The organism is Salinimicrobium xinjiangense DSM 19287 (assembly GCF_000423585.1).
GTDB classification, from domain to species: domain Bacteria; phylum Bacteroidota; class Bacteroidia; order Flavobacteriales; family Flavobacteriaceae; genus Salinimicrobium; species Salinimicrobium xinjiangense.
This window is the reverse complement of record NZ_AUIG01000025.1, coordinates 1-57,671: the sequence shown is the minus strand read 5'-3', so window position 1 is coordinate 57,671 and position 57,671 is coordinate 1. Positions and strand designations below refer to the sequence as shown.

At 42.0% G+C, this 57,671-nt stretch carries 51 protein-coding genes (1 of these 51 running past the window's edge); 38 read left to right on the top strand and 13 right to left on the bottom strand.

The window, feature by feature from the left end; genetic code table 11:
* From G564_RS0110575 to tsaB, 36 genes are all read left to right on the top strand, one after another.
* Positions 1 to 183, top strand: the 3' end of a protein-coding gene (locus G564_RS0110575; protein ID WP_029037646.1) for a TAT-variant-translocated molybdopterin oxidoreductase. Its footprint begins 2,898 nt before the window's first position; the window shows 183 of its 3,081 coding nt (coding positions 2,899-3,081); its start codon lies beyond the left edge, outside the window; its stop codon occupies positions 181 to 183.
* Positions 184 to 215: 32 nt separating this feature from the next.
* Positions 216 to 2,003: an NrfD/PsrC family molybdoenzyme membrane anchor subunit gene (nrfD, locus tag G564_RS19060; protein ID WP_084625621.1), complete on the top strand. Its 1,788-nt coding sequence runs from the start codon at positions 216 to 218 to the stop codon at positions 2,001 to 2,003.
* A gap of 2 nt (positions 2,004 to 2,005) precedes the next feature.
* Positions 2,006 to 2,533, top strand: coding sequence for a DUF3341 domain-containing protein (locus tag G564_RS0110565; RefSeq protein WP_029037645.1), 528 nt, complete (start codon positions 2,006 to 2,008; stop codon positions 2,531 to 2,533).
* 5 nt (positions 2,534 to 2,538) lie between these two features.
* Positions 2,539 to 3,213 carry a c-type cytochrome gene (locus G564_RS0110560; RefSeq protein WP_029037644.1) on the top strand — a complete coding sequence of 225 codons (675 nt, stop codon included), beginning with the start codon at positions 2,539 to 2,541 and terminating at the stop codon, positions 3,211 to 3,213.
* A gap of 23 nt (positions 3,214 to 3,236) precedes the next feature.
* Positions 3,237 to 4,631: a hypothetical protein gene (locus G564_RS0110555; RefSeq protein WP_029037643.1), complete on the top strand. Its 1,395-nt coding sequence runs from the start codon at positions 3,237 to 3,239 to the stop codon at positions 4,629 to 4,631.
* Positions 4,632 to 4,657: 26 nt separating this feature from the next.
* A complete protein-coding gene (locus G564_RS19055; protein WP_051205397.1) occupies positions 4,658 to 5,782 on the top strand; it encodes a cytochrome c oxidase subunit II in 1,125 nt (374 codons plus the stop codon).
* Positions 5,783 to 5,802: 20 nt separating this feature from the next.
* Positions 5,803 to 7,623, top strand: a complete 1,821-nt coding sequence (locus G564_RS0110545) for a cytochrome c oxidase subunit I (protein ID WP_029037642.1) — start codon at positions 5,803 to 5,805, stop codon at positions 7,621 to 7,623.
* An 83-nt stretch (positions 7,624 to 7,706) separates the two neighbouring features.
* On the top strand, positions 7,707 to 8,729 hold the full coding sequence (gene ruvB / locus G564_RS0110540) for a Holliday junction branch migration DNA helicase RuvB (protein ID WP_029037641.1): 1,023 nt from the start codon (positions 7,707 to 7,709) through the stop codon (positions 8,727 to 8,729).
* A 51-nt stretch (positions 8,730 to 8,780) separates the two neighbouring features.
* Positions 8,781 to 9,365 (top strand): transposase, encoded by a 585-nt coding sequence (locus tag G564_RS0110535; RefSeq protein ID WP_029037640.1) that lies wholly within the window; start codon positions 8,781 to 8,783, stop codon positions 9,363 to 9,365.
* 45 nt (positions 9,366 to 9,410) lie between these two features.
* Positions 9,411 to 10,739 carry a cytochrome P450 gene (locus G564_RS0110530; protein ID WP_029037639.1) on the top strand — a complete coding sequence of 443 codons (1,329 nt, stop codon included), beginning with the start codon at positions 9,411 to 9,413 and terminating at the stop codon, positions 10,737 to 10,739.
* 319 nt (positions 10,740 to 11,058) lie between these two features.
* Positions 11,059 to 12,432 carry an FAD-binding oxidoreductase gene (locus tag G564_RS0110525; protein ID WP_037373850.1) on the top strand — a complete coding sequence of 458 codons (1,374 nt, stop codon included), beginning with the start codon at positions 11,059 to 11,061 and terminating at the stop codon, positions 12,430 to 12,432.
* Positions 12,433 to 12,494: 62 nt separating this feature from the next.
* Positions 12,495 to 13,424: a tRNA epoxyqueuosine(34) reductase QueG gene (gene queG, locus G564_RS0110520; protein ID WP_029037637.1), complete on the top strand. Its 930-nt coding sequence runs from the start codon at positions 12,495 to 12,497 to the stop codon at positions 13,422 to 13,424.
* A gap of 44 nt (positions 13,425 to 13,468) precedes the next feature.
* Complete coding sequence (locus tag G564_RS0110515) at positions 13,469 to 15,409, top strand: trehalase family glycosidase (protein WP_084625620.1); 1,941 nt, start codon at positions 13,469 to 13,471, stop codon at positions 15,407 to 15,409.
* 165 nt (positions 15,410 to 15,574) lie between these two features.
* The gene (locus G564_RS0110510; protein ID WP_029037635.1) at positions 15,575 to 17,869 is read left to right on the top strand and encodes an NADP-dependent malic enzyme; all 2,295 of its coding nucleotides are present in this window, start codon (positions 15,575 to 15,577) and stop codon (positions 17,867 to 17,869) included.
* Positions 17,870 to 18,030: 161 nt separating this feature from the next.
* Positions 18,031 to 18,612 carry a Holliday junction branch migration protein RuvA gene (ruvA, locus tag G564_RS0110500; RefSeq protein ID WP_029037634.1) on the top strand — a complete coding sequence of 194 codons (582 nt, stop codon included), beginning with the start codon at positions 18,031 to 18,033 and terminating at the stop codon, positions 18,610 to 18,612.
* 6 nt (positions 18,613 to 18,618) lie between these two features.
* A complete protein-coding gene (sov, locus tag G564_RS0110495; RefSeq protein WP_051205396.1) occupies positions 18,619 to 25,767 on the top strand; it encodes a T9SS outer membrane translocon Sov/SprA in 7,149 nt (2,382 codons plus the stop codon).
* A gap of 59 nt (positions 25,768 to 25,826) precedes the next feature.
* The gene (gene gcvH, locus G564_RS0110490) at positions 25,827 to 26,207 is read left to right on the top strand and encodes a glycine cleavage system protein GcvH (RefSeq protein WP_029037632.1); all 381 of its coding nucleotides are present in this window, start codon (positions 25,827 to 25,829) and stop codon (positions 26,205 to 26,207) included.
* On the top strand, positions 26,197 to 26,610 hold the full coding sequence (locus tag G564_RS0110485; protein WP_051205395.1) for a VanZ family protein: 414 nt from the start codon (positions 26,197 to 26,199) through the stop codon (positions 26,608 to 26,610). The genes gcvH and G564_RS0110485 overlap by 11 nt, the downstream gene beginning before the upstream one ends.
* A 33-nt stretch (positions 26,611 to 26,643) precedes the next feature.
* Positions 26,644 to 27,369 carry an energy transducer TonB gene (locus tag G564_RS0110480; protein WP_029037630.1) on the top strand — a complete coding sequence of 242 codons (726 nt, stop codon included), beginning with the start codon at positions 26,644 to 26,646 and terminating at the stop codon, positions 27,367 to 27,369.
* 216 nt (positions 27,370 to 27,585) lie between these two features.
* Complete coding sequence (locus tag G564_RS0110475; RefSeq protein WP_029037629.1) at positions 27,586 to 28,302, top strand: energy transducer TonB; 717 nt, start codon at positions 27,586 to 27,588, stop codon at positions 28,300 to 28,302.
* A gap of 228 nt (positions 28,303 to 28,530) precedes the next feature.
* Complete coding sequence (locus G564_RS0110465; RefSeq protein WP_037373849.1) at positions 28,531 to 30,633, top strand: hypothetical protein; 2,103 nt, start codon at positions 28,531 to 28,533, stop codon at positions 30,631 to 30,633.
* Positions 30,634 to 30,747: 114 nt separating this feature from the next.
* Complete coding sequence (cyoE, locus tag G564_RS0110460; RefSeq protein WP_029037627.1) at positions 30,748 to 31,650, top strand: heme o synthase; 903 nt, start codon at positions 30,748 to 30,750, stop codon at positions 31,648 to 31,650.
* A complete protein-coding gene (locus G564_RS0110455) occupies positions 31,641 to 32,222 on the top strand; it encodes a cytochrome c oxidase subunit 3 (protein WP_029037626.1) in 582 nt (193 codons plus the stop codon). Before cyoE ends, G564_RS0110455 begins: the two co-directional genes overlap by 10 nt.
* Before the next feature lie 48 nt (positions 32,223 to 32,270).
* Positions 32,271 to 33,251, top strand: coding sequence for a cytochrome c oxidase subunit 3 (locus tag G564_RS0110450; protein ID WP_029037625.1), 981 nt, complete (start codon positions 32,271 to 32,273; stop codon positions 33,249 to 33,251).
* 18 nt (positions 33,252 to 33,269) lie between these two features.
* Positions 33,270 to 33,632, top strand: coding sequence for a cytochrome C oxidase subunit IV family protein (locus G564_RS0110445; RefSeq protein WP_029037624.1), 363 nt, complete (start codon positions 33,270 to 33,272; stop codon positions 33,630 to 33,632).
* A gap of 75 nt (positions 33,633 to 33,707) precedes the next feature.
* A complete protein-coding gene (locus G564_RS0110440) occupies positions 33,708 to 34,355 on the top strand; it encodes a membrane protein (protein WP_029037623.1) in 648 nt (215 codons plus the stop codon).
* Positions 34,356 to 34,360: 5 nt separating this feature from the next.
* Positions 34,361 to 35,098: an SCO family protein gene (locus tag G564_RS0110435; protein ID WP_029037622.1), complete on the top strand. Its 738-nt coding sequence runs from the start codon at positions 34,361 to 34,363 to the stop codon at positions 35,096 to 35,098.
* Entirely contained in the window at positions 35,088 to 35,621 is a 534-nt protein-coding gene (locus G564_RS0110430) for a DUF420 domain-containing protein (RefSeq protein WP_029037621.1), read from the top strand. The genes G564_RS0110435 and G564_RS0110430 overlap by 11 nt, the downstream gene beginning before the upstream one ends.
* Positions 35,622 to 35,626: 5 nt before the next feature.
* Complete coding sequence (locus G564_RS0110425; protein WP_029037620.1) at positions 35,627 to 35,857, top strand: hypothetical protein; 231 nt, start codon at positions 35,627 to 35,629, stop codon at positions 35,855 to 35,857.
* 106 nt (positions 35,858 to 35,963) lie between these two features.
* Positions 35,964 to 36,665, top strand: a complete 702-nt coding sequence (locus G564_RS0110420; RefSeq protein WP_029037619.1) for an ABC transporter ATP-binding protein — start codon at positions 35,964 to 35,966, stop codon at positions 36,663 to 36,665.
* Positions 36,658 to 37,902, top strand: a complete 1,245-nt coding sequence (locus G564_RS0110415; protein WP_029037618.1) for an ABC transporter permease — start codon at positions 36,658 to 36,660, stop codon at positions 37,900 to 37,902. The genes G564_RS0110420 and G564_RS0110415 overlap by 8 nt, the downstream gene beginning before the upstream one ends.
* A 2-nt stretch (positions 37,903 to 37,904) precedes the next feature.
* Positions 37,905 to 39,167 (top strand): ABC transporter permease, encoded by a 1,263-nt coding sequence (locus G564_RS0110410; protein WP_029037617.1) that lies wholly within the window; start codon positions 37,905 to 37,907, stop codon positions 39,165 to 39,167.
* Between the two features lie 24 nt (positions 39,168 to 39,191).
* The gene (locus tag G564_RS0110405) at positions 39,192 to 40,313 is read left to right on the top strand and encodes an efflux RND transporter periplasmic adaptor subunit (RefSeq protein ID WP_029037616.1); all 1,122 of its coding nucleotides are present in this window, start codon (positions 39,192 to 39,194) and stop codon (positions 40,311 to 40,313) included.
* Between the two features lie 62 nt (positions 40,314 to 40,375).
* Positions 40,376 to 41,812: a TolC family protein gene (locus G564_RS0110400; RefSeq protein WP_029037615.1), complete on the top strand. Its 1,437-nt coding sequence runs from the start codon at positions 40,376 to 40,378 to the stop codon at positions 41,810 to 41,812.
* Positions 41,813 to 41,815: 3 nt separating this feature from the next.
* Positions 41,816 to 43,078, top strand: a complete 1,263-nt coding sequence (locus G564_RS0110395) for an efflux RND transporter periplasmic adaptor subunit (RefSeq protein ID WP_029037614.1) — start codon at positions 41,816 to 41,818, stop codon at positions 43,076 to 43,078.
* Positions 43,079 to 43,095: 17 nt separating this feature from the next.
* Complete coding sequence (gene tsaB / locus G564_RS0110390; protein WP_245583683.1) at positions 43,096 to 43,752, top strand: tRNA (adenosine(37)-N6)-threonylcarbamoyltransferase complex dimerization subunit type 1 TsaB; 657 nt, start codon at positions 43,096 to 43,098, stop codon at positions 43,750 to 43,752.
* 239 nt (positions 43,753 to 43,991) lie between these two features.
* On the opposite strand, the gene G564_RS0110385 is transcribed toward tsaB, so the two are convergent.
* Together G564_RS0110385 and G564_RS0110380 are read right to left on the bottom strand one after the other, a co-directional pair.
* Complete coding sequence (locus G564_RS0110385; RefSeq protein WP_029037612.1) at positions 43,992 to 44,834, bottom strand: mechanosensitive ion channel family protein; 843 nt, start codon at positions 44,832 to 44,834, stop codon at positions 43,992 to 43,994.
* Between the two features lie 153 nt (positions 44,835 to 44,987).
* Complete coding sequence (locus G564_RS0110380) at positions 44,988 to 45,191, bottom strand: dodecin family protein (protein WP_029037611.1); 204 nt, start codon at positions 45,189 to 45,191, stop codon at positions 44,988 to 44,990.
* 175 nt (positions 45,192 to 45,366) lie between these two features.
* Here G564_RS0110380 and G564_RS0110375 point away from each other — a divergent pair, with 175 nt between their 5' ends.
* Complete coding sequence (locus G564_RS0110375) at positions 45,367 to 47,646, top strand: inorganic phosphate transporter (protein ID WP_029037610.1); 2,280 nt, start codon at positions 45,367 to 45,369, stop codon at positions 47,644 to 47,646.
* A gap of 86 nt (positions 47,647 to 47,732) precedes the next feature.
* Here the strand turns inward: G564_RS0110375 and G564_RS0110370 are convergent, their stop codons facing one another.
* The 4 genes from G564_RS0110370 to G564_RS0110355 form a co-directional block, all read right to left on the bottom strand.
* Positions 47,733 to 49,577, bottom strand: a complete 1,845-nt coding sequence (locus G564_RS0110370) for a PLP-dependent transferase (protein WP_029037609.1) — start codon at positions 49,575 to 49,577, stop codon at positions 47,733 to 47,735.
* 122 nt (positions 49,578 to 49,699) lie between these two features.
* Positions 49,700 to 50,068: a hypothetical protein gene (locus G564_RS0110365; RefSeq protein WP_029037608.1), complete on the bottom strand. Its 369-nt coding sequence runs from the start codon at positions 50,066 to 50,068 to the stop codon at positions 49,700 to 49,702.
* On the bottom strand, positions 50,043 to 50,738 hold the full coding sequence (locus tag G564_RS0110360) for an SDR family NAD(P)-dependent oxidoreductase (protein ID WP_029037607.1): 696 nt from the start codon (positions 50,736 to 50,738) through the stop codon (positions 50,043 to 50,045). Before G564_RS0110360 ends, G564_RS0110365 begins: the two co-directional genes overlap by 26 nt.
* Positions 50,739 to 50,862: 124 nt before the next feature.
* The gene (locus G564_RS0110355) at positions 50,863 to 52,014 is read right to left on the bottom strand and encodes a porin (protein WP_029037606.1); all 1,152 of its coding nucleotides are present in this window, start codon (positions 52,012 to 52,014) and stop codon (positions 50,863 to 50,865) included.
* Between the two features lie 574 nt (positions 52,015 to 52,588).
* Here G564_RS0110355 and G564_RS0110350 point away from each other — a divergent pair.
* Positions 52,589 to 53,467, top strand: a complete 879-nt coding sequence (locus tag G564_RS0110350) for a DMT family transporter (RefSeq protein WP_029037605.1) — start codon at positions 52,589 to 52,591, stop codon at positions 53,465 to 53,467.
* Between the two features lie 102 nt (positions 53,468 to 53,569).
* Here the strand turns inward: G564_RS0110350 and G564_RS0110345 are convergent, their stop codons facing one another.
* From G564_RS0110345 to G564_RS0110305, 7 genes are all read right to left on the bottom strand, one after another.
* Entirely contained in the window at positions 53,570 to 54,184 is a 615-nt protein-coding gene (locus G564_RS0110345; protein ID WP_029037604.1) for a class I SAM-dependent methyltransferase, read from the bottom strand.
* 272 nt (positions 54,185 to 54,456) lie between these two features.
* Positions 54,457 to 55,329: a class I SAM-dependent methyltransferase gene (locus G564_RS0110335; RefSeq protein WP_037373840.1), complete on the bottom strand. Its 873-nt coding sequence runs from the start codon at positions 55,327 to 55,329 to the stop codon at positions 54,457 to 54,459.
* Positions 55,330 to 55,495: 166 nt separating this feature from the next.
* Positions 55,496 to 55,828: a HepT-like ribonuclease domain-containing protein gene (locus G564_RS0110330; protein WP_029037602.1), complete on the bottom strand. Its 333-nt coding sequence runs from the start codon at positions 55,826 to 55,828 to the stop codon at positions 55,496 to 55,498.
* Positions 55,797 to 56,132, bottom strand: coding sequence for a nucleotidyltransferase family protein (locus G564_RS0110325; RefSeq protein ID WP_029037601.1), 336 nt, complete (start codon positions 56,130 to 56,132; stop codon positions 55,797 to 55,799). The genes G564_RS0110330 and G564_RS0110325 overlap by 32 nt, the downstream gene beginning before the upstream one ends.
* 199 nt (positions 56,133 to 56,331) lie before the next feature.
* Complete coding sequence (locus tag G564_RS0110320; RefSeq protein WP_029037600.1) at positions 56,332 to 56,745, bottom strand: type II toxin-antitoxin system VapC family toxin; 414 nt, start codon at positions 56,743 to 56,745, stop codon at positions 56,332 to 56,334.
* Complete coding sequence (locus G564_RS0110315) at positions 56,742 to 56,987, bottom strand: DUF6364 family protein (RefSeq protein ID WP_029037599.1); 246 nt, start codon at positions 56,985 to 56,987, stop codon at positions 56,742 to 56,744. The genes G564_RS0110320 and G564_RS0110315 overlap by 4 nt, the downstream gene beginning before the upstream one ends.
* Positions 56,988 to 57,361: 374 nt before the next feature.
* Positions 57,362 to 57,671 (bottom strand): integrase core domain-containing protein (locus G564_RS0110305; protein ID WP_029037598.1); only part of this gene is annotated, 310 nt, incomplete at its 5' end.

The window sequence follows — 57,671 nt, the reverse complement described above, 5'->3', positions numbered from 1 at the left end:
TTCCAGACTGCCTGTTCTTCGGCCTGTGACAAAGGTGCGATTATCTTTGGAGATGTGAATGATGAAACCAGCCAGATAGCTGCTTTAAGTGAGGATGACAGGATGTACCATGCTCTGGAGTATGTTGGTACCAAGCCAAATGTGATGTACCAGACTAAGGTCCGTAATACATCTGAAGCATAATAAATAAATTAAAGAATCAATTATAAAAGCATATGTCTCATTACGAAGCACCTATTCGAAAGCCTTTAGTACTTGGCGATAAGACTTATCATGATGTCACGAGAGATGTGGCTGCCCCTGTTGAAGGACGGGCCAATAAGTCATGGTGGATTGTTTTCTCTATTGCACTGGTAGCTTTCCTTTGGGGATTAGGTTGTATTATATATACCGTTTCTACGGGAATTGGTACATGGGGATTGAACAGGACCGTAGGTTGGGCCTGGGATATCACTAACTTTGTTTGGTGGGTAGGTATCGGCCACGCGGGAACACTTATCTCGGCAGTACTTCTTCTTTTCCGCCAAAAATGGAGAATGGCAATTAACCGGTCTGCAGAGGCTATGACCATTTTCTCGGTAGTTCAGGCAGGTTTGTTCCCAATTATTCACATGGGACGGCCATGGCTCGCTTACTGGGTATTACCTATTCCTAACCAGTTCGGTTCGCTTTGGGTGAACTTTAACTCCCCGCTGCTTTGGGACGTATTTGCTATCTCTACTTATCTTTCTGTTTCCCTAGTATTCTGGTGGACAGGGCTTCTTCCGGATTTTGCAATGATCAGGGACAGGGCCATAAAGCCATTCCAAAAACATATCTACGGAATCCTCAGTTTTGGCTGGAGTGGTCGTGCAAAAGACTGGCAGCGATTCGAAGAAGTTTCTTTGGTTTTGGCAGGTTTGGCAACTCCACTTGTACTTTCTGTACACACTATTGTATCCTTTGACTTTGCAACTTCGGTAATTCCCGGATGGCATACTACCATTTTCCCTCCCTACTTCGTTGCGGGAGCTATTTTCTCGGGGTTTGCAATGGTGAATACACTTCTCATTATCATGAGAAAGGTTTCCAATCTTGAAGATTATATCACTATACAGCACATCGAATTGATGAACATTGTAATTATGATCACAGGTTCCATCGTGGGTGTCGCATATATTACTGAATTATTTATGGCCTGGTATTCCGGAGTGGAGTACGAACAATATGCTTTCCTTAACCGTGCTACAGGACCTTATGCGTGGGCTTACTGGGCGATGATGACCTGTAACGTATTTTCACCGCAGTTCATGTGGTTCAAAAAATTACGTACCAGTATTATGTTCTCTTTCTTTATTTCTATTGTGGTAAACATAGGAATGTGGTTTGAACGTTTTGTGATCATTGTGACTTCACTTCACAGGGATTACCTTCCGTCTTCCTGGACTATGTTCTCGCCAACTTTTGTAGATATAGGGATCTTCATTGGAACGATAGGGTTCTTCTTTGTTCTGTTCCTGCTTTATGCCAGAACCTTCCCTGTAATTGCACAGGCAGAGGTGAAGACCATTCTTAAATCTTCGGGCGACCGTTATAAAAAATTACGTGAAGAGCATGGAGATCATGCAGATCACACAAATACTATCGTGAGAGAACCTGTTTCTAATGTAGAGGGAGGATGGATCAAAAGAGATGAATACGATCAGAAAAAGGAACATGAGCCTACAACTCACACAGAAGGTCTGACAGATTCCGAAGTTGATAAAGACAAAATTGATGAGATGTTGCACAGGATCGGAGTTTTTGATCCGGCAACTCAACATGCAGATGACCTTCAGAAATTAAACGGAGTAGGTCCTGTTATGGAACAAAAGCTTCACCAGGTTGGTATTTATACTTACTCACAGGTGAGCGGACTTACATTCGACGACTATACATTGCTTGACAGGGTTATTGACAATTTCCCAACAGCCGAAAACCGCGGTGACTGGAACCATCAGGCAAACCAACTTAAAAATAAATAATAATGGCATCTAAAGTTATACACGCCCTTTATACAGATGATGACTTGCTAATGCAGGCAGTAAGGCAGGTAAGGGAAGCCCGTTACAGAATTGGAGAGATCTATACTCCGTTTCCGGTACATGGTCTTGATAAAGCCATGGGACTTGCTCCAACCAGGCTGGCAATAACCTCTTTTATTTATGGGATCATTGGTCTTCTGGTATCCATTGCCATGATGAATTTTATAATGATAGAAGACTGGCCAATGGATATTGGTGGAAAACCAAGCTTTAGCTTTCTTCAGAATATGCCGGCCTTTGTTCCTATTATGTTCGAATTGACTGTATTCTTTGCGGCTCACTTAATGGTTTTTACCTTCTTTATGAGAAGTAAACTGTGGCCTTTTAAGAATGCTGAAAATCCGGACGTAAGAACTACAGACGATCATTTCCTTATGGAGGTAGTTTTAGGGAATCACGATGCAGAGGAGCTAACCGACTTTTTATTTAAGACTGGAGCTTCAGAAATTAAATTAATAGATAACAAATAAACCCGATGAAAAGTTTATTTAGAAAATCCATATTATTCATGCTTGGTCTTAGTGTTGTTTCCTGTATGGATAACTCTAAGCCCAATTACCAGTATATGCCTAATATGCACGAAACTGTGAGCTATGAACCATATGGAGCTTACGATGTCTTCGTCAATGAACAGTCGGCTAAACTTCCTGTGGAAGGTACTGTTTCGAGAGGCTGGAGACCATACGAGTACGAAAATGATCCTGAAGGTTTTGCTGCCGCCAAGGCAGAGCTTACCAATCCGCTGCCATATACCGAAAAGAACCTTGCCAGGGGAAAAGCTCTGTTTACTGTTTATTGTGCGGTATGTCACGGGGACAAAGGAGATGGACAGGGAATTTTGGTGCAAAGAGAGAAGATCCTGGGTATTCCCCGGTTTGATGATGCAGGAAGAGCGATTACTGAAGGTGGAGTTTATCATGTACAATATTACGGCCTTAACGCAATGGGATCCTACGCTTCACAGACTTCTATTGAGGAACGTTGGCTCATTACTCATTACGTAATGAATCTCAAGAATAATCTTGAGGGAGGCCCCGAAATGGAATTTGAAGCTGAAGAAGATCTCATTCCACCCGTAAATGCCGAAAAGACCATGGAGGTAAAGGAAGATGAGTCGGCAAATGAATCAATTGATGAAACTCAAGAATAACAGCACATTAGATATTATACAATATGTACACGCTATCCAGTAAATTAAAATTATTTTCTATCATTCTTATGGTGGTAGGTCTGTTGGGCTTGGTCTACGGATTTATTGCGGCGCCTGATTCCATAGAAGATGTAAAAGAAATAATAGCATCTCATGGGGGACATGGAGAGGAACATGTACCTATTACGGGGCAGGCAGAAGATCACCTGGAAGATGATGCAAAAGGCTTTGATTTTGTGCCTTCAGAACATGAAATAAATACAGAACGTACAGATGAGCATACCAGTATAAAAGCCGGTGATGACCATGAACAGGAACACCTGGAGCATGTTCTACATCAATTACAAAACAAACCATGGGCTGCCTTATATGTTGCTGCATTCTTTTTCTTTATGATCGCACTTGGAGTTCTTGCCTTCTACGCAGTACAATATGCCGCCCAGGCGGGATGGTCTCCTGTTCTTTTCAGAGTTATGGAGGGCATTACTGCTTACCTGCTCCCCGGTAGTATCATAGTATTTGTGATCCTGGCTCTGTCTGGATTACACCTCAACCACCTTTTTGTATGGATGGATCCCGAAGTAGTTGAACACGATGAGATCATACGTAACAAAAGCGGATATCTTAATGTTCCTTTCTTTCTTATAAGAGCTGCAATTTATATCGCCGGCTGGAACCTTTTCCGATATCTAATGAGAAGAAATTCCTTGAGACAGGATGACGCAACAGATAACAGATGGTTTAAGAAAAACTTCAAACTTGCTGCAGGATTCCTTGTGTTCTTTATAGTTACTGAATCGATGATGTCCTGGGACTGGATCATGAGTCTTGATCCGCACTGGTTTAGCACCTTGTTTGGATGGTATGTATTCTCCAGTATGTTTGTTTCGGGAATTACAGTAATTGCCCTGGTAACAATCTACCTTAAGTCACGGAATTACCTGCCTTTTGTAAACGACAGTCATATTCATGACCTGGCGAAATTTATGTTCGGGATAAGTATTTTCTGGACTTATCTTTGGTTCTCTCAGTTTATGTTGATCTGGTATTCCAACATTCCGGAGGAGGTTACCTACTTCGTTTCCAGAATAGAAGATTATGGACTGGTATTCTTTGGAATGGTAGCCTTAAATTTTATCTTTCCCCTTTTACTGTTAATGAATAGTGACTTCAAACGAGTGAACTGGTTTGTGGTAATGACCGGAATAATTATCCTTTTAGGCCACTATCTGGATGTGTATGTAATGGTAATGCCGGCAACCGTGGGTGAATCCTGGTTTATAGGTATTCCTGAGTTAAGTGGACTGGCATTTTTTGGAGGATTGTTTATTTTTGTAGTTTTCAATTCGCTTACAAAAGTCCCCTTATTGGCTAAGAGAAATCCTTTTATGAAGGAAAGTGAGCATTATCACTATTAAAAGATTGTTTAAAGAGAAAAAATAAAATGACAGTATTTTTAATAATTATAGTAGTAGCATTATTTGCGATAACGCTCTGGCAACTAAGCAGGATCTTTCAATTGTCAAGGAGTACTCAATCTCTTGATGATTCGCAAATAGCAAGTGATAAGGATAACAGAATGCAGGGGAACCTCATGCTGGCATTTGGAATCGCCTTTTACATCTTCATGCTATATAATTTCTGGGCCTTTGGAGACAGAGCTTTACCTGCCGCTTCTTCAGAACATGGAGTAGATTACGACAATCTTTTATTGCTAACTATGGCGGTAATTATGTTCGTACAGGTGATCACCCAGGGTCTTCTTCATTATTTTGCCTTTAAATACAAAGGGAAAAAAGGGAACAAAGCATTATTCTTTGCAGATAATGATAAGCTGGAATTCGTCTGGACAATCATTCCGGTAATCGTACTGGCCGGATTGATCATTTACGGACTCTTCACCTGGAGTGATATTATGGATATTAATGAGGAGGATGATCCAATTGTTATTGAACTTTATGCCAAGCAGTTTAGCTGGCAGGCGCGTTATGCGGGACAGGACAATGTTCTTGGTAAGGCTAACGTAAGATTTATAGAAGGAGCTAACACCATTGGAGTGGATGAAAGCGATCCTTATGCTATGGATGATGTAATTACGGCAGAGATACATTTACCTGTGAACAGGCCGGTAGTCTTCAAAATGAGATCTCAGGATGTGCTTCACTCAGCTTATTTCCCTCACTTTAGAGCACAAATGAATGTGGTTCCGGGAATGGTTACTCAGTTTGCCTTCACTCCTACTGTTACTACCGAAGAAATTAATGAGACGGAGTACATGAGAGATAAGGTGGCGAGGATCAATGATATTAGAAAAGAAAACAGTCAGGCACTGTTGGCCGCGGGGGAAGAACCGCTGGAAGAATATGAACAGTTCGAATATTACCTGTTATGTAACAAGATCTGTGGGGTTGCTCACTACAACATGCAAATGAAAGTTGTTGTTGAAACCGAAGCAGAATTTAATGAATGGATGGCGACTCAAAAGGAGTACAGCGAGACAATGCAGTCTGCGACAGCGTCAAGAAAGTCTGCTGTAAGTGGAGCAGAGGTAGCACAGGTAGAAAATTAATAAGTTAAGAATAAAGAAATATGTCAGCATTAGGACACGTACCAGTTAATGAACACGCTCATGATGATCACCACCATGATGAGGGTAATTTCTTTACAAAATATATATTCAGCATGGATCATAAGGTTATTGCCAAGCAATACCTTTTTACCGCGCTTTTCATGGGGATCATCGGGATTGGGATGTCTGTTCTCTTCCGTATGCAACTTGCATGGCCGGCTGAATCATTTAAAATATTTGAGCTTTTCCTTGGAAAATGGGCTCCGGGAGGAGTGATGAGCCAGGAGGTCTATCTGGCTCTTGTTACCATCCACGGTACAATCATGGTATTCTTTGTACTTACTCAGGGTTTGAGTGGTACCTTTAGTAACCTTCTTATTCCTCTTCAAATTGGAGCACGGGATATGGCTTCAGGTTTTATGAACATGCTGTCTTACTGGTTGTTCTTTATTTCCTGTGTGATCATGCTCGGGTCTCTTTTTGTTGAATCGGGACCGGCTTCTGCAGGTTGGACAATTTATCCGCCTCTTAGTGCACTGCCACAGGCTATAGGAGGATCTGGATTGGGAATGACACTGTGGTTGGTTTCTATGGCCATCTTTATCGCTTCCTCTCTTCTTGGATCACTTAACTACATTGTTACCGTGATCAACCTTAGAACAAAGGGAATGTCGATGACGCGTTTGCCATTGACGATCTGGGCACTTTTCGTTACAGCTATTATCGGGGTAGTTTCCTTTCCCGTTCTTTTATCGGCAGCTTTGATGCTTATCATGGACAGAAGCTTCGGAACATCTTTCTTCCTAAGTGATATTTTCATTGGAGGTGAAGTGTTACACTATCAGGGAGGTTCTCCTATTCTTTTTGAACACCTGTTCTGGTTCCTTGGACACCCCGAAGTTTATATTGTAATACTTCCTGCCATGGGTATCGCATCAGAGATCCTGGCGACGAACTCCAGAAAACCTATTTTTGGATACCGTGCGATGATCGCCTCTATTCTTGGTATTGCTTTTCTTTCAACCATTGTATGGGGTCACCACATGTTCGTATCGGGAATGAACCCGTTCCTTGGATCTGTGTTTACCTTTACAACCTTATTGATCGCGATTCCTTCGGCAGTTAAAGCCTTTAACTGGATCACGACCATCTGGAAAGGAAATCTTCAAATGAATCCTTCAATGCTGTTCTCTATTGGTTTTGTTTCTACCTTTATCACAGGAGGTTTGACAGGGATCGTGCTTGGAGATAGTACACTTGATATTAATGTTCACGATACTTATTTTGTTGTTGCTCACTTCCACCTCGTAATGGGTATTTCTGCCCTCTACGGAATGTTTGCAGGGATCTACCACTGGTTCCCTAAAATGTTCGGGCGTATGATGAACAAGAACATGGGATATGTCCACTTCTGGATCACCATCATTGGAGCCTACGGAGTGTTCTTCCCAATGCACTTTGTGGGTATGGCAGGACTTCCAAGAAGATACTATGACAACACTGCTTTCCCGTACTTTGATGACCTTTTGGAGATCAATGTGGTGATCACCGTGTTTGCCATTATCACTGCTCTGGTACAACTGGTGTTCCTTTACAACTTCATTCATTCCATATTTGCGGGCAAGAAAGCCACAGCAAACCCATGGAATTCCAACTCTCTTGAATGGACTACACCGGTGGAACCAATCCACGGAAACTGGCCGGGTGCTATTCCACATGTTTATCGTTGGCCATACGATTACAGTAAGACAAATGAAAACGGGGAATATGTCATTGCAGGACAGGATTTTGTACCACAAGACGTCCCACTTCAAAAAGACGAAGAAGAGCTTAATCATTAAGTTCTGATCAGCTTATATCTAAAAGCCTTTTCATCCCCATGAAAAGGCTTTTTCTTTTATCTTTGTTTCTTTAATCCTTCCATATGAATGAAAACCTTGATCCTACCGGCGAAAATTTCTCTTCGGAAGAACTGGACATCGAAAGAGCATTACGGCCTCTCGAATTTGATGATTTTGCAGGTCAGGATCAGGTTTTGGATAACCTGAAGGTTTTTGTCGAGGCTGCCAACCGTCGGGGAGAAGCCCTTGATCATACGCTGTTTCACGGGCCTCCCGGATTAGGAAAAACAACTTTGGCACATATCCTTGCCAATGAACTGGGAGTAGGTATTAAAGTAACTTCAGGTCCGGTACTGGATAAACCCGGAGATCTCGCAGGGCTGCTCACCAATCTTGATGAAAGGGATGTACTTTTCATAGACGAGATCCACCGGCTGAGTGCCGTGGTAGAAGAATATCTCTACTCGGCAATGGAAGATTATAAGATCGATATCATGATCGAAACAGGGCCCAATGCCCGTTCTGTGCAGATCAATCTAAATCCATTCACTCTCATAGGTGCCACCACCCGCAGCGGATTGTTAACCGCACCTATGCGTGCCCGCTTCGGAATTTCCAGCCGGTTAGAATATTACACCACTGAACTGCTTTCAGATATTGTTCAACGTAGTGCGCAGATCCTAAAGGTGCCAATTACAATGGAGGCGGCTATTGAGATCGCCGGTCGCAGCCGCGGAACACCTCGTATTGCAAATGCCCTTTTAAGAAGGGTGCGGGATTTCGCCCAGATCAAAGGGAATGGTAGTATAGACATCGAAATTGCAAAGTACAGCCTTAAAGCATTAAACGTAGATGCCCATGGCCTGGATGAGATGGACAACAAGATCCTCACCACCATCATCGACAAATTCAAAGGTGGTCCTGTGGGAATTACAACCCTTGCCACTGCAGTGAGTGAAAGTGCCGAAACTATCGAAGAGGTCTATGAACCATTTTTAATTCAGCAGGGTTTTATACAAAGGACTCCCCGCGGCCGCGAAGTTACCGAGGCTGCATACAAACACCTGGGAAGGGTGAGAGGCGGCATTCAGGGAGGGTTGTTTTAAGATTGCAAACCTACCAGGTCTCCAAGACCTGTTAGGTTTTGAACTAAAGCTATGAAGCAGGATGTTTTAGAACCGGGAGCAACCTACCATATTTTCAATCGGGGAAATAATAAGGAGGATATATTTAAAGAGGAGGAAAATTATTATTATTTTTTAAAATTAATCCGGACTCATTTATTGCCTGTTTGTGATATCTATGCTTACTGTTTATTAGGCAAACATTTTCACTTACTTCTAAAGATCAAAGAAAAAGAAGAACTTTCACCCACCCATCAGGATAAGACTCATCTTCCATTTTCTAATTTCTTTAATGCCTATACAAAAGGAATAAATAAAAAGTACAACAGAACCGGCAGCCTCTTTCAGGAACATTTCAAAAGAAAAAGGGTTGGTGATGAGAAGTATCTTATTCAATTAATTGCCTATATTCATTTAAATCCTGTACAACATGGCTTTGTTGAAGATCATAAAAATTATAAATTTTCTTCTTTTCAGGCGTATATCGGTGCCAAACCATCCAAAATAGAGACCAGTTATATATTTTCCCTTATTGACTCTGAAATTTTTGAGCATTGGCATGATGAAAGAAGATTAAACACTAAATATTTAAATGATTTCCTGCAGGACCAGACCTAACAGGTCACAAAGACCTGGTAGGTCTAAAAGAGGCGAAGAAAGATAATGAAAAACATCAAAGCCATACCCACAGTACCGGCCTGGGAATTTTACAAAAATTCCCTGCGTATCCTCGAGAATCCGCTGATCTTTCATAATAAGAAATTTCAAAAACTGGGCGATATTTTCCGATTAAAAATTGGTCCGGGTAGCTCGGTGATCTTTTCCCGGAATGCCGCTTTTGCCCAATATGCACTTCAGAAAAATCATAAAAACTTTTCCAAAACCACGATTCAGACAAGGGATATGGCGAAGTACCTTGGAAAAGGATTACTGACGTCTGAAGGGGAGCACTGGAGAAAGCAACGCAAGCTCATCCAGCCCGCCTTTCACAAAAAACAACTGCTTGTCTTATTGAATAGCATCAAAGCGGCTATAACAACAGAGCTAAATAAAATTGAAACCGGAAAGCCTGTTGATATTTTTCCGGTGTTTAATGATCTTGCATTTCAAACTGTTGTAAAATCTTTATTTAGCAGTGCGGTAGGGCAGAAGGAGATCAACCGGCTCCAATATATTACAGAAGCCGCGCAGAAAATGCTGGTCAGGGAACTGAGACAGCCATATCTTGGCTGGTGGTTCAGTTTATCGGGAAAAATCAAAGAACATACAGATCTTACAGATGAAGCCCGGGATATCCTGAGAAAACTCATAGAGGAAAGACGGACTTCCGGAGAAAGGCAGGATGACCTGCTCGATATGCTTCTGGATGCTAAATATGAGGATGGCAGCAGTATGGAAAATGAGCAGCTGATAGATGAAATTCTCATCCTTTTCACTGCAGGTCATGAAACCACCTCAAATGCCCTTACTTTCACTGCCCAGCTTCTTGCACAGCATCCGGGAGCACAGGAGAGGATTCTGGAGGAGGTGAAAAAGGCACAACAGGAAACAAACTCCCTGGCCGAATTCATTCAGGCCTGCCCTTATACTAAAATGGTCATTGAAGAGTCCATGAGGTTATATCCTCCGGTCTACTTTATCGACCGGCTGAATAATGAAGAGGATGTTTTTGACGGATTGGAAATTCCGAAAGGTTCTACTTTGCTTTTTTCCATGTTTGAGATCCACCGGCATAAAGATCTCTGGGAGGACCCGGAAAGATTTGATCCGGAAAGATTCACAGATCCCAGAAAATATTCTTCCTGTTATTATCCTTTTGGAGCCGGCCCCAGGATGTGCATCGGAAATAATTTTGCCATGTATGAGATGATACTGACTGTGGCAGAGCTTGTTTCCAGATTTGAGATCTCCTCCTGTAAAACTGAAATTGAATTTCAACCGCTCATTACCCTGAAGCCGAAAAATTCCATTCTGAAATTTATTTTAAGGTAGTTAAGCTTCGTTGTGATTTATTTATTACCTTTAAAACTTTGATTATCAATATGATAATCAGGTTGTTCAGAGATTCCCCTCGATTTTTTCAGACTGCATCATGGCCGATCTGAAATCATACCCCTGTAAATATTCCTCATTCATAACTTCCCGCTTCTGGGCAGGAAAACGAAGATTCCTTTTCTAAAGCTTATTCTCCAAACCTGCCTGGTCCTATTCTTCCCTTTCATTAAGAATAGACCTGCCTACAGCACAGGACCTGGTTATGCTATTCCCCGAAAAGCATTGAATTATAGTTGAATCATTAAAATAAAATATTATGGAAGCAAAAATTGAAGAGCTGAAAAGCCGTATTAAGGGCAGGATCATTCAACCACAGGACGGGGAGTATGATGAAGCCAGGAAGATCTACAACGGGATGATCGATAAACATCCCGGTATAATTTTGAAGTGCAGGGATAAAGAAGATGTCATACAGGCGGTGAACTTTGGCAGGGAAAATAACCTGGAGGCATCAATTCGCAGTGGAGGACATAGCGGCGCAGGCCTTGCGCTGTGTGAGGATGGGCTGGTAATTGATCTTTCTGAAATGAAGGAAATTCATGTAGATCCCGAAAACCGTACAGCTGTCATTGCCCCGGGTAACATGCTTAGGGAAATTGACAAGGCCACTCATGAACATGGACTGGCTTTACCAAGTGGGATTATTGGGACTACCGGAATTGGCGGAATCACCCTGGGAGGAGGAATAGGTTATTTAAGTCGCAAGGGTGGTTTAACTATTGATCACCTGCTCGAGGCCGAAGTTGTTCTGGCTTCAGGCGAACTGGTAAAAGCAAATAAAGATGAGAATCCAGATCTTTTCTGGGCGCTGCGTGGTGGCGGCGGAAACTTTGGGGTGGTAGTATCCTTTACATTCAGTCTCATTCCGGTGAAAAATGTATATGCAGGACCAATGTTCTGGCCTCTCGAAAAAGCCGGAGAGGCAATGAATTTTTATGATGACCTCATGCAGAATGCGTCCAACGACCTTTATGGTTTTTTTGCCTTTCTCATTGTGCCTCCCGGAGATCCGTTTCCCAAAGAGCTGCATATGAAAAACGTCTGCGGAGTGGTATGGAATTATACGGGACCTATGGAAAAGGCTGAAGAAGTTTTTAGACCTATAAGGGAATTTGGTCCGCCCATCCTGGATTTCGTTAGTGAAATTCCCATGCCGGCACTGAACACCATGTTTGATGATCTTTATCCCAGCGGATTACAGTGGTACTGGAAAGCCCATTTTATTAAGGAGTTGACTGATGAAAGCATCAGGGTAAATATAGAACACGGATCTAAGATCCCTACTTTTCATTCTACAACCCACCTTTATCCTGTTAATGGAGCCGTTCATGATGTAGCTTCTGAAGATACCGCCTGGGCAAACCGCGGGGCGAAATATTCCCAGGTCATTGTAGGCGTTTCACCTGAAGCCGATGATGCTGAAGAGATCACTGCGTGGGCAAAAGATTATTACCAGGATTTAATGCCATATGCAGCCGGGGGAGCTTACGTGAACTTCATGATGAATGAGGAAGACGGCAGAGTGGAGGATTCTTATGGTACAAACTTTAAACGTCTGGGTCAGATCAAGAAGAAATACGATCCACAGAATTTCTTTCATATCAACCAGAATATAGAACCCTGTGATTGAGTTATAATTTCCTGTTCTGGAATAACATTTGTACAATAAATGCAATAGTTTTGCAGGGTACAGTGAATACAAGATCAAAATATTCCAATCTTATCAAAACCGAAGCTAAACGCCTCGGTTTTTTGTCATGCGGTATCTCCAAAGCCGAATTTCTCGAGGAGGAAGCGCCACGCCTGGAAGAATACCTTCAAAAACAAAGACATGGAAAAATGTCATTTTTAGAGAACTATTTCGACAAGCGCCTGGATCCCACCAGGCTCGTGGAGGGTTCTAAAAGTGTAATTTCCCTGCTGCTCAACTATTACCCTGAAGAACAACAGCGGGAGGATTCCTATAAGATCAGTAAATACGCCTACGGTACAGATTATCACTTCGTGATCAAGGATAAGCTGAAAAGTTTACTGCAGTTCATACAGCAGGAAATTGGAGAGGTGGAAGGCAGAGCATTTGTGGATTCGGCGCCGGTTATGGACAAGGCCTGGGCTGCCAAAGCGGGTCTTGGCTGGGTTGGAAAACACACGCTGTTGCTGTCAAAGCAAAAAGGCTCTTTCTTCTTTGTAGCCGAGTTAATTATCGATCTCGAGCTGGAATACGACACGCCGGTGACAGATCATTGCGGCAGCTGTACTGCCTGTATTGATGCCTGCCCTACAGATGCCATAGTAGAACCTTATAAGGTGGACGGGAGTAAATGTATTTCCTATTTCACGATTGAGCTTAAAGAAGAGCTGCCACAGGAGATGAAAGGCAAGTTTGAAGATTGGGCTTTTGGCTGCGACATTTGCCAGGACGTATGTCCCTGGAACCGTTTTTCACAATCGCATAATGAGCCACTTTTCAATCCGCATCCCGAATTGCTGAGCATGAGCAAAAAAGACTGGGAAGAGATCACCGAAGATACTTTTAGAAAGGTGTTTAAGAAGTCGGCGGTCAAAAGAACCAAGTACAGCGGACTCACCCGCAACATAAAATTCCTCAAAAAAGATTCCTGATCTTCTTTTTGAGAATTTGTAACTTTCTGTTTCAAGCAAAAGTTATGGTCTCAAAAAAGCTATTTTCAGTCATTATTTATTTTTGTCTCCTTACAGGATTTTCTGTCACGGCACAGGAGCTTCAGCTAAAGACAGAACATACCATGCAGCGGCTTCTGCAGCAGGCCGATACAGATGGAGATAAAAAGATCACCATTGAAGATGAGCCAAAAAAGCCATTTTTGGCACCTCTTTCAGGAGGAGATTCCCTGGCGATCAGTGAGATCTATTATCTCTCTAATTTACTTCAGGAGCTGGCCATAGCCCGGTCCGAAGAAAGGGAGACCCTGAAAATTTCCGTCGAAAAAATTAAAGAAGCTCCCACCCAGCGCATTTCCCGGCGGATAAGAGAGCAGTTCTGGGATGATCTTACCCGCACTATTGACAGGGAAGGCATAGAAAGAATTCTTCAGGATTCAAAAGCCGAAGACAGTGTACAACGGCTTTATGTACCGGCGACAGATTCTGTAGGGATCAGGTACTACAAGGATCTTCAGAAGGAATTCGAAGGTTTTGAGGTGGTGGTACTTCCGAAGGAAATCAGTCCGCAATACGTAAAGTCCATCAATGACAAACCGGGTCTCCTGGCGCTGGAGCTCGAAAATGGGAAAGGAGTTCCTTTTGTGGTACCCGGCGGCAGGTTCAATGAAATGTATGGCTGGGACAGCTATTTTGAAGGAGTGGGGCTTTTACTTGATGACCGCCTGGACCTGGCAAAAGCCATGGTCGACAACTTTGTGTACCAGATCGATCACTACGGAAAGATCCTCAACGCCAACAGATCTTATTACCTCACCCGAACACAGCCACCCTTCATGTCTTCTTTCGTTCGGGAAGTCTATGAAGCCATGCCCGAAAAGAATGAAGCATGGCTTCGGAAATCTTTGGGGGCCGCTATAAAAGAATATGAACAGGTGTGGATGGTGGAAGGCGAGAGACTTACAGAGAACGGGCTTAACCGGTATTTTGCACAGGGAATAGGTATTCCGCCTGAAACTGAGGAAGGACATTTTGAGGAAGTGCTGAAGAAATTTGCCGCAAAACATAAGTTGAAGGTTTCAGAATTTGTTGAAAAATACCAGTCGGGAGAAATCGGGGACAGGGAGCTGGATGAATATTTCAGACATGACCGGAGCCTGCGGGAAAGCGGCCACGATACTTCCTGGAGGCTGGAAGATCGGGCAGCACACTTGAATACGGTGGACCTCAATTCCCTTTTGTATAAATACGAGAAAGATTTCGAATACCTGATAGACAAATACTTTGATGACAGGTTTACAACTTCCGAAGGGAAAACCTACACCGGGGACTATTGGGAGGATAAAGCTGAAGAGCGAAAAGAGTTGATGAATCAGTATCTGTGGAATGAGGAGAAAGGGAGTTTCTTTGATTACAACTTTAAAAAAGGGGAGCAAACCGGGTATATTTCGGCTACCAATTTTTATCCCTTGTGGAGCGGCATGGCTTCCGAAGAACAGGCGAAAATGATGCTTCCAAATCTTATTAAAGATCTAAAGGCGACAGGAGGAATTCTTTCTACCGCAAGATCTTCCGTAGAAGAAACTGCGACTAGTGAAGTGCAGCGGCAGTGGGATTATCCAAACGGCTGGGCACCGCATCAAATGCTGCTATGGCAGGGATTGATTGACTATGGCTTTGAAAAGGAGGCTCACGAACTTATTTATCGCTGGTTATATATGATCACCAGAAATGCTGTCGATTACAATGGGACCATTCCCGAAAAATATGATGTGGTGAATGCTACCCATAAAGTCTATGCAGAATATGGAAATGTAGGAACAGAATTCGATTATATCACCACCTCGGGATTTGGCTGGATGAATGCTTCATACCAATTGGGATTGGATCTTCTTCCGCAGGAATACAGGAAAAAACTGGATGATCTGGTGCCACCGGAGAGGTTGGATCTACTGAGGCGCGATTAATCACGCCTCCACTTGAGGTAAAGCTGCGATATATCGCAGTCCGACCTCTTATAGTAAAGCTGCGATTTATCGCAGCTCCGCAGTCAGCAGTAAAAACTTGATCTCTATCAGTAGCCATAAAACCGAAACTCTTTACCTTTGCCTGACCTGACCAAACAGGAAATTATGAAGAACGAACGCAAAAGACGTGAAGCTTTAGTATACCACGCAAAGCCCCATCCGGGGAAAATTCAGGTGGTGCCTACCAAAAAATATTCTACTCAGCGGGACCTTTCGCTCGCGTATTCTCCGGGAGTGGCCGAGCCCTGCCTGGAGATCCATAAAAATGTGGAGAATGTTTACAAGTATACTACCAAGGGTAACCTGGTGGCGGTGATCTCTAACGGGACGGCCGTTCTTGGTCTCGGGGACATAGGTCCCGAAGCTTCCAAACCTGTAATGGAAGGGAAAGGATTGCTTTTCAAGATCTTTGCCGATATCGATGTGTTTGACATTGAAGTGGATACTAAAGATGTTGATGCTTTTGTGGAGACAGTGAAAAATATTGCGCCTACTTTCGGCGGTATCAATCTGGAAGACATTGCAGCGCCCGAAGCTTTTGAGATCGAGCGAAGACTTAAAGAGGAACTGGACATTCCGGTGATGCACGATGATCAGCATGGTACTGCGATCATTTCGTCGGCCGCCTTGCTAAATGCTCTTGATCTGGCTAATAAAAAAATTGGAAAGGTCAAGGTGGTGATCTCGGGTGCAGGTTCTGCAGCGATCGCTTGTGCCAATCTCTACGTCTCTCTGGGTGTAAAAGTGGAAAACATCATTATGTTCGATGTTAAAGGAGCTTTGCATCAGGGCCGGGAGGATCTTTCCGAACTTCAGAAGCGGTTTGCGGGAAAGAAAAAATATGAAAATCTGTCGGCTGCAATGGATGGAGCCGATGTATTCCTGGGGCTTTCGGTGGGGAATATTGTCACTCCCGAAATGCTGAAGAAAATGGCCAAACGGCCTATTGTTTTTGCAATGGCCAATCCGGAGCCTGAAATTGATTACGACCTGGCTATTGCTACCAGAAAGGATATTATTATGGCAACCGGCCGTAGCGATCATCCCAACCAGGTCAATAACGTGCTGGGATTCCCATTTATTTTCAGGGGAGCTTTGGATGTGAGAGCAACCAAGATCAACGAAGAAATGAAGATGGCAGCGGTGAAAGCTCTTGCCAGGCTGGCCAAAGATCCGGTTCCCGAACAGGTGAATATCGCCTATGGAGAGACCAAACTCAACTTTGGTAAAGATTATATAATTCCCAAACCATTTGATCCACGTTTAATCACTCAGATTCCTCCTGCTGTGGCAAAAGCTGCCATGGAGACAGGAGTTGCCAAACACCCAATTCTTGATTGGGCCCGTTATGAAGATGAGCTGCTGGAGAGAATGGGTAATGACAATAAGATCACCCGCCTTCTTATGAACCGTGCAAAAATGGATCCTAAGAAGGTTATTTTTGCCGAGGCAGATCACCTTGATGTTTTAAAGGCTGCACAGATCGTGTATGACGAAGGAATAGCGAAACCTATTCTGATGGGAAGAAAGGATGTCATTGAGGAACTGATGCGGGAAATCGATTTTCATGCAGATGATGTCCCGATCATTGATTCAAAATCTGACGCTGAAAACGACCGTCGTAACCGCTATGCAGATGTGTACTGGCAAACCAGGAAACGAAAGGGTGTTACGCGTTATGATGCCCAGCTGCTCATGCGTCAGAGAAACTATTTCGCCGCCATGATGGTGAATGAGGGAGATGCAGATGCGCTGCTTTCAGGATATTCAAGGGCTTATCCTACAGTGCTGCGGCCTATGCTGGAGCTGATAGGAAAGGCTAAAGGAGTTTCTAAGGTTGCGGCCACAAACCTTATGAATACTTCACGTGGACCATTGTTTATTAGTGATACTTCGGTAAATATTGATCCTACTGCAAAGGAACTCGGAAAGATAGCCCAGATGACGGCGCGAACAGTAAGGCTTTTTGGAATGGAGCCGGTAATTGCCATGATCTCCTATGCAAACTTTGGTTCTTCCCAGAATGAAAAAGCTGCAAAAGTAAAAGAGGCAGTAGATTATCTTCATCGCTTCTATCCCGACCTTATAGTTGACGGTGAAATGCAAACAGATTTTGCCCTCAACAGCGAAATGCTGCAAAAGAAATTTCCGTTTTCAAAACTTGCCGGCCGTAAGGTTAATACATTAGTGTTTCCTAACCTGGATGCAGGAAACAGTAATTACAAGTTGCTTAAGGAGCTGAATAAATCTGAATCTGTAGGGCCAATCCTTATGGGAATGAACAAACCTGTACACGTTCTCCAGCTAGGTGCCAGTGTAGAGGAGATCGTTAATATGACCGCTGTTGCAGTGGTTGACGCACAGGAAAAGGAGCGGAAGGCCAAACGGGAGCAGCAGTAAATTTTAGAAAGAATGAAGTGGGAAAGGATGATTTTCTTTCCCACTTTGATTTTTCTAAAACACCTGAAGAATTGCCCTTTTCGGGAGGTAAGTAATGCTGTAATTCTTATTTTCCTATCCTGTTTATTTTCTTACATTTGGCCTAAGAATATCCTTATTTCATGATCTATAGCATAAAAGGCCGGCTGGTTGAAAAAAATCCTACCAATGTAGTGATCGATTGCAACGGAGTCGGATATTTCATTCACATTTCCCTGCATACCTATTCCCAGATTTCTTCGGAAGAATCTTTACAACTTTACACACATTTACAGGTAAAGGAAGATTCTCATACCCTTTATGGGTTTTGGGAAAAAAGCGAACGGGAGATCTTCAGGTTATTGATCTCTGTTTCCGGAGTGGGTGCAAGCACCGCCCGTAGTATGCTGTCTTCCCTGGAACCGCGGCAGATAATGGAGGCTATTGCCGCAGGAGACGTGGCAACGGTTCAGGGAATAAAGGGAATTGGAGCGAAAACCGCACAGCGGGTGATAATAGATCTTAAGGATAAAATTTTAAAAGTCTTTGGAATTGATGAAGTTTCTGCTCCAAAAAGCAATACAAACCGGGAAGAAGCGTTATCTGCTTTAGAGACTTTAGGCTACACCCGTAAGCAATCTGAAAAGGTGGTCGAGAGAATTGTGAAGGAAGAACCCGATGCTACGGTAGAGTCTCTTATAAAGCAGGCACTTAAAAAACTATAAATTCCATTGGGGCAGAACTACAACCATCGGTTTTGGCTTGCAAATACCATTGCACTCGTTTGTGTACTGGCATTCTCTTTGCCTGCCCTTGCTCAGGATACCATAGTTCAACAGGATACTACTAAAACAGGCTACTCCCTGGGAAAACTACGTCTGCCCGATCCCACCAGCATTGTCGCTTCCTATACCTATGATCCAATCCTGGACCGGTACATTTATACCCAGACCCTCGGGAATATTAATATTACTGCCCCGCTTATACTTACTCCCGAAGAATATCAGGAGCTGGTGATAAGGGAAGAAATGCAACGCTATTTTCAGGAAAAGTCCGATGCTCTTTCCGGCCGTAAGTTCGGGACCGAGGAGGACCAGCGGGACCTGTTACCCGGGTTTTATGTGAATTCCGATTTTTTTCAGAATATTTTTGGAGGGGGTGACATTGAATTGATCCCGCAGGGATCTGTTGCACTTGATCTTGGAGTGCTTTACTCAAAAAGAGACAATCCTGCCTTTTCTCCCCGAAACAGAAGTACCTTCACCTTCGATTTTGATCAGCGCATTCAGTTAAGCCTTCTGGGAAATATTGGCGAGCGGCTCAAAGTAACTGCCAATTACGACACCGAATCTACCTTTGATTTTCAAAACCAGTTAAAGCTTGAATATACTCCCACCGAAGATGACATCATCCAAAAGATCGAAGTGGGGAATATCAATATGCCGCTGAATTCTGCTTTAATACAGGGCGCACAAAGTCTTTTCGGGATAAAAACCCAGTTGCAGTTTGGTAAAACACGTATTACGGGAGTTTTTTCTGAACAGAAATCTGAACGCCGCACGGTAAATGTTGAAGGTGGGGCCACGGTCCAGGAATTTGACAGGTTTGCCATAGAGTACGATGAAAACAGGCACTTCTTTCTCGCGCATTACTTTCGGGACAACTATGACGAAGCTCTCGAAAATTATCCTTTTATAAATTCCAATATCCAGATCACCCGGGTACAGATCTGGGTGACTAACAGGACCAATAATGTCCAGAACCTTACCGATACCCGGAATATTGTTGCCATTCAGGATCTTGGGGAATCTCCGGTGCCGGGAAATATAGGACTGGATAATCCGCCGGCGGGATTTTTTAATCAACCGGCCGGTTCATTTGCAGATAACCGCAATAACGACCTTAATCCCTTTGGGATCAATGGACCACAGGAATCGGTGCTAACTCCTGCAATCAGGGATGTGGCGAGAGTGGAGTCAGGTTTTGGAGGCCTGCAGGTTTCTGAAGGCCGGGATTACGTTAAGCTGGAAAACGCCCGGCAGCTAAAACCTACTGAATACAGGTTGAATCCGCAATTAGGTTACATTTCCCTTAATCAGCGACTGGCAAGTGATGAAATTCTTGGAGTTGCTTTTCAGTACACCGTGGGAGGAGAGGTTTACCAGGTAGGAGAGTTTGCCAATGACGGGATTGAGGCTTCAGGAGGAACGGGAATTGAATCCACTGTTTCCCAGAACCTTGTGGTGAAGATGCTCAAAAGTTCAGTCACAAATGTGGACGAACCGGTTTGGGATCTTATGATGAAAAACATTTATAATCTTGGAGCCTTTAATCTCGAGAGGGATGACTTCAGGATGAATATTGTATATACAGATCCGCAGCCACTCAATTACATTACAGGAGCCGGGGGAGAGCCCCTTCCCGAGGATGTGGAGCAAACAACATTACTGCGGGTTTTTAACCTCGACAATCTTAACATCAATGGAGATCCAATCGCCAGTGGGGACGGATTCTTTGATTTTGTTCCGGGAATCACCATTAACCCCGAAACAGGAAATATCATCTTCACCTCTGTTGAGCCTTTTGGGGAATACCTGTTCAGGAAGCTTGATCCCAACCCGAATGCCGGACCCGAAGATTACCGGATCCCCGAAACCTGGAATGCCAATCAACAGAAATATGTTTTCAGGGCACTTTATAACACTACCAAGACCCAGGCAGAACAACAGCAGGCCGAAAAGAATAAATTTCAGCTGCGTGGAAGGTATAAATCTTCAAATGTTGAAGGTATTCCCATTGGCGCCTTTAATGTGCCCCAGGGTTCTGTAACCGTTACCGCGGGGGGCAGGGTGCTGCAGGAAGGAGTTGATTATGTTGTGAACTACCAGTTTGGGAGGGTGCAGATCCTGGATGAGGCCTTGCTGGCTTCCAATATTCCAATCCAGATATCAACCGAGAATAATGCCCTTTTTGGACAGCAAACAAAACGCTTTACCGGTTTACACGTGGAGCATATGTTCAACGAGAACTTTTTAGTAGGGGCCACTTATCTTAATCTGAATGAAAGGCCTCTTACCCAAAAATCCAATTACAGCTACGAACCTATAAACAATACCATTCTTGGTCTAAATCTGAATTATTCTACAGAATTGCCATTTTTGACCCGCTGGGTAAACAGGCTTCCCAACATAGATACAGATGTTGTTTCAAATCTGTCTCTTCGCGGGGAGGTGGCTTATCTATTACCAGGGGCCCCGAAAGGCAGCGAATTTGAAGGCAGGGCCACTACTTATGTAGATGATTTTGAGGCTGCACAAACCTCTATTGCCATAGATAATCCGCTGGGATGGGAACTGTCCAGTGTGCCTTTGGACTTTGGGGGAGAACTGGCTAATGGGGATCTTGCCACAGGATACAAAAGAGCTAAACTGGCCTGGTATAGCATTGATCCAATTTTCTACGGAAGCAGCAGACCTTCTGGCGTAACAGATTCCGATCTTTCCAGTTATGCTACCCGAAGGGTTTTTCTGGATGAGATCTTTCCTAATGTAGATGTTGTACAGGGGCAGTCACAGGTGCTGTATACATTGGACCTGGCATATTATCCAAATATTCGCGGACCTTACAATTATAGTCCTGCTGCTGCAGGAAGTAATAACCTGCCAAATCCTTCTCAAAATTTTGGGGGTATCTCCCGTGCATTGAACGCTACGAACTTCGAACAAAGTAACGTGGAGTACATTGAATTCTGGCTTATGGATCCTTTTATCTATCAGGAAAATGCCGGCAATGACGGAGGGAAACTGGTATTCAACCTTGGAAATATTTCAGAAGATGTCGTGAAGGATGGAAGGAAGCAATATGAAAATGGATTACCTGTAGACGGGGGAGCGCAAAACACAACTCCTACCGAATTTGGTAAGGTGCCTTCCAACCAGTCGCTTATTTACGCCTTTAATACAGAAGGACAGGAAAGACTGAACCAGGACATAGGTTATGACGGACTATCTGATGCAGAAGAGGCAGCCAGATTCCCCGGCTTCGCTAATCTTCCTGATCCTGCAGCAGACAATTATGAGTATTTTCTGAATGCTTCCGGCAGTATCCTTAACCGCTATTTCAATTATAACGGGCTCGAGGGGAATTCTCCGCCGGAGGTCACCAATACCAACCGTGGAAATACTACCCTGCCAACTGTTGAGGATTTAAACCGGGACAATACCATGAACACGGTGGATAGCTATTTCGAATATGAAGTGGAGCTATTCCCGAATATGAATATTGACAACAGCCGGTATGTGACCGATGTTAAATCTTTCTCCACTACTTTGCCTAACGGGCAGGAATTGCCGGTAAGATGGTTGCAGTTCAAAGTGCCGATCTATGAACCTACTGCAGCTAAAGGTGGAATAGGGGATTTTCGATCTATCAGGTTTATGAGAATGTATCTTACACAGTTTGAAGATCCCACTGTGTTACGTTTTGGAACCATGGATCTCGTAAGGGGAGACTACCGCCGGTATACACAATCACTTGATCCCGATAAATCTGATCCCGCAACAGAAAATACCACTTTTACAGTTGCTTCAGTAAGTATTGAAGATAATGAGAACCGCCAGCCTATTCCTTATGTACTTCCGCCGGGAGTAGAGCGGGAAGAGCTGCTTAATAATAATACCAGAATCCGCCAAAACGAGCAATCTCTTTCCCTTAATGTATGTGACCTTGAACCCCAGGATTCAAGAGGTGTTTACAAGAATTTTCAGGTGGATATGCGACAGTACAAGAACCTGGAAATGTTCATACATGCAGAAGCCCTTGTCAACAGGCCTGCATGGAGGGAAGGAGAACTGGTGGCATTTTTAAGAATAGGTACAGACTTCACAGATAATTTTTATCAGGTAGAGATCCCGCTCAAGCCTACGGAATTTGGAGCTGCAAGTGCTTCAGAAATATGGCCGGCAGAGAACAGGATGAATCTTTCTCTACAGCTGCTTCAGGAGGTGAAGGCAAAGGTTATTGGAGATCCTAATGTGGTGTCTACAGAACTTAATTTCTTCAGCGAAGAAGGAAACCCTGTAGCTGCAGATGATCCCTATGAGATTGGAAGAATGAGAATAGGGATTAAAGGAAATCCCAGTTTTGGAAATGTGCGTATGCTTATGTTGGGTGTCAAAAATGGTCTTCCCGATGCTGCTTCAAGAAACCTGTGTGGGGAAGTCTGGTTCAATGAACTCCGTCTCTCAGATTTGAACAATGAAGGAGGATGGGCAGCCATTGTCAACATGGACGCCAATGTTGCCGATTTCGCTAACCTTTCTGCTACCGGTCGGAAAAGTACCGTAGGTTTTGGAGCTCTGGGACAAGGTCCTAACCAGAGAAGCCGTGAAGACCTGCTGCAGTATGACGTAGTGAGTAATTTGAACATGGGGCAGCTGCTTCCACGAAACTGGGGTATAAGGATTCCGGTAAGCTATAGCTATGGGGAGGAGTTGATCACTCCAAAGTATGATCCCGAATATCTTGACCTGGAGCTGGAGACAGTGCTGGACAACGCTGCTACCCGGGAACGCCGGGATGACCTGCGGGAGAGAGCCGAGGATTATACAAGACGCCAGAGCATCAATGTTATTGGTTTGCGAAAAGAAAGAGTGGGAGAGTCAAAACCTATGCCTTATGATGTAGAGAATCTAACCCTTTCAGGAAGTTATAATCAGGTTGATCACAGGGATTTTGAAATTGAGGATGCCTTTGATCAAAATGTAAGGGTAGGAGCTACCTATGACTATAGCTTTGCACCGGTCAATATCGAGCCCCTCCGGAATGTCCAGGCCCTTGACAGCAGTGCATATTTTGCCCTTTTAAGAGATTTTAATTTTAATGTTTTTCCTTCTAATATTACTGCCAGCTCCACAATTTTCAGGCAGTATAATGAACAAACATTCAGGGAGATCAATTTGCCGCCGGGATTCATTAATGGTATTCCTACGCTTTACCAGAGAAACTTCCTTTTCGACTGGCAGTATACCATTAATTATAACTTCACAAAAAGTCTCCGGCTTAACTTTGATTCCTCGACCAACAGGATCGTAAGGAATTATCTTGATGATGAGAACAATCCCGATACTACCACCGGTGTTTGGGATGGTTTTTTTAATGTGGGAATTCCGAATCAACACTTCCAGTCCTTGCAGCTGAATTATGATCTGCCTTTTTCAAAGGTTCCGGCTCTGGAGTTCATAAAAGCGACCTACTCCTATACGGGAAATTTTCAGTGGGAGCGGGGCTCAGAGATTTATCAGACGCTTGAGAACGTGCCCGATCTTGGTAATAGTGTTCAAAACTCTAATTCTCACCAGGTGAATGCCAACCTTGAGATGCAAACCCTTTATAACTATGTGGGACTTAAGAAGCGTACAAGAGAGGGAGCAGGGGGAACGATAAGGGAGCGCAGCAGGGCAGTTCCCACTCTGGGGCAAAAGGAAGACCCGGCGCCGCAGGTTCCCGAAGAAACTGAAAGATTAAGTGCAGGGGACAGAACTTACAATACCTTTGTAGGCTTGCTTACTTCCATTAAGAGGCTTCAGCTAAATTACCAGGAGACAAACGGTATTTTCTTACCGGGATATACTAACGGTATTGGATTCATGGGCACCTGGGATCCTACTTTCGGGTTTACTCTTGGAAGCCAGGAAGAGATAAGATATATGGCTGCGCGTAAAGGCTGGCTCACCCTTTACCAGGATTTTAATCAGCGCTATACAGAAGTTGAGAATGAGCAGCTGGGGATCAATGCTGAGGTGATCCTCGTTCCTGATCTTACCATAGAGCTCACCGCTGCCAGAATGTATTCTGAAACATTTCAGGAAAACTACAGGGTGATAGGTGATCAATATCTGCCGCTCACACCTATGACCTTTGGGAATTTCAATATTTCCACGGTGCTCCTTAGAACAGCATTTAATCAGAGTACAGCCGAATCTTCTGCTAATTTCCGGGAGTTTAGAGAGAACAGGCTGGAAGTGGCCAGAAGGCTTGCACTAGCTAACGGTGTAGATCCAAATAATACCGATGCTTTTGGATATCCTGTAGGCTATGGAAGGAACAGTCAGGACGTATTGCTTCCGGCATTTCTTGCTGCCTACACGGGAGGAGATCCCGGGAATATCACCCTGAATGCCTTCAGGGATTTCCCGTTACCTAACTGGAATCTTAAATACACCGGATTTATGCGTATGCCGTGGTTCAGACAAAACTTTAGAAGATTTTCGGTCAATCATGGATACAAGGCAGGTTATACCATTAACCAGTTCCAGTCTAACCTGGATTATGATCCTGCTAATGAAAGAGCGGTTGACCAGGCCGGGAACTTTAAGAGCGAGCTGTTATACTCAAATGTCAACCTTACCGAACAATTCAGTCCGCTGATCCGTCTGGACATGGAAATGAATAACTCGGTAAAGATCCTTGCCGATATTCAAAAAGACCGCGCTCTTTCTCTTAGTTTTGATAATAACCTGTTGACCGAAATAAGTGGTAATCAATATACCCTCGGCCTGGGCTACAGAATTAAAGACCTCAAAATTGATACAAAGGTTGGAGGACGTCAAAGGATCCTGAGCAGCGATCTTAATTTCAAAGCAGATATTTCTTACCGGCACAATGAAACAGTAATAAGATACCTCGATATTGAGAACAGTCAGGTAACAGCCGGACAGGACATATGGGCAATTAATTTCACTGCAGATTATGCGTTGTCAAAAAATCTCACGGCGCTTGTTTACTATGATCACAGTTTCTCTGAATACGCTATTTCTACCGCTTATCCCCAAACGACAATCCGGTCTGGAATAACTTTGAGATATAACTTCGGAAATTAAAGATCGGGACTTGAAAAAAAGGATTAAAAAACTAACTTTGCTATACTAAATAACTAACCATGAAAATTCCAAAGGATTTAAAGTACACCAATGATCACGAATGGGTGAAAATTGAAGGGGATGTCGCTACAGTAGGTATAACAGATTTTGCCCAGGGTGAGCTTGGGGATATCGTTTATGTAGAGGTTGAAACAGTAGATGAAACCCTGGAGCGGGAAGAGGTTTTTGGAACTGTTGAAGCAGTAAAAACCGTATCTGATCTTTTTTCTCCTCTTTCAGGTGAGATCATTGAATTCAATGAGAGCCTTGAAGATGAACCCGAAAAAGTAAACTCCGATCCTTACGGTGAAGGTTGGATGGTAAAAATAAGATTTAGCGACGCTTCACAGGTCGATGATCTGCTAAGTGCCGAAGATTATTCAAAAATTATTGAAGGTTAAACTTCTACTTTTTACCATAGCGCTGGTTTATACCGGCTTAATTCTATATCTTTCTCTCATCAATCTGGCAGATACCCCTGTAAAAGATCTGGGGATGAGTGACAAGGTCATGCATGCCGGGGCTTACTTCGGTTTAGCACTGTTATGGATGCTCTTCGGGATCTTTTCTTTTGGAGAAAAGGGTATTATGTGGAGACTGGCTATTATTTCTGTAGCTTCAATAGTGTTTGGCATTTTTATTGAGGTTCTTCAGGATGTATTGACAAGTTACCGCGAGCTCGATCTTTACGACATCCTGGCGAATACTTTTGGTGTTATTATCGCCGGATTTGCAGTGCGGATTGTGAAGGATTATCTAATCAGGTTAAAAGCTAAGATTAATTTAGATTTAATGAAAAAATAATTATTTTAGCCAACCTATAATTAAAACGGAATTATGAAACCCAAAAAGAACCCAAAAGCTGATTTATCCAGGAGAAGTGTTCTGTTCTTCCAGATTGGAATGATCGTGATGCTTTTTATTACCTGGAGGGCGATTGAGTGGAAAACCTATGACAGGGATGATATAGATACCGGAATGGTAGATATGGATGCCTTTGAAGAGGAAGATGTGCCAATCACCGAATTGAATACCCCACCGCCACCGCCACCGCCACCACCGCCACCAGCTCCCGAGGTTATTGAGATCGTCGAAGATGAGGAAGAAGTGGAAGAGACTGTGATCGAATCTACTGAAACTAATCAGGACGAGATCGTGGAAGTTAAGGAGGTAGAGGTTGTTGAAGAAGAAGAAGAAATTGGGGATGTTCCGTTTGCCGTTATTGAAGATGTGCCTGTATTTCCGGGATGTGAAAATCAAAGAAACAACCAGGCCCGTAAGGACTGTATGAGTGAAAAGATCAATGAGTTTGTTAACCGTAGATTTAATACCGGACTTGGTAGTGATCTTGGGTTAAGCGGGATCAACAGGATCTACGTTCAGTTCAGGATTGAGAAAAACGGTACGGTAACTGTTCTTGGAGCACGTGCACCGCACCCTCGCCTACAGCAGGAAGCTGAGCGTGTTGTAAACATGTTACCTAAGATGCAGCCCGGAAAACAAAGGGGTCAGCCGGTTGGAGTACTTTACTCCCTGCCTATTACCTTTAGGGTTCAGGACTAAGATCCATATTGAAATTGTATATAACCCGCACCAACTGGTGCGGGTTTTTTTATGTCGTAAATCCAGGAAAATGATTGTGTAGGAAAAATATGTAAGAAAAAATGAGATCTGCTGCTGTTCGGTCCGGTTGTTGAAGACTGTGTAAGAAAATAACAAATCCTCTGTTGTTTTTATGCGTTTATTCTGTGGTGGCTATTAATCTTTAAATATATAATTATGGAAAGTAAGAAAAACAAACAGGCAGATCTATCCAGGAAAAGCATTTTATTTTTTCAAATTGGACTCATTCTTTCCCTTCTCCTGGTATGGCAGCTTATTGAATGGGGTGTTGAGGACAAGGAGAATTATCAGAATGATCTTGTCAGCATGGATGGCTTTGAAGAAGTCGATGTTCCCTTCACAGTGATAGAGGAGGTGAAACCGCCTGAGCCGCCACAGGTACTTACACGGGAAATTATCATTGAAGATGATCCCGATATTGAGGAAACCAAAGTAGCGTCTACCGAGGCCACAGATGAGCCCATTGCTGAGGTGAAGGACGTTAAAATCATTGAAGAAGAAGAAGAGATAAAAGATTATAATATACTCTCTGTAGAAGAAGTTCCAGTTTTTCCGGGTTGTGAAACAGTCAAAGGCAATGAGGCCCGCAGGCAATGCATGAGTGAAAAAGTAAATAAACTTGTTGGGCGCAGCTTTGATTCCAATCTTGGAGGAGAATTGGGTTTAAAGGGTGTGTACAGGATCTACGTGAGCTTTAAAATTCAGCCCGATGGTTCTGTGGCTGTGATAGGAGCCCGTGGACCTCATACAAAACTGGAAGAGGAAGCTATTCGGGTTGTAAATACCTTCCCCGACATGATCCCGGGGAAACAGGCCGGCGTACCAGTAGGGGTGATCTACTCTCTTTTAATTACCCTTAAAGTCCAAAATTAAAATACTGCTGAAGATAGAAGTGGCTGTCTAAAAAGTGTTTTTCGTCAGGCTGAATTTGTTTCAGCTTCTAATTGAATTGAATTTTCAACCGGTTGAGATTCTGAAAGAAAATCAGGATGAATTTATTGCATACTTTTATGACAGCCACTTTTTTGCTTGCAGGAAAATACGCCAGATAATCAAAAAAATGTATCTTTCCCCGGTAATCCATTCAGTGTACCGAAGGATATGATAAAATTGTACCCGCTCCTCATCCTGCTTTTTCCTATAATTTCCATTTCCCAGACCTTCCGGGGAGATCCCGAAAGATTTCCCAAATTTCCCGAGTGTGAAAATGTGGAGTTCAAAGGGGAAGAAGAATGCTTTAGCAGGACGCTGAAAAATAAGATCAGAGAGGAATTTCAGCTTCCATCAGTAGTTTCGGAAGCTAATTACAGCGGAGAGCTGGTCGTTTTGTTTGAGGTTAACCGGGAAGGGGAATTTCTCATTAATTACGTCGACGCTGCTTATCCTGAATTAAAGGAAGAGATAAATCGCATTTTTGAGACCCTACCTCAAATTGCTCCTGCAACTTACAACAGCAGGGCGATACATATGCAGTTTCGAATGCCTGTTCGAATTCCCATAGAAATGACAGAGCCTGCTGCAGAGAAGGAGTTGGAAGTGATCAATAAAACTCAGCCGTCACCTGTTGCCCGGGTGCCGGTCACAGAGGAATACGACCAAATAAAAACAAAGGAGTTTGAAAACCCAAGAGCTTCCAGTGACATAAATATTCCGCTATCCCATGAGCTGTATAGCAGATTTGAGGCTGAAGTAAACCGGGTGGGAACTAATTTTCATTCCGCTTCCAAACCTTTTCTTTATTCCGAAGTTCAGCCTTATTACGATTTTGAAGCTGAAATTCAGTCCTTGCAAAAACCGGCTGAAAGCTGGATTGGAAGAAAGATCTGGAACGAGCACCTGTTTAAGTTTCAGACTGAGGATTACTGGTTCACTGTTGATTTTGCTCTGGACCTGCAGGTGGGAAAAGACTTTGACAGCGATCTTGATGTAACCTATAACAATACCCGGGCAGCTATTTTCCAGGGAGGGCTGGGGAAAAATCTGAACTTCTACTCTGTAGTTTACGAAAGCCAGGGAAGGTTTGCAGATTATTTTAACCACTATGCAGAATCAATAAGACCCGGAAGCGAGGGGCGTGCCATTATACCCGGTCGTGGTATTGCCAAGGCCTTCATGGGACAGGCCTATGATTATCCTGTGGCAGAAGGATATCTTTCCTATAGTCCCGGTAAATACTTCAATTTACAGTTTGGTCATGGAAAAAATTTTATTGGGGACGGTTACCGTTCTCTTCTGCTGAGTGATGTTGCTGCTCCCTATCCTTTTTTTAAGCTGAATACCACTTTCTGGAAAGTAAAATATACTAATACCTGGATGTCACTTCGCGATGTAAGACCAGAGGTTACCGGGGAAGGTTCCTATCGTACAAAATTCATGGCGAACCATTACCTGAGCTATAATGTGACCAAAAAACTAAATATCGGCTTCTTTGAATCTGTGCTTTGGGAGAATGATAACGACCGGGGGTTCGATCTTAACTACCTGAACCCCGTGATTTTTTACAGGGCTATAGAATTCTCCACCGGTGCTCAGTCCGGAAATGCGATCATAGGTCTTACCGGGAAATACAAGTGGAATGATCATTTTATTACCTATGGCCAGTGGCTCATCGATGAATTTTCTTCGACTGATGTTTTTGATGGCGAGGGAAGCTGGAAAAATAAACACGGCTTTCAATTGGGAACAAAATATTTCAATGCATTCAATATAAACGATCTCTACCTCCAATTGGAATATAATCAGGTGAGGCCATATACCTATAGTCATAACACTATTACGCTTAATTACGGCCATACAAACCAGTCTATGGCTCATTTGTGGGGTGCCAACTTCCGTGAGTTAATTGGTATTGCGAGGTACAATACCGGCAGGTATTACGGGCATGTGAAAGCTATTTATGGCGAGAGGGGCTTTGATTATTTTGAAGACGGAGATTATTACGGCGGAAATATTTACAGAAGCGAAGAAGATCGTCCCCTGGAAACGGGAGTGAGAATAGGACAAGGCAATACTACTAATGTGTTTTATGCTGAAACTGAAGCAGGATATATCATTAATCCCGCGACCAATCTGAAATTCTTCGGAAGCTTTATCTACCGCCACTTTGATCCTGAAGTAAATACAAGTCATAATTTTGATACAGGCACCTATTGGTTCAATATAGGTTTGCGTACAGATATCTTTAACTGGTATTTCGATTTGTAGCAAGGTAAATCCCTGAAAATCAAACTTTATTTTTTGGGCGTCTTTAAAATTTAACGGGTGTAGATTCTTGTGAAAAAACAATTAAGAAGTATCTTTGCGCCAAAATTGCCCTTTTTGGAAAATACCCAGGTACATACTTCTTCAGTTTCACTAATAAGCGATCTTAAGGAGGTAACTAAAGTAAGACTGGCCATTAGTGTTGTCTTTTCTTCTGTTGCCGGTTACTTTTTAGGAGCTGAGTCTATTGATCTTCTCACAGTTATTATGCTATCCATTGGAGGTTACTGTCTTGTGGGGGCATCCAATGCCTATAACCAGATCCTTGAAAAAGATCTGGATCTTTTGATGAAGCGAACCCGTAACAGGCCGGTGCCCAGCGGAAGGATGACTGTGAATACAGCATTTTTTATTGCCAGCTCTTTAACGGTCACAGGATTGATCATACTTTATCTTATCAATCCTAAAACAGCAATGTTTGGAGCGATTAGTATATTTTTATATGTGAGTGTTTATACACCCTTAAAGACAAAAACCCCCTTATCTGTATTTGTTGGAGCCTTTCCCGGAGCTATTCCTTTTATGTTGGGATGGGTGGCGGCAACCGGAAATTTTGGTATTGAACCCGGGACGCTTTTTATGATCCAGTTCTTCTGGCAGTTTCCTCATTTCTGGGCTTTAGGCTGGTGGCTCTATGATGATTATGCTAAAGGAGGATTTTTTATGCTTCCCACGGGCAAAAGAGATAAAGGAACTGCAGTACAAATAGTGCTTTACACCGTATGGACTGTGATCGTGTCTCTTATTCCGGTAACCGGAATGACGGGTGCTCTTTATATTACCCCATTGTCGGCAGTACTGGTATTCATATTAGGGCTTGGAATGTTGTATTACGCGGTGCAGTTATATCGCAATCGTGATGAGAGATCTGCAAAGAAACTGATGTTTGCGAGCGTTTCTTACATTACTTTGCTTCAAATAATATATGTTTTAGATAAATTAATTCGAATATGGATTTAACACAGGGAACTAATCAGCATAAGCAGGAGCGAGCTAAGAAAATGATGCTTTGGTTCGGGATCATAAGTATGGCGATGATGTTTGCCGGTCTAACCAGCGCTTATGTGGTAAGTACTAACAGGCCAGACTGGCTCTCGGAGCTCCAGTTACCTTCAACTTTCATATGGAGTACTGTGGTCATTTTTATAAGTAGTGTAACGATCCATCTGGCCGAAAAAGCAGTAAAAAGAGGAGATCGCTCTATGGCTACTGCCGGTTTATGGGCAACTTTGATCCTGAGTTTTGTATTTATTGCTCTCCAAGTACTTAGTGCACAGGAGCTCCTGGCGACAGGATATTTCTTTACCGGAAGTACCAGTAGTGTTACCACTTCTTTCCTTTATTTAATAGTTGGATCACATTTGGTGCATTTAATTGGGGGGATTGTTGTACTTTTTGTAATAATTTATAATCATTTTAAACAGCGGTATTATCCGGGTCAAACTCTTGGCTTAGAACTTGGTGCCACCTATTGGCACTTCGTAGACGCCCTTTGGATATACCTGTTTTTCTTTTTATATTTCTTTAGATAAATAAAAAACCTATTTTTGCCCATACTTTAAAAAAAATCAATTCTTTCTATGGAAACTACTGTTATTAGAACAGGTACTGAAGGAAAAACCTGGGGCGGAGGGAATCAACCCCTGAAAGTAAGCTACGGAAAACTGATGATGTGGTTCTTCATCTTATCTGATGCTCTTACTTTCTCCGGCTTTCTTGCTTCTTACGGTTTTGCGAGATATAAATTTTCTGATAGTTGGCCTATCGCCGATGAGGTTTTCAATCACTTTCCGTTTCTGCATGGAGTAGATGCTCCTATGTATTATGTGGCTTTGATGACCTTTATTCTTATCTTTTCTTCGGTGACAATGGTTCTTGCAGTAGATGCAGGGCACCAGATGAAAAAAGGAAAAGTAACTTTTTACATGTTGCTTACCATCATTGGAGGTATTATTTTCCTTGGCTCACAAGCCTGGGAATGGAAGAATTTTATCCAGGGAACCTACGGTGCTATAGAAACCAGAGGAGGAAATATACTCCAGTTCGTAAATGATGACGGGGAACGGGTAGCTCTTGCCGATTTCGTGACGGCTGCTCCTGCCGAAAGAGTGCTGCACGAACGTACAAATGGATTATGGTTTGTTGATGAACCTACTCTTCCACGTTATACTATGGAGGATGTACTTGCAGGATTTGAGGCTAATCCAAATCTCCATGTAAGAACCCAGGAGCTGACAGAAACCGGAGAGAAAGTAATTCTCACACGGCAGGCTTCAATGGCAAAACTGCAGAATGAAGGGATTGGCATTATCGAAGGGGCCAACCTACAAAAGAATGAATATGGGCATCCGCTCTTTGGAGACTTCTTCTTCTTTATTACAGGTTTTCATGGATTCCACGTATTAACGGGAGTATTGATCAATATTATTATTTTCTTTAATGTCCTTATTGGAACCTATGAGAGAAGGGGACATTATGAAATGGTAGAAAAGGTTGGACTATACTGGCACTTTGTGGATCTTGTATGGGTATTTGTATTTACTTTCTTCTATTTGGTATAATCAGGAATACAGAATAAAATGGCACACGATACTACACACGCACACGAATCTAGTACAAAAAGGATCTGGACAGTATTCATCATACTTTCTGTGATCACCCTGGTTGAGGTAATCTTGGGAATTATCAAACCTGACTTTCTGGTACACACCTATTTCATCAGCCTTAAGTTGATCAACTGGATCTTTATTGTTCTTACGATCTGGAAGGCTTATTATATCACCTGGGCGTTCATGCACATGGAGGGTGAAACAAAAGGCTTAAGAAGGTCTGTAGTATGGACCGCAGGTTTTCTCATCGTCTACCTGATATTCATTTTGCTCACAGAAGGGGACTATGTTTATGAGGTCATGCAGAGGGAGCAAATAGCCTGGGATTTTTAAAAGTTAAAACACGATAGAAAGGCGGTTATAAAACCGCCTTTTTTTATTTTTGTGCCCAACTTCGGGAGAGGTAGTATGAAAAAATTCTTTGTCATTATTGTCCTTTTTGCACTTCCACTTGTTGCATATCTTTTTTTTGCTTCGGGAGTCAATAATTTTGCCCGTTTACCGGTGCTTACTCAGGAGATCTATCCATTAAAAACCATTGGTGAACCCGAAGGAGGGGAGGAGGCCACTTTTGAGGGAAAGATCACCATTCTTAATTTTCCCGGTGTAGACCCTCTCGGGTATCTGACCAATGCATATCACCTGGCCGAAAAGATCTACGATCCTTATGCAGAGTTCAATGATTTTCAGTTTGTATCTGTAGTTCCCGAAGGCAGCGAATCCCAGCTGGAGCTGCTAAAAGAAAAGATCTCCCAGGTCATTGATCTTAAAAAGTGGAAATTTGTCTTCGCTTCTCCTCAGGAGATTCAGAAATTATATGACAGCCTGGAAACAGATCTTGAACTTTCCAATGATCTTTCTACCCCTTATGTGTTTATTGTAGATAAAAACGGAAAGCTACGGGGCCGGGATGAAGATGATGATGGAAAACCACTATTTGGATATGATACTACTTCCCTGTATGTGCTTAACAATAAAATGAATGATGATGTCAAGGTGATCCTGGCAGAATACAGGCTGGAACTTAAGAAGTATAAAAAAGAAGGTATAGAATAGATCAAATGAAAAACTACTCTTACATAGGGATTTCCCTCGTGATATTGATCTTTGGGATCATCGTGGTCCCCGAGATAATTGATCGGGTACAGGATACCGAAGTTGTAACTTCAAATCGTTCTGATGGGCAGGCCGAACGTGCAGCTGCAGGTGAGGAGCTGGTTTATATCATGGTCAATGAGGAGCGAAAGAAAGTGCCCGATTTCGAATTTATTGATCAGCACGGGGAAACTGTTACCAATGAAGATTATGAGGGGAAGGTTTATATAGCCGAATTCTTTTTTTCTACCTGTCCTACTATCTGTCCTATTATGAAAGACAACCTGGTACAGGTGCAGGATATTTTTGCAGGTAATGAGGATTTTGGAATAGCATCCTTCAGCATTGACCCTACTCATGATACTCCCGAAGTACTTAACGAGTATGCAGAGGCTAAAAATATTACTCACTCTAACTGGCATTTGCTTACCGGTGAAAGGGATAAGATCTATGAATTGGCGAATTCAGGATTTAATATTTACGCGGGCGAAGATGAAAATGCTGCCGGTGGGTTTGCTCACTCGGGATATTTTGCGCTGGTTGACAGGGAAGGCTACATCAGGTCACGTAAGGATCGCTTTGGGAATCCCATAGTTTATTATCGTGGGTCTGTTCCCCGTAAAGCTATTGTGGAGCCGGGAGAAGAGGAGCCGCAAATTGATATTCTAATTGCAGATACAAAAAAGCTTATTAATGATAAGTAAAAAAGCAGATAGAGTAATGGTGCCGGCCATCCTGGTCGTGTCCATTGTAGTGCCGGTGCTGGTGCTAATTCTTATGTATTTGCCGGAGCGGTATGAGCTTTTAGGAACAGGTTTTAAAAATTTTCCACTTTTTCACGCAGTACTTAATTTTTTCACAGCCGTACTTTTAATTGGAGGATATGTGAGTATGAGAAAAAAGGAATTGTCGTGGCATCGTAACCTTATGATCTCTGCATTCTTTTTATCTACGGTTTTTCTTATTAGCTATGTAATATCAAAAATAAGTAATGAACCGGTTCCCTATGGGGGCGAGGGTATATTACGCTACCTGTATTTCTTTATCCTTATTACCCATATTTTATTGTCTGCCATTATTGTTCCGCTGGTATTGTTCACCATGTACAGAGGGTTGACAGGCGAGGTGGTTAAACACAGGAAGATCGCCCGCTATACTTTCCCTGTCTGGTTATATGTTGCCATTACAGGAGTTTTGGTTTACGTATTTATGGCGCCCTATTATTAAAAAAGATGAAGTATAAGATCTCCATATTTCTATTGTTGAGCCTTCTAATTTCTTTTGAAGCTTCTGCCCAATGTGCCATGTGTCGTGCGGTCCTGGAAACTGAAGAAGGGCAGGCTGCTGCAGAGGGTATTAACGACGGGATAGTGTACCTTATGGTCTTTCCTTATTTGCTAATGGCCGGCGTGGCTTACTTTATCTGGAAGTCCCGCAGAAAGAGCAGGACAGAGGAGCAGTAGTCATTCTTTCATATCATTTCTGAAACTTTCCGGGAATAATGTAACATTTCGACTTTTTAAAAGTCTAATGGATGGACACCATATGTGAAATGCAATAATTCCCGGAATGATCGAAATTAAAGACTTACATAAATCCTATAAGACGGGAAGCAATACCCTGCACGTTCTTAAAGGAATAAATTTTAATGTAGCCGAAGGAGAACTGGTGTCTATCATGGGGTCCTCCGGTTCAGGCAAATCCACCTTGCTCAATATTCTGGGGATGCTTGATGAAGCAGATCAGGGTTCCTATACTCTTGATGGTGTTCCTATAAAGAATCTTAATGAGAAAATAGCTGCCAGGTACCGCAACAGGTTCCTCGGTTTTGTCTTTCAGTCTTTTAATCTTATCAATTATAAAACTGCACTTGATAATGTAGCACTTCCGCTTTATTACCAGGGCATGAAACGTAAAGAGAGGCTGGAAAGAGCTATGGCTTACCTTGACAAAGTAGGGCTTACAGCCTGGGCACAACACCTGCCTAATGAACTCTCCGGCGGACAAAAGCAAAGGGTGGCAATAGCCAGGGCCCTGGCGAGTGATCCAAAAGTACTGCTGGCCGATGAACCTACGGGGGCACTGGATACAAAAACTTCTTACGAGGTAATGGACCTTATTCAAAAGATCAACGAAGAAGGTCGAACCATTCTTATAGTTACTCACGAGCATGATATAGCCGAAATGACCAAACGCATCGTTAATCTTAAGGATGGGGTGATCATAGACGACAGAAAGGTTGATCAGGTAAAGGCACTGCAGCATGTTTGATCTTGAACGTTGGGAGGAAATCTTTGAGACGATACGCAAGAATAAATTGCGGACGTTCCTTACCGGGCTTTCTGTGGCTTCCGGAATCTTTATCCTTGTCATCCTTCTTGGCATAGGTCAGGGCATGAGAAATGGAATTTCAGCCGAATTTGAGCAGGACGCGGCCAATATTCTTTATGTGTGGACGGGAAGAACCGCTGTGGAATATAAAGGTTTGAATCCGGGGCGGCAGATACAGTTGAAAAATGCAGACTTCCAGTCCACTGCTCAGAAATACATCGACGAACTGGAATATAAGTCGGCCGTTTACAGGATCTGGAATGGTGTTGTGGACTATAAAAAGGAAACAGGTTCCTATAGGGTTGAAGGTGTTTTACCCGATTATCAATTTCTGGAAAACACTCCTCTTATGCAGGGGCGATTTTTGAACTATCAGGATCACCAGAACTATGAAAAAGTAGCTGTTATTGGAAAGGTTGTAAAAAATGATCTTTTTAAGGAGGTAGATCCGGTTGGAAAATATGTGGAAATTTCAGGAATTAATTTTAAAGTAATTGGGGTCTTTAGCGATCCCGGCGGGGAACGCGAAGAGAACAGGGTTTATGTACCATTATCTACAGGACAAAGGGTTTTTAATGGGCAGAACAATATAAACAACATGGCCTTTACCCTTGGAAAAGAGGATAATTTTGAGTCGGCTTTGGCGGCTTCAAATAAATTTTCTGCAGAGTTACAGCAATTTCTTAAGGAACAGCATTCTGTAGCCCCCGAAGATACCCGGGCAATTAATATTAACAATTCCCTTGAGAATGCAAAGCGTTTTTACGACCTCATGGACATGATAAAGTTCTTCTTCTGGGGAGTGGGTATCTGCACCATCATCGCCGGTATTGTAGGCGTAAGTAATATCATGTTGATCATTGTGAAGGAGAGAACCAGGGAAATTGGAGTTAGAAAAGCCCTGGGAGCAGAGCCCTGGTCCATTGTAGGTATGGTGTTGCACGAATCTATATTCGTAACAGCCATTGCGGGTCTTGTAGGGCTTATAGGCAGTCTTGCTCTTCTTGAGCTTGTTGGACCAATGATTGAGACTAATTATATAGCAAATCCTTCGGTGGATTTTGGAGTAGCACTTACCACAGTGGTCATCCTTGTTGTTGCCGGGGCGTTGGCCGGGTTCTTCCCTGCTTACCGGGCAGCAAGGATCAAACCTATTGTAGCACTAAGAGATGAATAGGCATGTTTAGCAGAGACAACTGGGACGAAATACTCGAAGCACTAAGTGCCAACTGGTTTAGAACCGTGCTCACCGCCTTTGGTGTGTTGTGGGGGATCTTTATTCTTGTAATTCTCCTTGCAGCAGGAAAAGGCCTTGAAAACGGAGTAAAGCAGGGTTTTGGAGGCATGGCCACCAATTCCATGTTTATGTGGACCCAGGTGACCTCAAAACCTTATAAGGGTCTTCCAAAAGGCAGACGCTATAGCTTTAAGATTGATGATGTTGATGCCATAAAGAGAGAGGTACCCGATATGAGGTTCGTTTCTCCACGAAATCAATTGGGAGGCTTCGGTGGTGCAAACAATGTGGTAAGGGGACTCAATACAGGTGCTTTCAATGTGTATGGAGACTATCCGGAGATCATTCAGCAGGAACCTATGGATATTACTTCGGGCAGGTTTGTTAATTATTCAGATATCAACGAGAAAAGAAAAGTAGCGGTAATTGGCGAAGGGGTGCAAACAGTGCTTTATGACAAAGATGAGGAGGTACTGGGAAGTTACATTAAGGTGAATGGCGTCAATTTTATGGTCATTGGAACCTATAAGAAAAAGGGGAACAATGGTAATTCCGAAGAGAATCAGAAACAGATCTATGTGCCGTTCACAGCTTTTTCACAAGCCTTCAACAGGGGTAATAATGTGGGCTGGATGGCCATAACGGCCAAGGAAGGAGCTTCTATTACCGAGCTGAAAAGTGAGGTGATAGATGTGATCAAAACACGGCACTCCATTCACCCCGAAGATGACCGTGCAGTGGGGAATTTTGACCTTTATGAGGAGTATAACAAGATCAACGGCTTGTTTATAGCTCTTAAGGGAGTGGCGTATTTTGTGGGTATCCTGGTATTATTATCGGGAATAATCGGGATTAGCAATATCATGCTCATTGTGGTCAGGGAACGCACGAATGAAATAGGTGTCCGCAGGGCTTTGGGAGCAACTCCCTGGGCCATACGAGGGCAGATCCTTATGGAATCTATTTTTCTGACAATTATATCGGGAATGGCAGGTATCGTTCTTGCCACCGGAGTTATAGCGCTTGTCAATAAAGCCCTTAGCGGAATGGACACTTCAGAAATGATGTTTTTGAATCCTTCGGTTAACCTGGGGGTGGTGATGATCGCACTGGCTATACTTGTGATCTCGGGACTGCTGGCCGGACTGATTCCGGCGCAGAATGCTATTAAGATAAAACCCGTAGACGCTTTAAGAACAGAATAACAATCAATACAAATAAATAACAGAATGAAAAGAGTTGTAACGATCTTAATCCTGGTTGTAATCGCAGTAGCTTTTACCGGCGCACTGTACTACCTGTATGCAAAGAATCAGGAGGATCCAACAGTTTATGAGACCGAAGAGCCTACAGAGCAAACTATCGTAAAAAAGACAGTTGCGACGGGGAATATAGTGCCGAAGGAAGAAGTTTTGATCAAACCCAATATTTCAGGAATTATTGAAGAAATATATATCAAGGCGGGAGACCGTATCAAAGCCGGAGACCAGATAGCAAAGATAAGGGTGATCCCGAATGTTTCCTCTTTACAAAACGCCAAGGATGCGGTGCAGACTGCCAAAATAAATTTTGATAATGAGACCAAAAATTTTGAGCGTCAAAAATCACTTTTTGAGAAGGGAGTGATATCTGCCAATGAATTTGACAATGCGCAGGTAGCTTTTAAAAGAGCTGAGCAGAACTACAGGTCTGCACAACAGAATTATGAGATCGTGCGTACGGGAACTACCAGCGGCCTTGGTACAGCGGCCAATACTATGATCCGTTCTACCGTAGAAGGTATGGTGCTCGACGTGCCGGTAAAGGTGGGGAACCAGGTGATTGAAAGTAACAATTTCAATGATGGAACTACCATAGCCACACTGGCCGATGTTAATGAAATGATCTTCGAAGGAAAAGTAGATGAAAGTGAAGTAGGTAAGATCAGGGAAAACCTGCCGCTGGAAGTGACAGTGGGAGCTATTGAGAACAAGACATTTAATGCGGTACTCGATTACATTGCTCCAAAAGGAGTGGAAGAGAACGGAGCCATACAGTTCGATATCGAAGGAAGACTTGATAAAGCCGATACTACTTTTATACGGGCAGGATTGAGTGCCAATGCTTCTATAATTCTTGCCAGGGCAGAAAATGTACTTGCAGTGCGGGAGGCTTTGATCCAGTTCGATCCTAAGACGCAGCAGCCTTTTGTGGAAGTTGCTACGGGAGACCAGCAGTTTGAGCGCAGGGATGTAGAGCTGGGAGTGAGTGACGGCATTTTCGTAGAGGTCAAGAAAGGAATTAGCTCTAAGGATAAGATCAAGGTTTGGAATCAATTAAAACCTGCCGGCCCAATGGCACAGGCACGATAGATTTAATGCTCCTGCTGTAACAAAACCGCTTTCTACAAGACTTATATTTTACAACCACAATTATGAAAAGAATTTTATTAACTGCAGTTTTCCTTTCTTTTACTGTTTTACTAAACGCGCAAAAAAAAGAATGGACACTACAGGAGTGCATAGAGCGTGCACTGGATAAAAACATCAGCATCAAACAATCTGAACTTGATGTAGATCTTGCCGATATACAGATCTCTGATGCTTTCGGGAATTTTCTTCCGGGCGTGAATGCTTCTGCCTCCAATTCATGGAATACGGGACTTACTCAGAATGTCACAACGGGAATTCTTCAAACACAGACTACCCGTAACTTTTCTGCCGGGGTCACTGCAGGAATGACGCTTTTTGACGGGCTGCGCAACTTCAATCAATACCAGTATGCAAAAATGGCAAAACTGGCGAGTCAATATTCACTGGAACAGATGAAAGATGATGTCGCTCTTTTTGTTGCCAATGCTTACCTGCAGGTGCTGTTTAATAAGGAGAACCTGAAGGTGATCCAGGCGCAGAACCAGATCACCCTTGAGCAGCTCGAAAGAGCGGAAGCCTTAGTGGAAGCCGGTTCCTTACCAAGAGGAGACCTGCTCGAAATACGAGCTACTGCTGCCAATGAGGAGCAAAGAATGATAGTTGCACAAAACCAGATCGAGATCTCTCTTATCTCCCTTGCCCAGATGTTACTGATAAAGGATTATCAGAATTTTGATATCGTGGAGCGGGATTATGATGTCTTTGGAAGTGAGATCCTGGACGTGCCTGTTTCCGAAGTGATCGATATGGCCGAAGAAGAGCGATATGAAGTTAAAGTTGCCGAAATGAATCGGGACCTTTCCGAAAAGAGTCTTGAAATTTCCAAAGGTGCCTACTGGCCTACTTTGGGAGCTTTTTTCAACTATAATACCAGGGAATCCGGAGCGGGAAGATTTATTTCTGCAGGCCTTGATCCCGATGAGCCTTTTCGTGAGATTGGATTTGTTCAATCTACGCAGGAGGTTGTTGTAGCACCAAATATGGCTACAGAAATAGGAAATCCGCTTCCGTTCTTTGAGCAGCTTCAGCTCAATGACGGGATCTCTTATGGAATACAGCTTAACGTACCAATTTTCAATGGTTTTGCCACCCGTAACCAGGTTAAAAGGAATGAGGTTGGAGTGTTGCGCAGTGAATATCAATTAGAGCAAACAAGACTCGACCTGGAGGCCAATGTCTATCAGGCTTATACAGATGCCCGTGGAGCTTTAAAAGCTTATGAGGCAGCACTACTTGCCAGGGAAGCACAGGTGCAGGCTTACGATTATGCTACAGAAAGATATAATGTGGGGATGACCAACGCCTTTGACTTTAGTCAGGCGAAATTCAACCTGGAGAATGCCGAGATCGAGGTAGTGAGAGCAAAATACGACTACATCTTTAAGCTTAAAGTACTGGAACTGTATTTTGGGGTTCCAATTACCGATCTAAAATTTTAAAAAATGAGTAAAAAAACGATATATATAATAGCAGGAACTGCATTGGTGATCATCGTGCTTCTGGTGGTGGGAAAGAAAGCCGGATGGTTTGGAAAATCGGGAAATTATAAAGAGGTAGAAATTACAGAAGTTCAAAGACAGAATGTAATTGAGAAAGTTTCTGCCACCGGGAAGATACAGCCGGAGGTAGAGGTGAAATTATCTTCGGAAGTTTCCGGAGAGATCATTGAACTGCCGGTAGTGGAAGGACAACAGGTGCAAAAAGGTGATCTTTTGGTGCGGGTCAATCCGGAGATCTATCTTTCCAACCTGGAACGTTCCCGTGCCGGACTTCAGAATGTAAGATCTGGATTATCGCAGGCTGAAGCATCATTAAGAGAAGCCGAATCGAATTATGAACGTAACCGTACCTTATTTGAAAAGGGGATCATTTCCAAAGCCGAATGGGACAGGATCGTTTCTGCCTATGAAGTGGCAAAAGCGAACCGGCAGGCAGCATTTTACAATGTAAGAAGTGCCGAAGCCAGTGTGAACGAAGCAAGGGAAAGCCTTGGCAGAACAAATATCTATGCACCCATGAGCGGCACCATTTCATCTCTTGATGCAGAATTGGGAGAAAGGGTTGTGGGAACCCAGCAAATGGCCGGTACAGAGATCATGCGGGTGGCAGATCTTACCGATATGGAAGTAGAAGTAGATGTAAATGAAAATGACATAGTAAAAGTCTCTATTGGTGATTCTGCATTTGTTGAGGTAGATGCTTATCTAAAACAGGAATTCAAAGGCCTGGTAACAGCTATTTCAAATTCGGCCAATGCCACTGCCACTGCAGATCAAGTGACGAATTTCAAGGTGAAAGTAAGGATCCTCAAAGATTCTTATGAACATTTGGTCGAGGGACGCCCCGAAAATTATTCTCCCTTTAGACCTGGAATGACTGCCACGGTTGATATCATCACCAATAGAAAAGATCAGGTAATCGCAGTGCCAATAAGCGCGGTGGTGGTAAAAACAGATACAGCTTCCACACAGGGAGGAAGAGCCCCCGAAAAGCTGTCCTCAAATCAGCTTCTAGAAACCGTCTATGTTAAAGAAGGGGAGGAAGCAATACAACGGGTGGTAAAAACCGGAATACAGGATGACGCAAATATTGAGATCATAGAAGGGCTGGAAGTAGGGGAGACGGTGATCACCGGCCCTTACAATACAGTTACGAAACTTTTGAAGCCCGGCGATAAAGTGGAAGTGAAGGAGGAAAAAGAATAATTCCTTAACTTGCTGCCGTGATTTTATGCATCGAAACAGCTACAACGAATTGTTCGGTAGCTATAGGAAACAAAGGGAAACTGCTGGCTCTAAAAGAAGACTACAGCAATAATTATTCTCATGCCGAAAGGCTGCACCTGTTCATACAGGAGATCCTAAAGGAGAACGACCTTGAACCGAAGGACCTTTCTGCTATTGCGGTAAGTAAAGGCCCCGGTTCCTATACCGGCCTTCGTATCGGAGTTTCTGCGGCCAAGGGGCTTTGTTTCGCGCTAGACCTGCCTCTTATTTCTGTACCTACATTAAAAACGCTTGCTTTACAGGTAAAGCAGACAAAAGAAGGTTTTATCATCCCACTTCTGGACGCCCGGCGGATGGAAGTCTATACTGCCGGATTCAATTCCGAAAATCGAAGGGTCTTCGACACCAGGGCAGAGATCCTGACGCCCGACTCTTTTTCAGAATATCTCGAAAATGCTGCGGTAGCTTTTATTGGCAGCGGTGTGGAGAAATTCAGCCAGATCTGCGACCACCCGAATGCCACTTTTATACAAGGTAAATTACCTTCGGCAGCAGAAATGACCGGCCTGGCCGAGGAGAAATTCCAGAAGAAAAAATTTGAGGATGTAGCTTATTTTGAGCCCTACTATCTCAAAGATTTCGTGGCGGGATAAGGGGATTCAAAATTCAGGATTCAAGGTTCAAGATTCAGGATTACGGGAATCGGGAAACGTTAATTCGGGATTCGGGAAAAGAAAAGGTTTGGAAAAGTCAAATTTCAGGGATTATAATCCTTCGTAAATCTAACTTCGTAAATCTAACTTCGTACCTCTAACTTCGTACCTCTAACTTCGTACCTCTAACTTCGTAAATCTCCCTTCGTACCTCTAATTTCCTGACCACCGATCACTGATCACTGAACACTCTCTTTACTGTGATTGAAAAAATGTACGTCTCGTTGTGGGAATGGGATTGAAATTCCGGCGGCTTCAAGGCGTGTTTTTGCTTCTTCTATGGTGAACCAGTGACAGTCCCAGAAAAATTCATTTTTCGCCCAGAATCTTACGGAAAGGTTTACAGAACTATCTGCCAGTTCTGTAACCACCACTGCAGGTGCAGGATCTTCAAGTATGTTTTCCTGCTCCTTTAAAAGCTCCATAAGAGTGTCCTTTGCCAGTTTGATGTTACTTTCATAAGAGATCCCAATGGTTATGGCGTCCCTCCTTTTATCTTCGGCAGTGTAATTTATGATGTTTTCATTAGAGAGTTCTCCGTTTGGGATGATTGCCAGCTGATTTCCGAAAGTATTAAGTTTGGTGTAGAACATGGAAATGTCTTTGACACTCCCCGAAATTCCGTTAACCTCGATCCAGTCTCCCAGTTTAAAAGGTTTCAGCAGCAGGATAAGCACGCCGCCGGCAAAATTCGAAAGTGAACCCTGCAGGGCAAGACCAATGGCCAGACCTGCCGCTCCCAAAATGGCAATAAAGGAGGTAGTTTCAATTCCCAGCATGCCTACTACACTTATAAGTAGTAGCACCATCAGGATACCATTTACCAGATTGACCAGAAATTTGGTGAGTGCAGGATCATGTCCCCGGTTGGAAAAGAATTTCCTTATATAACCTATGATAAGTTTTATTAGCCACCATCCAATGACTAACCAAAGAATGGCTCCTAAAAGATCTGGCAAAAAACCTAAAAATTGTTCGAGATATTCTTCAGATATTTCTTTGAGATTGTATACTTCTTGCATTAACCAAAATTTGTGGCAAAGGTGAAAGTTTAAAATCTTATACAGGGGCAGGAAATCGTTAAAATATGTTAAAAACCTGGACCTGAGTATGTTTGCCCTAACGAAAAAAACCCTCCGAAGAGGGTTCTGTTAACTAATTAAACTGCGCCTTTATCAGGCATCTACTTCAAACGTTATTTTAACAATAACACGGTAGTCGGTTATGCGGTCACCTTCCACATTTGCGGTTTGGTCTTTAACATAAACAGACCTAATATTTTTTACAGATTTAGCTGCCGTTTTAACTGCATTCTTTACGGCATCTTCCCAGCTTTCAGAAGAGTTTGCCATAATTTCCAATACTTTCATTACTGCCATATCCTTTCCATTTTATTTATTAGTATTTTACTTAAGTGATTGATTATTAAAATACAAAATCTTCAAGGCCTTTGTTCCAAAGAATTGTTAAACATCTAATTTTAATATAAATATCACAGGAAAGGCATAATTCTTCAAATAATCCTTATTTTGGATTACCAAATCGTGGCTTTTAATGGAAGACATTTACATTGTAATGTTAGTTGCACTCTTTGCACTGGCGGTTACAGATCTGGTAGTAGGAGTTAGTAATGATGCCATCAACTTTCTTAGTTCGGCCATTGGCTCCCGTGCTTTTTCCATGCGCAACATTCTTATAGTTGCCAGTATAGGAGTAGGAGTCGGGGCTGTTTTTTCCAGCGGGATCATGGAAGTGGCACGAAAGGGGATCTTCCTCCCTGGGGAGTTCTATTTCGAAGAGATCATGATCATCTTCATGGCAGTAATGATCACAGATGTTCTCCTGCTCGACTTTTTTAATTCTTTGGGACTTCCTACCTCCACCACTGTTTCCATAGTATTTGAGCTTTTAGGGGCAGCAGTAAGTATGGCTGCGATCAAGATCTATAAGGACTCGGGTAATTTTGTAGATATTTTAAATTATATCAATACTTCCAAAGCCACAGAAATAATTATAGGAATACTTCTGGCAGTGGTAGTGGCTTTTATAATTGGAGCCGTGGTGCAGTATTTTTCGCGCCTTATTTTTTCCTTCCAGTTTGAGCAAAAGGTGAAGTATGCTGGTGCTGTTTTTGGCGGAGTTTCCCTTACTGCAATTCTATATTTTATACTGCTGAAGGGCTTAAGTTCTGTAACATTTATACCGGAAGCCTTTCTTAATTATATTGACGAGAATACCTTAGTTATTATTGGTGCCGGCCTCATACTTTTCACACTTTTCTCCCAGGCACTTATGAGTTTCTTCAAGGTAAATGTCTTAAAAATGGTGATTCTGGTCGGGACTTTTTCACTGGCCCTTGCTTTTGCAGGGAATGACCTCGTGAACTTTATTGGAGTACCTATTGCAGCCTGGCAATCTTTTGAATTGTGGCAATCGGCCTATACCTCTACGGGAGTTTTACCTTCAGAATTTCTAATGAGCGGACTCCAGGGAGAAGTTTCAACACCACCTTTCCTGCTGCTTGGAGCAGGAGCTGTCATGGTAATTACGTTATGGTTCTCAAGCAAAGCCAGAAATGTTGTGAAAACAGGAGTTAACCTTTCACGGCAGGGGGAAGTTTCAGAAAGATTTGATCCCAATTTTATTTCCCGCGGAATTGTAAGATATTCGGTAATATTGGGCAATGGCATTGGTGCTATTACTCCCGACGTAATTAGCAGAAAAATTGAAGAAAAGTTTCAGAACCAAAAGGCCTTTTCAAGAGATGATGATGAAACCCCTGCTTTTGATCTTGTTAGAGCTTCTGTGAACCTGGTTGTAGCCAGTATTCTTATCTCGATAGGTACCAGTCTCAAGCTTCCGCTTTCCACAACTTATGTGACATTTATGGTTGCCATGGGAACTTCCCTTTCAGACAGGGCCTGGGACCGGGAAAGTGCTGTCTATAGAGTTGCAGGAGTGGTTAATGTTATAGGGGGGTGGTTTGTTACTGCACTTGTAGCCTTCTCGGCCGCTGCTATCTTCGGCGCCATTATCTACTTCGGCGGGATTATCGCTATTACCGTACTTATAGGCCTTGCAATTTTCAGCATTGCACGCAGTTTTGTTCTCCACTCCCGTAAAGAAAAAGAAAAAGCCAAAACGAAACCCTTCCGAAGAAAGGATATTAGTACCATCAATGACATCGTGGTCGAGAGTTCCAAGAACATCTCCAGTATTGTTTGCGGTGTCAACCAGATGTTCTCCAAAACAGTTAAAAACCTCGGATATTACGATAAGGGCAAGTTGAAAAAGAATAAAAAGTCTATTAAAAAGCTGGAATCTGAAATCGATGAACTTAAACGGAATGTTTTTTACTTCATCAAAACCATTGAAGAAGGCTCCCTGGATTCCAATCGATTTTATATCCTTATTCTGGACTACCTGCAGGACATCGTACAATCTATTGGTTATATCACGAGGAACAGCTATAATCATGTAAATAATAACCACAAGAATCTCAAATTCAATCAGGTAAGGGATCTAAAAAGAGTAGATGATAAAATGCAGGCGCTGTTTGATGAGATCGAAGATATCTTTGCCCAACAGGATTTTGCGCGAATAGATGTGGTTTTGGCCGGGAAACAGGCATTGCTGAATGATGTGGGAGAGCTAATTGAAAAACAGATCAAGAGGATACGTACTACCGAGAGCAGCCCGAAAAATTCTGAACTTTACTTTGGACTTTTACTCGAAACCCGGGATCTTATCACCTCCACAATGAACCTGCTTGAGCTCTACAGGGAATTCAACTTTGCAGTAGAAACCACACGTTTTCCCGGCGTCCGGCCTTGAAAAGTATAATGTAGATGAATCTTCAAAAATGCCATTTTTGAAGGCTTACCCTAAGGTCGGGTGAATGAGGTTGTTCTCTCTCTGCGCTACATTTGCGCAACAAATTCAGAAAAGACTTTCTTATGACGCTCAAGATCTAGATCGGGAGATACAGATACTCTTGCTATATAATCCTTATCGTCTTCTTTCGTGGTTCCCTGGGTGGAGGTTGCAGGTATGGTCCAGTAACATCCTTTTAGTTGCCCATAGCTCACACAATACTTGCTTTCATTGGGAATTTGAGTTATCATCATATTGATCAGCTTTTGATTGAGAGCTCTTTTATAAGATTCCTTTTCTTCATCTGTATTTCCTTTAGTGGGAAGATCGAGGGAGAAAACAGATGGAGTAAACCCTTCCCGGGCTAATTCTTCTGAAACAAAGTTAATTTTCGCTTCCGGTAGCTTCTCCCTTATAAAATTCACAAACTCACGGGTGTTTTTATAAGCGTCTTCGATCCTTTGGTTCATTGAGGGTAATTGCTCTGCCAGTATTTCAACCTGAAGAGCTGTAGCCTCATTATCGCAAAGTACAAGATGCTGTTCTATTTTTTCAAGTAAGGCCTCAGCTTCCTTATTGGTCACACAATATCCGGCAGTACATTTTCCGCCACTTGGAAATTTCGAACCGCTCACATATGATATGGTTTTAATGTTTGACAGTATTCCATCTTCACTCACAAACTGTACATTTGGACAAAACGTTTGATCCAGGATAAAGACGGGATCAATAGCAACTCCCCCGGTCGCAGTTTTGCGTTCTTTCCCTAAAACCTCTTTTAGCTTCTTGAGATCGGGAACTTCTACCCTTGGATTGGTAGGGATCTCGGCGATGATGTAAGGAACCGCATCCTCCATTGAAATTTGATCCAGCACCGTATCTATACTTTGGACCATATCATTATCACCATCCACCGGCAGATCCACCACTTCCACATTTTCGATACAGGCAGCGACCCGTCTTGCCTGGTCATTTGTTCCGCCATAACAATTTGGAGGAACAATAAATCTGATGTCTTTTCCTTTATGTCGTTCAAGAGCCTCGTGAACCAGACCCATCATGATCGCGTACTGCATGGAGAGTCCCGAAGACGCAAGCAGGGCATTGGAAGTCGTGCCGGTGATATTCCTGATGGAATGGATCACGTTTGTTTTATTGGCTTCGGCATTCGTTTTACTTTCTTCGGAAGAAGATTTACCTGTTAACTGTTGCAGGGCGTAATAGGAATTGGCCGGTGTCATGGCTATAGTTTCTCTTCGCCGCACATGCTGAATTTCGGAAATATAAGCTTCATTCTTTTCACCATTTACCAGGAGAACACTTCCAAGCTGTGGGTGAGTATTGATGTAAAAGTCTACACCGGAATTAAGGTCGGCTTCATCCAAATTTTCTACTTCAGAAATAAAAATAGTACTCCCGTCAAAATCACTGATGCCTTCTAAATTCTCAACCTGATTTAACTCAAAATTGTACCCGTAGATCTGTCTTACTACTTCGGCGTCAAAGAATTCCGGTAAATTCTCAGAATACAGGATTCGGGTGTTCTTCTGTTCCAGTAAATTCTTTCTCAATACTGCCAGAACCGGGATCGTTCTGGATGAAAAACTGATGACATTCGCAGGTTGGAGATCATTTATTTCAGCAATTGCCCATTCCAGGATGGAAGATAAAGGATGACCTAGCCGGATATAGTCGAAAGCAGTGGGTAGCGCACTTAGCGCTGAGGTTTCAGTCTTAGTTTCTCTGTATAGGTGTTCAAACTGTTCCAAAAATTCTGTTTTGGCCAGTTCTTCGTTGTAGATATCGAGGCGATGGGTGGTTAATTTCAACCAGTCCGCCGGCATATTTTGCAATACATTTTTAATATAGGGGAGTACTTTATTGTCTTTCATAGCTTTTTTCCTGATAGGCCGGCAAGATAACCTGAATTAGATTTATTACAAAAAGACTAACAGGAGTTTTACATTCTGCCTAAGGCCGGCCATTAAGTAAATAGCATTTTCCGGCTTTTCTCTCAACTTCTCAATCTTGCCAGTTCGGCTTCGATAGAATTATTTAATATTCTGTTTTCAAGTATGAAATTTTCATAGAACTGGATCATTATTTTACTGTGTGCAATGCAATTTGCAAGTACCATTTTAAACTCCTCATCATTCTTTAGCCCTAATGTATCTGCCAAGATCAATTTGCTCAATTCAATTTCAGGATTGTAATAATCTGAATTATTATTTTGTATGCTTTCCTGTGATAATGTCTTCTCCTTATATTGGAAATATTTCAAAAAATAAGGTCGCTTTAGTAAGTAATTAGTTTTAGAAGGGTAATGTGTTCCTGGTTCATCTACTGTACTTTCCGGGCTATTTGATTGTTGAAAATCCTCCATCGACGTGTAAGATTTGACCTGTTATCCAGGAAGAATCAGGAGATAATAAGAATGCAGCAGCGGTGGCAATATCTGTTGCCTTTCCAACTCTCTGCAAAGGATTTAATTTTGACTGGGCAACAGTCTTTTCAGGGGTATTGAGCAGCTTTCCTGCCAATGGGGTATCTGTAAGGGAAGGAGCGATGGCATTCACTCTTATTTTTGGAGCAAATTCAGCAGCCAGTGACCTTGTAAGGCCTTCAATAGCACCTTTGGACATAGCCACCTGCGAATGAAAATTAAAGCCCTGTTTTACAGCCACTGTAGAAAATAGAACTATGGAGGCATCCTGGCTTTGTTTCAGTTTAGGCAGGAGGCTTTTTATGATCTTAGTTGCTCCCAGTACCTGAAGCTTGTAATCATTTATAAAATCCTCTTCTGTAAAACGATGAAAAGGTTTAAGATTAATACTTCCCGGACAATAGACCAGGCCATGAATTTCTTCTGGAAGTTCAGCCAAATCAAAAGTATCATTTAAAACATCGAAATCTTGATACTTTACATTTTCGGAATCTTCTTCAGCTTTATTATTGTTATAGGTAGCAAAAATATTATCTCCTTTCTTCCTTAGTAGATTAACAAGCTCCTTTCCGATTCCTGAAGACCCTCCTATAATTACATAATTTCTCATCTGTATAACTTGTTTGTAATGTCTCAAAACAAAAACACCGAACCTGTTAAAAGGTTTCTGTCCAGTTCCACCTCTGTTGACTTTCTCCAGACCCGGCGAAGTTTGCAGGAATCGCAGCTTGCTTTTACAATAATAGAAGTGGGGCAATTATGCCAACCCGTATTTCATTTTTTGTATAATCTGAAACACCCAGATTTTCTACGGCATAATTTGTATAATCATAATAGCGGCCAATGTAAGCCAGGAAAAAACGGATATCCATAGTTCTGAACGGATTGTAATAAAAAGTTGGGATCATTCCATAGCTCCTGCTAATATGCTCATTATCGGTCCTGAAGTCTGAATAGGCACTGCTGGTCATAAGAGTCAGTAATCCTGAAAATTTAGGGTTGAAGCTATATTCTGCTCTTAGCCAGTTCTCAACATAGAGCACATCTTCAGCCACACGATCCCCGAGAATAGCAGTCATAATTCCTTTTGTATCCACCTCCTCGTAACTGTAATGAAAATCATACATAAGGGTAAGATTCCGGTTTTGGTATTTATGACCTAAGGTAAAAAAGTATGTACCCCTGTTTTTTACCTCATTGGAGTAACTCATGCTGTAAATGGTTTGGAGTTTTTGGTCAAAAAAGCTTCCACGCCAGTTTCCAACAACTGCTACCGGCCAGTCCGGTTCCTGAATATTTTCAGCAACAATATCACCGTATAGATCTTCATAATGCATGGTTCGCGAGTTTAGGACCTGCAATCCAAATTGATGATCCTGCCAGGGTTGATAGGTAATCCCGGCTCCTGTAACAAATGCCAGTGCATTGTTGTAAATATCATTGTATTCCAAGACGTACAACGGGCTGAACTCATATTCATATCCGCCGTAAAACGGACTCATTTTTCCGAGGATCAAATTGAGGGAGGGATCCACCTGGATATCGATGTAAGCCAGTTCAATATTGCTGCCTAAATTGTCAAGAGTTTGCACATCGCCGCCTTTGTTAAATCGGTTTCTAAAACGAAAATTAACCTTTTCGTGCAGCTTTCCGGAAATTCCAAGGGCTGTAAAACCATTCTTAAATTGAACCCCGTTATAATAATTGTCGCCTCCCCTGAATTTATATGCCTGAAACTCCATGCGCATATCGAAGGTGAAATTAATATTCTTAAGAAGTTCGATCTTTTCAACGGGCACCAAAGGTTCCCCCAGACTGTCATTTAGCTGCGAAAACCCCTTAACAGAGGATATTAAAAGAATACTTACTACTAAAGACTTTATCATTAAAATAGAGGAATCAATGAACAAATATTAATGCAGGGTGAGAGCAAAAAAAACTGCAAATTAGATTAAAACCCCGGCGATGAGGTGGCTTTATAAAATTACTAAAAATTAAACAGAATAAACAGTTATGGAGCCTGTTAGGTGTTATTAATGAAATTTAACCTTGTGTTCCAGGTAATTCTATTTTTTGGGCACAGGAAATGAGCCTCAGGCACAGAATAAACTTTAATCCTGAGCTGTTGTTTTTTTAATACAGGTAACCGGAATATGAACTTCATGTCTACAGACCGAATATATTTCAAGCTCCTTTTTCCTCAAATCCTGGTGATCCAAAAACTCCTTTGTTTTAGTATCTTGTCTTGAACAGGAGCTTTAATTCAACTTTAACTGATTTTTTTAAAAACCCTGAAATAATTTTGTGAGGACGGTAACAATTAAGTCATCTCAGGTCTTTTATTTTAGTATTTTCTAGTGCTACTGATGCAGGCCTTTTTTTGAAATGAAAGAACTATTGGGAAGAAAATGTACAGGACATTAGATGCCGTATAGCTTTTTTCAACGCCTATCCACACTAATGAAAAGAGAGACCATTTTCTTGATTGCGGGCTTTGTAATCCTTTGGAATTCCGGTTTTATAGGAGCCGAGTACGGACTACCTCATACAGGTCCATATACTCTTATATTCTGGAGGTATCTCGCTGTAATCATTTTGCTGGCCTTGTACTTATTAGTCAGGAAACGCTTCAAATGGGTAGGTTGGAAGGTGGCATCGCTGAATATGCTGATAGGTTTTTTAGCACACGGGGTGTGGCTCACCTGCGTCCTCCTGGCGCTGGATAAAGATGTACCGGCGGGGATAGTGGCTCTAATCGTAGCTTTACAACCTATGGCAACCGGTGCTCTTTCCGGGTATGTGACCGGGGAAGAAACAGGTTTGTACCAATGGCTGGGTTTGGTGTTGGGATTTATCGGAGTGGTGCTAACGGTGGCTTTCCGGATAGACTTTAGCAGTTCAGGCTCAATATTTGGGTACCTCATTCCGTTGGGTTCTGTTACAGCGATCACTATCGCTACTTTGATCCAGCGAAAAATGGAAATTGGAAAGGGAGAAGCTAAACTACCCCTCGATCTGACTCTTTTTTATCAAGGCCTTGCAACTGCGCTTGCTTTAGCTTTACCAGCTATTTTTATAGAAGATCTGACTACTGAGTGGGTGCCGGAATTTATTTATGCCATGGTTTGGCTCATTCTGGCTGTTTCCCTGGGAGCCTACTATTTGATGTGGCGATTGATAGAGCGGCTGGATGCTACGAGGGTGGCCAGTCTGTTTTACCTGGGACCCCCGGTGACCATGTTCATGGCCTGGCTGGCATTCGGGGATCAGATAAAACTAATGGACGGAGTGGGAATGGCGGTGGTTGCTGTTGGAATACTATGCACCCAGAAAAAGTAATTATCGGGCAGTAGAATTATTATTTTTAGTTATTATTTTAAAGGAACTTAAAGAAGTGCTCTTTGGACTTATATGTCTTTATGAGGAACCTTTAATAGACAATTATTTCACACATACAACCATCCAATGTTTTTCAGTTGGATCTTCTTGAGGTTCGTTAATTTCTTTCGCCTCTATCATATTGTAAGGGCTAAACTCTCCTTTAATGGACGCTGCATCATAAAAGTAAAGGTTTAGTCCTTGTGGGGAATGGAAGGTGTTTTTTTCTATTTCTTCTCCCAAACCAAATCGCTTGTCGTTTATAGATAAAGCCACAAAAACCATTATTCCATTTTGCATTAATTGAGAATAACAGGCGTCAATTAATTTAATTCTTTGGGCCTTGTTCAATAGATGAATAAGTGAATAACAGTAGATTGACTGATATTGGATCTTATCAAATGGCATGGCAGTAACAGAACCGTGATGAATTATTACATTACTTCCAAAATATTTTCGGGCCCTTGCAATCGCTGTTTTAGATATTTCAATTCCGGTTACCTCAATCCCTTTATCGTAAAACACCTTTGCATTTCGTCCATATCCAAAGCCTGGAATTAATATGCTTATTATATTATTTTTCTGCATTAATTCAAGTACCGTGCGTGCGTTGTCAGCAGGCTGCTCTCCCCACATTATTTCATTACTTTTATAGACAGATTCCCAGAATTCATTCATAGATAGATTTTTTTCTGGTAACCAAGGTATTCAAAATTAAAATCTTAGGAGTATTTTCATAGGGGGGTACACCATCATTTGATATTGTCAAAGCTGAGATTACTTTTTTCAATAAAAGGGAATCACCTTCAATAGGCCACAACGGTCCCGGCTATGTATAGTTACGTACGTAGGAACATAACTTTGCAAATACCCACCAAACTGAAAATGCCACCGGCATTTTCAGAAGTAAGCAAGAAAAAGCAATTACTTATAGCCATTGTTGGCAGAAGTTATTTTTTTCTTATCCACAGATTCCCGCCAGTATTTTTATAAGTTAGTGGCATGTTTTTAAATGCATCTTTAAAGTGTCTATGAACATATTGCGAAAAAAGCAATATTTCAAATTCGCTATTATAACTTAAAAACGCTCTTAAAAGGTAATCCTCATTCCAATTTCGGCCTCTTAGAATCCATTCTTTTGGATATTCAAAAGGATAAAAAACATCATGAAAGTGAATTATTACACCTGATTTTAGGTTGGGTAAAATTTTAAATAGTTCAAAATTTACGTCACTACCTGCTTTTGATACATGACTGCTATCAATAAATAAAATGTCATTTTCTTCTAATTCACAAAACACTTCAATAGGTATTTTTTGAACCTTAGTATTAAAAACTTTACACGAATTTTCATCATAATCTTTTAAAAGGCTTAACAGTAATTTAGGGTAGGGTTCAATAAAAGTATAGCTTGTACCCATTTTAAAAATTTCTTTTGTATCAAGCATTAAGGCCGATGAGAATCCTGAACCAATTTCTATAACCTTTTTAGGATTAAAATGCCTAATAAATGAATAGAGCATAATACCATCAGTATATCCATAGGAATTATTATTGAAATAGTATCTTTTGTCAGAAGATGCTTCCTCTTCAAAGGGCATTTCATCATAATATTTCTCAAATTTATTTAATAGAGAAATTTGTTTTTCAGGATTCAAATTAACTCCAGATAATGTTTTACTCTCAGCTTCTTGCCATGTTTGATCTTCTAGTTCTAAAAAGTCATTTTTAGATATGATAGGAGAATAAAAATGCCCTAAAGGATAACGATTAAGCGGTTTATATTTTATACTCTTAATTAATAAATATATTTGTTTTATCATTTGATTATTTTATTTTTTAATTCAATTTTGACTAACGTCCCGAATAACGCAAGTGCGGAGTTGGGGAACGAAATTGATCTTTTAATTTCTATTTTTAAAGGTATTCAAAAATGCCATTTTGACGGGTCAGCCGCATTTGTGTTACCGTTGTTGGCAACTGGCCTTTTTACTCGGATAGATTCTGAATTTCCTTTTGTAATTCAGGTAAGTGTCTTTTAATTATTACCCAGACTATTGCATTGTCAATACTATCATAGGCGTGTATAAGTCTGTTTCTAAACCCAATAACTTGTCTATCATTCTGAATTAGTAAATCAGGCTCCAGTTGCTTGAGTTTGTTAAGTGCTTCACCTGTTATTGCAAGTTGTCTTTCTATTGCGCTTTGGGTTTTTAAGTCGTTTTGGTAAGAATCAAAATCGGGTGTATCAGCTACAAAATTTTGGATTAAATCAATAGCCATTATTATATCAGACAGATATTTCTTGCTTTTTTCCATCATATATTAGAACTTTTGTAGCGTCTATATTTTTTCTCAATATTGGGTTCTTCACAGAAGTTTGAGTAAGTAGATCCACTTTTCTCTGAAAAAATTCTTCCAATTTGTCCCAAACGGCTAATAATTTTTCTCCTCGTTCTAAAGGATCATTTTCATCGATTTCAATCAGTAAATCAATATCACTTGTATTTTCGTCAAACTGATCTGTAGTAGCTGATCCAAAGGCATACAGATTTTTCACATTGTATAACCTACACAATGTGGTAAATTCTAATAATTTGGCTCGAACGCTATCCTTTATTTTCATAAGACTAATATAATCAATTTAATATTGAGAAGAACAGATTCAATAGGAGTGGTTATCGGCTTGTTGCCAACGTCCCGAATAACGCCAGTTGCGGCTTGGAGACTTGAATTTGTCAGTTAATGACAGTTTTATAATGGTACTCAAAAATGCCATTTTTGAGAGGTATTCCGCATGTGTTAACCGTTGTTAGCCACTGGCATTATTTCCGAGCTAAGAATTCTTTCGCGGTTAAAACAGGAATTTTTGAGTTCTTAAAGTCTTTTTTGTTTCGTGTTATGATTATATCTATTTGATTTTCGATCGCAGAATAGTACTGAAGTCCGTCCTCAAAATCTGGAAAATTGTCATCACTTAATGCTAATTCCATTATTTTATCATCTAAACTCAATAATTCAACAAGCACTTTAAATTTTCTCAAGATTTCTCTCGCTTCTTTTGAAGATTTAAGTTTTGTAAGAATATAATTTGTGTTGGCAAATGTCAAAGAGGAAATTGTAAGTTCCAGTTCCTTTTTGTCCGCACGAGAAAATAGTTCGGCAGCCTCATCATAGAACTCATCTCTCTTTGCAAGTAAATCTATGACGATATTTGTGTCAATTAGTAACCTGCTCATTTGTATTTCTCTATCAAATAGTCAGCATACGCATCTTTGACATCAAAATCCTTATCAAGTGATATCACTCCGCTCAAACTTTCAACAAGCGGTGTTATTTCTGCTGAATTACTTTTTCTTTTGGTAAGTGTCGTCAGATATGATTCGATGAGTTTAGATAAACTAATATTATTTGATTTAGCATAATTTTTAGCATTATCGATAATCGTTTTATCGAGACTTAATGTGAGTTTTTTATCCATAACAATTTTATTTTACGTACAAAATTATAAAATTATTACGTAATCCAATTTGGTTTTGGTTTTTTTGCTTGTGGCTAACGTCCCGTATAAAAACTGTGCGGGCTGGCGAGCGTGATTGTCCGCAGGACAATCCTCTGAGCTAGCGAGCACGGGGTTTCGATTCAAGATGGTCTTAAGCATTGTTTTTATACGTTGTTAGCACACGTCTTTATTCCAGTTTCTTGTAATGATAATGTGTGTCGAAAAAATCATCCTTTTCTTTGTAAATCAGTCCCTCTTTCTCCAGCTTAATAATTAAATAAATTCGATTTCCCAAAGTTAGAGTTGAATCTTTAAGACGGTAAGTCGCTTTATATTCATTTTGTAAGCTTCCCCTAATTAGAACTGCTTGATGATATAAAATTATTGTTTTTGGTTTTATCTGTAGTCGCTAATAGAGAATTATATTCTGCATATTCTATTGGAGCCATTTTTCCTAATGCATCGTGAGGTCTTTGATTATTGTAATCATCGATCCATACCTGTGTTTGTTCTCGTACCTGATCCAGATCTTCAAAAATGTATTTATTTAAAACTCCTCTTCTATAACTTCCATTGAATCGTTCAATGAAAGCATTCTGTGTAGGTTTTCCTGGCTGGATATATTGGAAGTCGATTCCATGCATCTGACTCCATTCTGAAGCT

Excerpts from the sequence above, each read along its gene's own strand:
- G564_RS0110385 (WP_029037612.1), bottom strand. The coding sequence starts at position 44,834 with ATGCAAGAAGTATACAATCTCAAAGAAATATCTGAAGAATATCTCGAA.
- G564_RS0110450 (WP_029037625.1), top strand. The coding sequence starts at position 32,271 with ATGGAAACTACTGTTATTAGAACAGGTACTGAAGGAAAAACCTGGGGC.
- G564_RS0110335 (WP_037373840.1), bottom strand. The coding sequence starts at position 55,329 with ATGATAAAACAAATATATTTATTAATTAAGAGTATAAAATATAAACCG.
- G564_RS0110465 (WP_037373849.1), top strand. The coding sequence starts at position 28,531 with ATGATAAAATTGTACCCGCTCCTCATCCTGCTTTTTCCTATAATTTCC.
- G564_RS0110425 (WP_029037620.1), top strand. The coding sequence starts at position 35,627 with ATGAAGTATAAGATCTCCATATTTCTATTGTTGAGCCTTCTAATTTCT.
- G564_RS0110525 (WP_037373850.1), top strand. The coding sequence starts at position 11,059 with ATGGAAGCAAAAATTGAAGAGCTGAAAAGCCGTATTAAGGGCAGGATC.
- G564_RS0110410 (WP_029037617.1), top strand. The coding sequence starts at position 37,905 with ATGTTTAGCAGAGACAACTGGGACGAAATACTCGAAGCACTAAGTGCC.
- G564_RS0110480 (WP_029037630.1), top strand. The coding sequence starts at position 26,644 with ATGAAACCCAAAAAGAACCCAAAAGCTGATTTATCCAGGAGAAGTGTT.
- G564_RS0110545 (WP_029037642.1), top strand. The coding sequence starts at position 5,803 with ATGTCAGCATTAGGACACGTACCAGTTAATGAACACGCTCATGATGAT.
- G564_RS0110405 (WP_029037616.1), top strand. The coding sequence starts at position 39,192 with ATGAAAAGAGTTGTAACGATCTTAATCCTGGTTGTAATCGCAGTAGCT.
- G564_RS0110415 (WP_029037618.1), top strand. The coding sequence starts at position 36,658 with ATGTTTGATCTTGAACGTTGGGAGGAAATCTTTGAGACGATACGCAAG.
- G564_RS0110380 (WP_029037611.1), bottom strand. The coding sequence starts at position 45,191 with ATGGCAGTAATGAAAGTATTGGAAATTATGGCAAACTCTTCTGAAAGC.
- ruvB (WP_029037641.1), top strand. The coding sequence starts at position 7,707 with ATGAATGAAAACCTTGATCCTACCGGCGAAAATTTCTCTTCGGAAGAA.
- G564_RS0110370 (WP_029037609.1), bottom strand. The coding sequence starts at position 49,577 with ATGAAAGACAATAAAGTACTCCCCTATATTAAAAATGTATTGCAAAAT.
- G564_RS0110320 (WP_029037600.1), bottom strand. The coding sequence starts at position 56,745 with ATGAGCAGGTTACTAATTGACACAAATATCGTCATAGATTTACTTGCA.
- ruvA (WP_029037634.1), top strand. The coding sequence starts at position 18,031 with ATGATCTATAGCATAAAAGGCCGGCTGGTTGAAAAAAATCCTACCAAT.
- G564_RS0110375 (WP_029037610.1), top strand. The coding sequence starts at position 45,367 with ATGGAAGACATTTACATTGTAATGTTAGTTGCACTCTTTGCACTGGCG.
- G564_RS0110435 (WP_029037622.1), top strand. The coding sequence starts at position 34,361 with ATGAAAAACTACTCTTACATAGGGATTTCCCTCGTGATATTGATCTTT.
- G564_RS0110355 (WP_029037606.1), bottom strand. The coding sequence starts at position 52,014 with ATGATAAAGTCTTTAGTAGTAAGTATTCTTTTAATATCCTCTGTTAAG.
- G564_RS0110515 (WP_084625620.1), top strand. The coding sequence starts at position 13,469 with ATGGTCTCAAAAAAGCTATTTTCAGTCATTATTTATTTTTGTCTCCTT.
- G564_RS0110325 (WP_029037601.1), bottom strand. The coding sequence starts at position 56,132 with ATGAAAATAAAGGATAGCGTTCGAGCCAAATTATTAGAATTTACCACA.
- gcvH (WP_029037632.1), top strand. The coding sequence starts at position 25,827 with ATGAAAATTCCAAAGGATTTAAAGTACACCAATGATCACGAATGGGTG.
- G564_RS0110510 (WP_029037635.1), top strand. The coding sequence starts at position 15,575 with ATGAAGAACGAACGCAAAAGACGTGAAGCTTTAGTATACCACGCAAAG.
- G564_RS0110555 (WP_029037643.1), top strand. The coding sequence starts at position 3,237 with ATGTACACGCTATCCAGTAAATTAAAATTATTTTCTATCATTCTTATG.
- G564_RS0110330 (WP_029037602.1), bottom strand. The coding sequence starts at position 55,828 with ATGATGGAAAAAAGCAAGAAATATCTGTCTGATATAATAATGGCTATT.
- G564_RS0110395 (WP_029037614.1), top strand. The coding sequence starts at position 41,816 with ATGAGTAAAAAAACGATATATATAATAGCAGGAACTGCATTGGTGATC.
- G564_RS0110430 (WP_029037621.1), top strand. The coding sequence starts at position 35,088 with ATGATAAGTAAAAAAGCAGATAGAGTAATGGTGCCGGCCATCCTGGTC.
- G564_RS0110445 (WP_029037624.1), top strand. The coding sequence starts at position 33,270 with ATGGCACACGATACTACACACGCACACGAATCTAGTACAAAAAGGATC.
- G564_RS0110535 (WP_029037640.1), top strand. The coding sequence starts at position 8,781 with ATGAAGCAGGATGTTTTAGAACCGGGAGCAACCTACCATATTTTCAAT.
- G564_RS0110560 (WP_029037644.1), top strand. The coding sequence starts at position 2,539 with ATGAAAAGTTTATTTAGAAAATCCATATTATTCATGCTTGGTCTTAGT.
- G564_RS0110400 (WP_029037615.1), top strand. The coding sequence starts at position 40,376 with ATGAAAAGAATTTTATTAACTGCAGTTTTCCTTTCTTTTACTGTTTTA.
- G564_RS0110440 (WP_029037623.1), top strand. The coding sequence starts at position 33,708 with ATGAAAAAATTCTTTGTCATTATTGTCCTTTTTGCACTTCCACTTGTT.
- G564_RS0110455 (WP_029037626.1), top strand. The coding sequence starts at position 31,641 with ATGGATTTAACACAGGGAACTAATCAGCATAAGCAGGAGCGAGCTAAG.
- G564_RS0110530 (WP_029037639.1), top strand. The coding sequence starts at position 9,411 with ATGAAAAACATCAAAGCCATACCCACAGTACCGGCCTGGGAATTTTAC.
- G564_RS0110565 (WP_029037645.1), top strand. The coding sequence starts at position 2,006 with ATGGCATCTAAAGTTATACACGCCCTTTATACAGATGATGACTTGCTA.
- G564_RS0110350 (WP_029037605.1), top strand. The coding sequence starts at position 52,589 with ATGAAAAGAGAGACCATTTTCTTGATTGCGGGCTTTGTAATCCTTTGG.
- nrfD (WP_084625621.1), top strand. The coding sequence starts at position 216 with ATGTCTCATTACGAAGCACCTATTCGAAAGCCTTTAGTACTTGGCGAT.
- G564_RS0110420 (WP_029037619.1), top strand. The coding sequence starts at position 35,964 with ATGATCGAAATTAAAGACTTACATAAATCCTATAAGACGGGAAGCAAT.
- G564_RS0110475 (WP_029037629.1), top strand. The coding sequence starts at position 27,586 with ATGGAAAGTAAGAAAAACAAACAGGCAGATCTATCCAGGAAAAGCATT.
- G564_RS19055 (WP_051205397.1), top strand. The coding sequence starts at position 4,658 with ATGACAGTATTTTTAATAATTATAGTAGTAGCATTATTTGCGATAACG.
- G564_RS0110315 (WP_029037599.1), bottom strand. The coding sequence starts at position 56,987 with ATGGATAAAAAACTCACATTAAGTCTCGATAAAACGATTATCGATAAT.
- G564_RS0110360 (WP_029037607.1), bottom strand. The coding sequence starts at position 50,738 with ATGAGAAATTATGTAATTATAGGAGGGTCTTCAGGAATCGGAAAGGAG.
- G564_RS0110365 (WP_029037608.1), bottom strand. The coding sequence starts at position 50,068 with ATGGAGGATTTTCAACAATCAAATAGCCCGGAAAGTACAGTAGATGAA.
- G564_RS0110345 (WP_029037604.1), bottom strand. The coding sequence starts at position 54,184 with ATGAATGAATTCTGGGAATCTGTCTATAAAAGTAATGAAATAATGTGG.